General features: G+C 54.0%; 54 protein-coding genes and 1 pseudogene (2 of these 55 running past the window's edge). 25 read left to right on the top strand and 30 right to left on the bottom strand.

Going from position 1 to position 57671, the window contains the following annotated elements; all coding sequences use genetic code 11:
• From KGP26_RS12345 to KGP26_RS12335, 3 genes are all read right to left on the bottom strand, one after another.
• On the bottom strand, positions 1–924 hold the 5' portion of the coding sequence (locus KGP26_RS12345) for an MFS transporter (RefSeq protein ID WP_223665528.1). The gene continues 339 nt to the left of window position 1, outside the view; the window shows 924 of its 1263 coding nt (coding positions 1–924); the start codon lies at positions 922–924; its stop codon lies beyond the left edge, outside the window.
• Between the two features lie 214 nt (positions 925–1138).
• Positions 1139–4231 (bottom strand): beta-galactosidase, encoded by a 3093-nt coding sequence (locus KGP26_RS12340; RefSeq protein WP_223665527.1) that lies wholly within the window; start codon positions 4229–4231, stop codon positions 1139–1141.
• Positions 4232–4372: 141 nt separating this feature from the next.
• Positions 4373–5464 (bottom strand): LacI family DNA-binding transcriptional regulator, encoded by a 1092-nt coding sequence (locus KGP26_RS12335; protein ID WP_223665526.1) that lies wholly within the window; start codon positions 5462–5464, stop codon positions 4373–4375.
• A gap of 254 nt (positions 5465–5718) precedes the next feature.
• Here KGP26_RS12335 and ebgR point away from each other — a divergent pair, with 254 nt between their 5' ends.
• The 4 genes from ebgR to KGP26_RS12315 all read left to right on the top strand — a co-directional run bounded on the left by ebgR (position 5719) and on the right by KGP26_RS12315 (position 12081).
• On the top strand, positions 5719–6702 hold the full coding sequence (gene ebgR, locus KGP26_RS12330) for a transcriptional regulator EbgR (protein ID WP_021804676.1): 984 nt from the start codon (positions 5719–5721) through the stop codon (positions 6700–6702).
• A gap of 345 nt (positions 6703–7047) precedes the next feature.
• Positions 7048–10119 carry a beta-galactosidase subunit alpha gene (gene ebgA / locus KGP26_RS12325; protein ID WP_223665525.1) on the top strand — a complete coding sequence of 1024 codons (3072 nt, stop codon included), beginning with the start codon at positions 7048–7050 and terminating at the stop codon, positions 10117–10119.
• 3 nt (positions 10120–10122) lie between these two features.
• Positions 10123–10575, top strand: a complete 453-nt coding sequence (locus KGP26_RS12320) for a beta-galactosidase subunit beta (RefSeq protein ID WP_059200577.1) — start codon at positions 10123–10125, stop codon at positions 10573–10575.
• A 90-nt stretch (positions 10576–10665) separates the two neighbouring features.
• Positions 10666–12081 (top strand): amino acid permease, encoded by a 1416-nt coding sequence (locus KGP26_RS12315; protein WP_021804679.1) that lies wholly within the window; start codon positions 10666–10668, stop codon positions 12079–12081.
• A gap of 41 nt (positions 12082–12122) precedes the next feature.
• Here the strand turns inward: KGP26_RS12315 and KGP26_RS12310 are convergent, their stop codons facing one another.
• Positions 12123–12824 (bottom strand): GNAT family N-acetyltransferase, encoded by a 702-nt coding sequence (locus tag KGP26_RS12310; RefSeq protein WP_223665524.1) that lies wholly within the window; start codon positions 12822–12824, stop codon positions 12123–12125.
• Positions 12825–13183: 359 nt separating this feature from the next.
• Here KGP26_RS12310 and KGP26_RS12305 point away from each other — a divergent pair, with 359 nt between their 5' ends.
• The 4 genes from KGP26_RS12305 (at position 13184) to KGP26_RS12290 (ending at position 17862) form a co-directional block, all read left to right on the top strand.
• Positions 13184–13903, top strand: coding sequence for a gluconate 2-dehydrogenase subunit 3 family protein (locus KGP26_RS12305; RefSeq protein ID WP_166734799.1), 720 nt, complete (start codon positions 13184–13186; stop codon positions 13901–13903).
• Entirely contained in the window at positions 13904–15682 is a 1779-nt protein-coding gene (locus tag KGP26_RS12300) for a GMC family oxidoreductase (RefSeq protein ID WP_021804682.1), read from the top strand.
• Positions 15683–15699: 17 nt separating this feature from the next.
• Positions 15700–16968 (top strand): cytochrome c, encoded by a 1269-nt coding sequence (locus KGP26_RS12295; protein ID WP_223665523.1) that lies wholly within the window; start codon positions 15700–15702, stop codon positions 16966–16968.
• A 129-nt stretch (positions 16969–17097) separates the two neighbouring features.
• A complete protein-coding gene (locus KGP26_RS12290) occupies positions 17098–17862 on the top strand; it encodes a GntR family transcriptional regulator (RefSeq protein ID WP_021804684.1) in 765 nt (254 codons plus the stop codon).
• On the opposite strand, the gene KGP26_RS12285 is transcribed toward KGP26_RS12290, so the two are convergent.
• From KGP26_RS12285 to KGP26_RS12275, 3 genes are read right to left on the bottom strand one after another with little or no spacing between them, the layout of a single operon-like run.
• Positions 17849–18823, bottom strand: a complete 975-nt coding sequence (locus KGP26_RS12285; protein WP_166734795.1) for a PfkB family carbohydrate kinase — start codon at positions 18821–18823, stop codon at positions 17849–17851. The two genes, KGP26_RS12290 and KGP26_RS12285, sit on opposite strands and share 14 nt — an antisense overlap.
• Positions 18820–19839, bottom strand: coding sequence for an ADP-ribosylglycohydrolase family protein (locus KGP26_RS12280; protein ID WP_094981840.1), 1020 nt, complete (start codon positions 19837–19839; stop codon positions 18820–18822). Before KGP26_RS12280 ends, KGP26_RS12285 begins: the two co-directional genes overlap by 4 nt.
• 51 nt (positions 19840–19890) lie before the next feature.
• Entirely contained in the window at positions 19891–21141 is a 1251-nt protein-coding gene (locus tag KGP26_RS12275; RefSeq protein WP_059200572.1) for a nucleoside permease, read from the bottom strand.
• A 352-nt stretch (positions 21142–21493) separates the two neighbouring features.
• On the opposite strand from KGP26_RS12275, the gene phoP reads away from it, so the two are divergent.
• The 3 genes from phoP to KGP26_RS12260 all read left to right on the top strand — a co-directional run bounded on the left by phoP (position 21494) and on the right by KGP26_RS12260 (position 24830).
• Complete coding sequence (gene phoP / locus KGP26_RS12270; protein ID WP_021804688.1) at positions 21494–22165, top strand: two-component system response regulator PhoP; 672 nt, start codon at positions 21494–21496, stop codon at positions 22163–22165.
• A 5-nt stretch (positions 22166–22170) separates the two neighbouring features.
• On the top strand, positions 22171–23628 hold the full coding sequence (phoQ, locus tag KGP26_RS12265; protein ID WP_021804689.1) for a two-component system sensor histidine kinase PhoQ: 1458 nt from the start codon (positions 22171–22173) through the stop codon (positions 23626–23628).
• Positions 23629–23708: 80 nt separating this feature from the next.
• A complete protein-coding gene (locus tag KGP26_RS12260; protein ID WP_021804690.1) occupies positions 23709–24830 on the top strand; it encodes a cupin domain-containing protein in 1122 nt (373 codons plus the stop codon).
• Positions 24831–24884: 54 nt separating this feature from the next.
• Here KGP26_RS12260 and pepT read toward each other — a convergent pair whose 3' ends face one another.
• A complete protein-coding gene (gene pepT, locus KGP26_RS12255; protein ID WP_223665522.1) occupies positions 24885–26117 on the bottom strand; it encodes a peptidase T in 1233 nt (410 codons plus the stop codon).
• A gap of 333 nt (positions 26118–26450) precedes the next feature.
• Here pepT and potA point away from each other — a divergent pair, with 333 nt between their 5' ends.
• The 4 genes from potA to potD all read left to right on the top strand — a co-directional run bounded on the left by potA (position 26451) and on the right by potD (position 30339).
• The gene (potA, locus tag KGP26_RS12250) at positions 26451–27557 is read left to right on the top strand and encodes a spermidine/putrescine ABC transporter ATP-binding protein PotA (protein WP_059200571.1); all 1107 of its coding nucleotides are present in this window, start codon (positions 26451–26453) and stop codon (positions 27555–27557) included.
• On the top strand, positions 27541–28401 hold the full coding sequence (gene potB, locus KGP26_RS12245; RefSeq protein WP_059200570.1) for a spermidine/putrescine ABC transporter permease PotB: 861 nt from the start codon (positions 27541–27543) through the stop codon (positions 28399–28401). Before potA ends, potB begins: the two co-directional genes overlap by 17 nt.
• Entirely contained in the window at positions 28398–29174 is a 777-nt protein-coding gene (potC, locus tag KGP26_RS12240) for a spermidine/putrescine ABC transporter permease PotC (RefSeq protein ID WP_021804693.1), read from the top strand. Before potB ends, potC begins: the two co-directional genes overlap by 4 nt.
• 118 nt (positions 29175–29292) lie before the next feature.
• Positions 29293–30339, top strand: coding sequence for a spermidine/putrescine ABC transporter substrate-binding protein PotD (gene potD / locus KGP26_RS12235; RefSeq protein ID WP_115158379.1), 1047 nt, complete (start codon positions 29293–29295; stop codon positions 30337–30339).
• Positions 30340–30399: 60 nt separating this feature from the next.
• Here the strand turns inward: potD and cobB are convergent, their stop codons facing one another.
• Genes cobB through lolC form a run of 5 tightly spaced genes read right to left on the bottom strand, consistent with a single transcriptional unit; the run spans position 30400 to position 35365 of the window.
• The gene (gene cobB, locus KGP26_RS12230; RefSeq protein WP_021804695.1) at positions 30400–31239 is read right to left on the bottom strand and encodes a Sir2 family NAD+-dependent deacetylase; all 840 of its coding nucleotides are present in this window, start codon (positions 31237–31239) and stop codon (positions 30400–30402) included.
• Positions 31240–31248: 9 nt separating this feature from the next.
• Complete coding sequence (gene nagK, locus KGP26_RS12225) at positions 31249–32166, bottom strand: N-acetylglucosamine kinase (protein ID WP_024531138.1); 918 nt, start codon at positions 32164–32166, stop codon at positions 31249–31251.
• A gap of 52 nt (positions 32167–32218) precedes the next feature.
• On the bottom strand, positions 32219–33466 hold the full coding sequence (gene lolE, locus KGP26_RS12220) for a lipoprotein-releasing ABC transporter permease subunit LolE (protein ID WP_021804697.1): 1248 nt from the start codon (positions 33464–33466) through the stop codon (positions 32219–32221).
• On the bottom strand, positions 33466–34170 hold the full coding sequence (lolD, locus tag KGP26_RS12215; RefSeq protein WP_021178283.1) for a lipoprotein-releasing ABC transporter ATP-binding protein LolD: 705 nt from the start codon (positions 34168–34170) through the stop codon (positions 33466–33468). Before lolD ends, lolE begins: the two co-directional genes overlap by 1 nt.
• Positions 34163–35365 carry a lipoprotein-releasing ABC transporter permease subunit LolC gene (gene lolC, locus KGP26_RS12210; protein WP_094981845.1) on the bottom strand — a complete coding sequence of 401 codons (1203 nt, stop codon included), beginning with the start codon at positions 35363–35365 and terminating at the stop codon, positions 34163–34165. Before lolC ends, lolD begins: the two co-directional genes overlap by 8 nt.
• Positions 35366–35609: 244 nt before the next feature.
• Between lolC and KGP26_RS12205 the strand changes: the two genes are divergently transcribed.
• Complete coding sequence (locus tag KGP26_RS12205) at positions 35610–36590, top strand: threo-3-hydroxy-L-aspartate ammonia-lyase (RefSeq protein ID WP_223665521.1); 981 nt, start codon at positions 35610–35612, stop codon at positions 36588–36590.
• Positions 36591–36927: 337 nt separating this feature from the next.
• Complete coding sequence (gene mfd, locus KGP26_RS12200) at positions 36928–40404, top strand: transcription-repair coupling factor (protein WP_223665520.1); 3477 nt, start codon at positions 36928–36930, stop codon at positions 40402–40404.
• Between the two features lie 190 nt (positions 40405–40594).
• On the opposite strand, the gene KGP26_RS12195 is transcribed toward mfd, so the two are convergent.
• A complete protein-coding gene (locus tag KGP26_RS12195; protein ID WP_141234340.1) occupies positions 40595–41125 on the bottom strand; it encodes a hypothetical protein in 531 nt (176 codons plus the stop codon).
• 562 nt (positions 41126–41687) lie between these two features.
• Here KGP26_RS12195 and KGP26_RS12190 point away from each other — a divergent pair.
• Entirely contained in the window at positions 41688–43112 is a 1425-nt protein-coding gene (locus KGP26_RS12190; RefSeq protein WP_094981848.1) for an MFS transporter, read from the top strand.
• Positions 43113–43211: 99 nt separating this feature from the next.
• Here the strand turns inward: KGP26_RS12190 and KGP26_RS12185 are convergent, their stop codons facing one another.
• On the bottom strand, positions 43212–43883 hold the full coding sequence (locus KGP26_RS12185; protein WP_223501332.1) for a metalloregulator ArsR/SmtB family transcription factor: 672 nt from the start codon (positions 43881–43883) through the stop codon (positions 43212–43214).
• A 159-nt stretch (positions 43884–44042) separates the two neighbouring features.
• On the opposite strand from KGP26_RS12185, the gene KGP26_RS12180 reads away from it, so the two are divergent.
• Positions 44043–44537, top strand: a complete 495-nt coding sequence (locus KGP26_RS12180; RefSeq protein WP_218519444.1) for a DUF2938 domain-containing protein — start codon at positions 44043–44045, stop codon at positions 44535–44537.
• 34 nt (positions 44538–44571) lie between these two features.
• On the opposite strand, the pseudogene KGP26_RS12175 reads toward KGP26_RS12180, so the two are convergent.
• From KGP26_RS12175 to KGP26_RS12130, 10 genes and pseudogenes are all read right to left on the bottom strand, one after another.
• Positions 44572–44808, bottom strand: a pseudogene (locus KGP26_RS12175) (IS1 family transposase); the annotation flags it as partial.
• Between the two features lie 350 nt (positions 44809–45158).
• Positions 45159–45695 (bottom strand): glycine zipper 2TM domain-containing protein, encoded by a 537-nt coding sequence (locus tag KGP26_RS12170; protein ID WP_166734786.1) that lies wholly within the window; start codon positions 45693–45695, stop codon positions 45159–45161.
• 295 nt (positions 45696–45990) lie between these two features.
• A complete protein-coding gene (locus tag KGP26_RS12165; protein ID WP_037374843.1) occupies positions 45991–47295 on the bottom strand; it encodes an NAD(P)/FAD-dependent oxidoreductase in 1305 nt (434 codons plus the stop codon).
• Positions 47296–47627: 332 nt separating this feature from the next.
• Positions 47628–48170 carry an alpha/beta hydrolase YcfP gene (ycfP, locus tag KGP26_RS12160; RefSeq protein ID WP_021804703.1) on the bottom strand — a complete coding sequence of 181 codons (543 nt, stop codon included), beginning with the start codon at positions 48168–48170 and terminating at the stop codon, positions 47628–47630.
• Between the two features lie 76 nt (positions 48171–48246).
• Entirely contained in the window at positions 48247–49266 is a 1020-nt protein-coding gene (gene nagZ / locus KGP26_RS12155) for a beta-N-acetylhexosaminidase (RefSeq protein ID WP_037374844.1), read from the bottom strand.
• Between the two features lie 37 nt (positions 49267–49303).
• Entirely contained in the window at positions 49304–50167 is an 864-nt protein-coding gene (locus tag KGP26_RS12150) for a phosphotransferase (protein WP_223665519.1), read from the bottom strand.
• On the bottom strand, positions 50148–50729 hold the full coding sequence (gene lpoB / locus KGP26_RS12145; protein WP_037374848.1) for a penicillin-binding protein activator LpoB: 582 nt from the start codon (positions 50727–50729) through the stop codon (positions 50148–50150). Before lpoB ends, KGP26_RS12150 begins: the two co-directional genes overlap by 20 nt.
• Before the next feature lie 25 nt (positions 50730–50754).
• Complete coding sequence (locus KGP26_RS12140; RefSeq protein ID WP_021178294.1) at positions 50755–51144, bottom strand: YcfL family protein; 390 nt, start codon at positions 51142–51144, stop codon at positions 50755–50757.
• A gap of 12 nt (positions 51145–51156) precedes the next feature.
• Complete coding sequence (gene hinT / locus KGP26_RS12135) at positions 51157–51507, bottom strand: purine nucleoside phosphoramidase (protein WP_021178295.1); 351 nt, start codon at positions 51505–51507, stop codon at positions 51157–51159.
• Between the two features lie 130 nt (positions 51508–51637).
• Positions 51638–51946, bottom strand: coding sequence for a helix-turn-helix domain-containing protein (locus tag KGP26_RS12130; protein ID WP_223665650.1), 309 nt, complete (start codon positions 51944–51946; stop codon positions 51638–51640).
• A 167-nt stretch (positions 51947–52113) separates the two neighbouring features.
• Here KGP26_RS12130 and KGP26_RS12125 point away from each other — a divergent pair, with 167 nt between their 5' ends.
• Positions 52114–52869: an SDR family oxidoreductase gene (locus tag KGP26_RS12125; protein WP_179251429.1), complete on the top strand. Its 756-nt coding sequence runs from the start codon at positions 52114–52116 to the stop codon at positions 52867–52869.
• Positions 52870–52933: 64 nt separating this feature from the next.
• On the opposite strand, the gene KGP26_RS12120 is transcribed toward KGP26_RS12125, so the two are convergent.
• Positions 52934–53530 (bottom strand): GNAT family N-acetyltransferase, encoded by a 597-nt coding sequence (locus KGP26_RS12120; RefSeq protein WP_021804708.1) that lies wholly within the window; start codon positions 53528–53530, stop codon positions 52934–52936.
• Between the two features lie 314 nt (positions 53531–53844).
• Between KGP26_RS12120 and KGP26_RS12115 the strand changes: the two genes are divergently transcribed.
• From KGP26_RS12115 to KGP26_RS12105, 3 genes are all read left to right on the top strand, one after another.
• Positions 53845–53997 carry a type I toxin-antitoxin system Hok family toxin gene (locus tag KGP26_RS12115; protein WP_115158366.1) on the top strand — a complete coding sequence of 51 codons (153 nt, stop codon included), beginning with the start codon at positions 53845–53847 and terminating at the stop codon, positions 53995–53997.
• 443 nt (positions 53998–54440) lie between these two features.
• Positions 54441–54593, top strand: coding sequence for a type I toxin-antitoxin system Hok family toxin (locus tag KGP26_RS12110; protein WP_115158366.1), 153 nt, complete (start codon positions 54441–54443; stop codon positions 54591–54593).
• 442 nt (positions 54594–55035) lie between these two features.
• Entirely contained in the window at positions 55036–55188 is a 153-nt protein-coding gene (locus KGP26_RS12105) for a type I toxin-antitoxin system Hok family toxin (RefSeq protein ID WP_059200560.1), read from the top strand.
• Positions 55189–55408: 220 nt separating this feature from the next.
• Here KGP26_RS12105 and KGP26_RS12100 read toward each other — a convergent pair whose 3' ends face one another.
• Positions 55409–55759, bottom strand: coding sequence for a hypothetical protein (locus KGP26_RS12100; protein ID WP_223665518.1), 351 nt, complete (start codon positions 55757–55759; stop codon positions 55409–55411).
• Between KGP26_RS12100 and KGP26_RS12095 the strand changes: the two genes are divergently transcribed.
• Entirely contained in the window at positions 55737–55946 is a 210-nt protein-coding gene (locus tag KGP26_RS12095) for a hypothetical protein (protein ID WP_223665517.1), read from the top strand. The genes KGP26_RS12100 and KGP26_RS12095 overlap by 23 nt on opposite strands.
• Before the next feature lie 15 nt (positions 55947–55961).
• Here the strand turns inward: KGP26_RS12095 and KGP26_RS12090 are convergent, their stop codons facing one another.
• The 3 genes from KGP26_RS12090 to KGP26_RS12080 all read right to left on the bottom strand — a co-directional run bounded on the left by KGP26_RS12090 (position 55962) and on the right by KGP26_RS12080 (position 57573).
• Positions 55962–56210 carry a hypothetical protein gene (locus KGP26_RS12090; RefSeq protein WP_223665516.1) on the bottom strand — a complete coding sequence of 83 codons (249 nt, stop codon included), beginning with the start codon at positions 56208–56210 and terminating at the stop codon, positions 55962–55964.
• The gene (locus KGP26_RS12085; protein ID WP_223665515.1) at positions 56200–57198 is read right to left on the bottom strand and encodes a tyrosine-type recombinase/integrase; all 999 of its coding nucleotides are present in this window, start codon (positions 57196–57198) and stop codon (positions 56200–56202) included. Before KGP26_RS12085 ends, KGP26_RS12090 begins: the two co-directional genes overlap by 11 nt.
• Before the next feature lie 63 nt (positions 57199–57261).
• Complete coding sequence (locus KGP26_RS12080) at positions 57262–57573, bottom strand: helix-turn-helix domain-containing protein (RefSeq protein WP_223665514.1); 312 nt, start codon at positions 57571–57573, stop codon at positions 57262–57264.
• Positions 57574–57652: 79 nt separating this feature from the next.
• Between KGP26_RS12080 and KGP26_RS12075 the strand changes: the two genes are divergently transcribed.
• Positions 57653–57671 carry the 5' portion of a DNA-binding protein gene (locus KGP26_RS12075; protein ID WP_223665513.1) on the top strand. 248 nt of this gene lie beyond the right edge of the window, so the window shows 19 of its 267 coding nt (coding positions 1–19); its start codon is at positions 57653–57655; its stop codon lies off the right edge, out of view.

Here is a 57671-nt window from a genome sequence, read left to right as displayed (position 1 = left end):
AAATGAAGAGCCGATAATACGTATCGACATGATGAGCCCCGCGAGCAACAGCGCATTCTTCCCACCGATGCGGTTAACAATGAGCGGGGCAAAGAACATGATTGACGCATTCAGTAACTCTCCCATGGTGGTGACATAACCAAAAACACGCGTACCTTGTTCGCTTGATGAGAAGAACGAGGTGAAGAAGTTGGCGAATTGCTGATCAAACACATCATAGGTACAGGAAACGCCCACCACATACAGGGCTAAAAACCAAAGTTTAGAGTCTTTCAGTAATTCGAACGCCAAGCGCAAATTAAACGGCTTACTGTTAGCCCCCAATTTGTCAGCAACCTGGGCGGTACTGCCTGCCTCAGGTTTAGCGATAAGCAACAGGATCGCCAGTATCACGGCACAGCCAGAACCGAGCCAGAATACAAACTCGTTGTTGATGGTGAACATAATGCCGACCACCGAGGCACACAAAGCCCAGCCCACACAGCCAAATAAGCGTGCTCGGCCAAATTCAAACGAGCTGCGGCGGCTTACCTTCTCAATATACGCCTCAATGGCTGGCGCACCCCCGTTATAAATAAAACCAAGGTAAATCCCGCCAGCAATGGAACCCAAGACAATATTAGTGCGTAATAGCGGGCCGAAAACATAGATAAAGAACGGTGCGAATAATATCAGCATCCCCGTGATTATCCACAGCAAGTGTTTTCTTAACCCCAGTTTATCTGACAGCAGGCCAAATATCGGCTGAAACAGTAATGAGAAGAAGGATATGCTGGCAAAGATAATGCCGGTATCGCTTTTACTGATCTGATTGATGTCATGCAACCAGATAGGGAAGAATGGGAAGTAGGCCCCCATGATGAAGAAATAGAAGAAGAAAAACAGCCCAAACATCCAGAAGTTGGTATTTTTTAAATAGTACATGCGAACTCCTTGTGCAAAACCCAAGCGCGTTTGAGTCCATACTCAGGTACGCGATATTATTTATATATTCATCAGGTAGGATGATGGATGTTTTTCTGTATTATAAAAAGTTGGGTTGTAGTGAGGTGCTAAACCCACTACCCCAGTCACATAGATAATCCTGTGACTGGAGTAAACAAGTGCGACCAAGAATCCATCCCATGATAAATAAGTATTATTCACCGTACTGCCAAACCAGCTTATAGTTATAGTGCTCAGCATCCAGGATAAAATCCGGGCTCACACTCGGGCTCCATGAATCATCGCCGCCGACCCCCATGTGGAAACCATCTATATTGACCCAAACCCCCTGCTCCGGGCGCAACAAATGGTTATGCGAGGTATCCGCTAATTGTTGCTGACTATATTGGCTCAGGCCAAAGTGAAAATCCCCCTGCCACCGCCAACGACCAAATTTCAGTTGGCGAGTATTGCAACGCAATCCATTCTCCGTAGGGAAAATGTATGGCGTCTGTAGCTCAGAAAGCGGTAACGTCCACCGCCCAAGCTGAGCGGAAAGCTGGCGGTCAGGGTAGTTTTCGTGTGGGCCTAACCCCAGCCACGTTGCGTGTTCGGCAACCTCCGCCAACTGGCAGCTCAAGCCAATCCGCGCCGGTGCTGGAATTCCGTAGGCTACATCAACATTGACATCAATCTGCAGTTTACCCTGGCAGTCGATCAAATAGGTCTTGCGGCTGATGAACATGATGCTGTTTTGGTAAGCATAAGCATGGGCCGTGCGGATCTGCACGCCTTGTGAAATCGAATCGGCTTCACATTGCAGTAAGCGCGTTTCTAGCGCGTACATACCCGCTCTCTTCCAACGTTCTACCCATGCATTAGGATCGATGTGAGCGGCATCGCTCACACCAATGTCATTATCAAGCGGTGCTCGGGTAAAGTTGTCGCGTAACGGCGTCAACAGAGCGGCGTTTTCATCCTGCCACCACTGCTCAAGCAAACCGGTTTGCCGATTGAACTGCCAGCGCTGTGTACCCCACTCAATGCTGAAAGCGTCATTATGCTCGTTTAACCGAGGTGACTGCGCCTGAAAGTCATTGTGATCCATTGGTAAGGTTAATGGTCGAGGTAAACGCCACTGGTCCCAGGCACAACGATGATGCTCTTCAGACCATGCTGTTGCCTTGATTTGGCGAACCTCCACGTTCAACCACAGTTCACCGCTCTCTTTCAGTTCGGGAATATCACCCAATACGATTTTCTGTGTCCCCTGCGCCGCTAATGACAGTTCAGCCTCTCCCTGTGCAATAGCTTTCCCGTCCAAGGCTACATTCCAATAAAGCCGCTCGTTATCGCTGGTACGGAATAAATACTCACTGTTCACTTCAATCGTTAACGGCTGCTGTTCGAGCAGTTGGAACTGGAAAAACTGCTGGGCACGCTGCGCTTCAAACAGTGCCGGGTGCGGGCTGCGATCGGGGAATACCAGCCCGTTCAGACAAAATTGGCGGTCGTTAGGCGTATCACCGAAGTCGCCGCCGTAGGCCCAATAGGTTTGGCCGCTGTCATCTGTGCGATTCAGTGCCTGATCGACCCAGTCCCAAACAAAGCCCCCCTGGAGTCGCGGATGGTTACGAAAAGCTTGCCAGTAGCGATCAAAGCCACCAAAGCTGTTGCCCATCGCATGAGCATATTCACACAGGATCAGTGGGCGGTTTTCATCGGGCATACCGATCCACTTCTTGATCGACCATTTGGGTACTGCTGGGAAAGGCTGATCCTGATCGACACGGGCATACATGGGGCACACAATATCCGTTGCCGCCGAATTGGCACCGCCGCCTTCATACTGCACTGGACGAGTAGGATCCTGGCTTTTCACCCAGCGATAAAGCGCATCATGGTTGCTGCCGTGGCCGGACTCGTTGCCCAGAGACCAGATGATGATGCAGGCATGGTTGCGATCGCGTTGTACCATGCGCGTAACACGCTCGCTCATGGCAGGCAGCCAGAGCGGATCGTTCGACAGCCGGTTCATAGGCTGCATGCCATGCGTTTCAATGTTCGCCTCATCCACGACGTACAGGCCGTAGCGATCGCACAGCTTGTACCACAGCGGGTGGTTCGGATAATGGGAACAGCGCACGGCATTAAAATTATGCTGCTTCATCAGCAGGATATCCTGACGCATAGTGGCTTCATCCATGACCTGCCCCTGCTCAGGATGGTGCTCATGGCGGTTGGTGCCACGTATCAATAGCGGTTGTCCGTTAAGCTTCAGTAAGCCGTTGCTGATTTCAACCTGGCGGAAACCCACATCATAGGCTTCAGCCTCCACCAATTCACCTGATGGGGAGAGCAATTTGACCACTGCGCGATACAGTGCCGGGGCCTCTGCACTCCACAAGGCGGGTTGTTCCACCGGCAGGCGCAGAGTCGTACGCTCATCATAGGCGCCGCGCTCATCGATTATCTCGCTGCCGAAGGCCTGAGTTTTTTCGCCGATCAGGGCATCTTCACGCCACAGTTGCACCTGCACCTGGTGTTGTTGTGGCTGATGAGCTCGCACCTCTACTACCACTTCCCCTCGGCGGAAACTGTCACTTAATGGCGTAGTGATAGAGATATCGCTCAGGTGAGTGGCGGGTTTATGCAATAGGCTAACATCGCGGAAAATCCCGCTCATGCGCCACATATCCTGATCTTCCAGATAACTGCCGTCGCACCAGCGTAATACCATCACCGCCAGCCGGTTTTCCCCTGCAACCAAAACGTCGCTGAGATCGAATTCGGCAGGTAAACGGCTGTCTTGTGAATAGCCAACCCACTGACCATTGCACCACAGATAAAACGCAGAATTGACACCGTCGAAAATAATTCGGGTTTGTCCCTGTGCTAACCACCCCTCATCGACATTAAATGTGAGCGAATAACATCCTGTGGGGTTTTCTGCCGGGACGAAAGGCGGATTAACCGGGATCGGATAGGTAACGTTGGTGTAAATCGGTGCATCGTAGCCAGCCAATTGCCAGTTTGACGGCACCTGTATTTCATCAGCGTTGTCCAGGTCGCTCTGTAGCCAGGTCTCCGGCACCCTTTCTGGCTGACTAAAATAGCTAAACTTCCAGGTGCCATTTAACGAGGCAGACTGCGCTGAAGCCCTATCTTCTCTTGCATCTTGCTCATTGCGCCAACTTTGAAATGGCGGATGCGCGGGTAGGCGACGGTATTGCGTACAGGCAGGATTTTCCCAGTCTCGACGAGATAAAACAGCGCTGAGTGATTTCCCTGTTTGAGATGAGTTCATGCTTCCCCTCTAAATGTTATACGCTCACAATTAACAATAAAATGAACAATGCGCGTAGGGGTGTAAAGCAAATATACTTGGGAAAGCGAGGTCGGTCACAAATTAAGCTCAGGGATCGCAACCGATCCCTGACGTTAGCGGCTATTTGCCCTCAAGCGCGGAGATTTGACGTGCGATACGCAGCAACTCCTGAGATAAAGTGTGCAGCGATACCTTATCCTGATTTATAGCCGCCGTTGTATGCCTTTGCACCAGACTAGTCGTCAGACGCAAAGAACCGGCATGAGGCACATGTCGATCTTCCAGACACTGAACCAGGCGTTTAACGCTTTCCTGCCCCAACATCCGAAAGTCCTGCTTAATGGTGGTCAGCGGTGGGTAATAATAAGCACTGTCTTCAGTATCATCGTACCCCACTACCGACATTTGCGCTGGAATGTGCAACCCATACTCCTGCAGCGCGCGCAGCACCCCTAACGCCATTTGATCGTTAGCAACCAATATCGCCGTAGGGTGTTTTGGCAAGCTCAGGATCTGCCCGGCAAGCTGATAACCAGAAGCCGCACTCCAATCGCCATGGAGCACCGAACAAGGTTTCAGCTGATGCTCTGCTAAGGTCGTCAGCCACCCCTGATAGCGCAAACGCGCCGAAATCGAGACCAGCGGCCCGGTAATCAGTGCTATATCACGATGCCCAAGAGCAACGACATGTTCTACCCCTTGTCGAGCCCCCTGATAGGGATCAAACAGAATGCTGGAGACATCAGAATCAGGGTCGACGTCCAAAAACAGCGTAGGCACCTCGCTACAAACTTGTTCAATTGCGTGAGCATCTTCAGCGCAGAGCGAAACATTAATCAGCAATCCATCTACCCTTTGCGACAACAGCTCATTTATCGCAGTGCGACAGGCATGAACGCTAAGATCTTCCACCATGGAAATCACCACGTTAAATCCCATCTGGTTTGCCTGCGTTTTAATTGCCGACGCGATTTGAGAAGGTGCGTGCAGAGCTAGTTCTGTAGTCGCCAGCCCCAGCGTAAAACTCTGTTTGCCTGCAAGTTGCTGCGCGACACGGTTTGGTACGTAATTCAGCGCAGCCATGGCCTGCTCAACCTTCGCGCGGGTTTTATCCGAAACGTGTTCAGCACGATTTAATACCCGCGACACGGTTTGGTACGACACTCCAGAATACTCGGCGACGTCATTCAGCGTGACAGATTTAGGCTTCATACGGTTTCTCGCGTCGATTAATGCAAAGAAATCAAGCTAATGAGTATCAATCATAGCAGTTTAAAAAGCTATCCAACCAGGTATTATTGACAGTACGACCTGAAGGTATTGATTTCAGGCCTTCGGCCCTTAAAGACTGAACCCGTAAATCACACAACCCTTATTTTTTACTAAAAACTGATGAAAGTTCGCCGACATCACTTACAATGCCAGATAACGAAGTTTGCCGTTCAGGCTGTGAGATAAGGATAGATATGGCAACGCTGAAAGATATCGCGGCCGAAGCAGGAGTTTCATTAGCGACGGTCTCCCGGGTTTTGAATGACGATCCCACGCTCAACGTCAAAGAAGAGACCAAGCATCGCATTCTGGAAATTGCCGAAAAGCTGGAATACAAGACCAGCAGTGCCAAAAAGCATCTGACTAACGCGGTGGTACAGCACCACGTGCTGGCGCTATACAGCTATAAGCAAGAGATGGAAATCAACGATCCTTATTACCTTTCCATTCGCCACGGCATCGAAACCCAGTGCGAGAGGCTGGGGATTGAACTCACTAACTGCTATAAAAATAACCAGCTACCGGACCTGAAGAAGATCACCGGCGTGCTGATCGTCAGCAAACCCACGCCTGAGACCCTGCGTAAGGCAGCGGCGTTAACCGACAACATCTGCTTTATTGATTTTAACGAGCCCGGTTCCGAATACGACTCGGTGGATATCGATCTGGCAAGGATCAGCAAAGAGATCATCGACTTCTTTATTGAGCACGGGGCCAAACGCATCGGTTTTATCGGCGGAGCCGATGAGCCGAATAAAGCGGATATCCGCGAAGCGGCCTTTGTAGAATATGGGCGGCTGAAAGGCGTGGTCCGTGAGCAAGATATCTACCGTGGTGACTTCTCTAGCGCCTCTGGTTATGAGTTGGCGAAAAAAATGCTGGCTACCACGGATTATCCTACCGCGCTGTTTGTCGCCTCAGACTCCATTGCCATTGGGGTGCTGCGCAGCATTCATGAGTTGGGGTTGAAAATCCCACAGGACATCGCCCTGATCAGCGTGAACGATATCCCGACCGCGCGTTTTACCTTCCCACCGCTTTCTACCGTGCGTATCCACTCGGAAATGATGGGGATCCAAGGGGTCAACCTGCTGCTGGAGAAGTTCCGTGATGGCCGCGCCCTGCCGCTGCAGGTCTACGTGCCCAGCAAGTTAAAGCTGCGTGAAACCACCAAGTAACTGATCGCTCAAGTCTCACCATGTTGGGGCGCCGCATGCTGCGCCCGTTAAAGCACCAATCCCGCATCCAAACGCCCTGTTATTAGTAAAAAACACTAATAATTACGGGCTTTTTTACCTCAAAACCCACCAATTTATGCCACTTCTCTCCGCCTACCACACCAATCAGCCATTTCTTTAACCCGATCACAGATCCACCAGCGCCATGGACATAAAGCGTGATCGAGTTAAAGCAAAACAAATTATCGGCTATATTTTAGTAAATGTTTTACTAAAATCATTCCAAGCATTGACGCATTCCATGCCAAGACTGCGGCCTACAGCATTCAGACCAGGAGAGATGACGTGAATAATTGGGAAAACTTTCAACACCTGCATGAGAACCGAATGGCGCCCCGCGCCTACTTCTTCTCATATGACTCACTCAAGCGTGCCCAAACCTTTCAGCGCGCCCTCAGCAGCCACTTTATAGCGCTCAGCGGCCAATGGAGCTTTAACTACTTCACCAATCCGTTGCTGGTGCCCGAAGATTTTTATTCACAAAGGATGACTGACTGGGGCCAGATCACGGTGCCCAACATGTGGCAAATGGAAGGCCATGGCATTCTGCAGTATACCGACGAAGGCTTCCCCTTCCCGATCGATGTGCCTTTCGTCCCCACAGACAACCCAACCGGTGCTTACCAACGTAGCTTTACGCTGAGCGAACAGTGGAACGGGAAGCAGACCATCATCAAATTTGATGGGGTTGAGACCTATTTTGAAGTGTACGTTAACGGCCAATATGTGGGCTTCAGCAAGGGCAGCCGCCTGACCGCCGAATTTGATATCTCCGGTTACGTGCACTCAGGGGAAAACCTGCTGGCCGTGCGCGTCATGCAGTGGGCGGACTCGACCTACATTGAAGATCAGGATATGTGGTGGACAGCTGGCATCTTCCGCGATGTCTATCTGGTGGGGAAAGAGCCGGTTCACGTGCAGGATCTGACCGTTCGCACCGATTTTGCCGCCGACTACCAAAGCGCGACCCTGTCTTGCGAACTGGAGATCGAAAACCTATCGGGGACACCGCTAGCGGACTACGTGATTGAATATGCCCTGTTTGATAACGATAACCTGCTGGTACAGCAGAGTCTCGGCGCACAAACCCAGACCCATTTTGCTATCAATCTGGCAAATCCAATCCAGTGGTCAGCGGAAAACCCTTACCTCTATCAGCTGTTTATCACGCTTAAAGACCAAAACGGCACCGTGCTGGAAGTGATACCTCAACGCGTCGGGTTCCGTGATATCAAGGTGCGTGATGGACTGTTCTACATCAATAACCAGTATGTGATGCTGCACGGCGTCAACCGCCATGATAACGACCATCTGAAAGGCCGTGCGGTAGGCATGGATCGCGTCGAAAAAGATCTGATCCTGATGAAACAGCACAATATCAACTCGGTACGTACCGCCCATTACCCTAACGACCCGCGTTTTTATGAACTGTGCGACATTTACGGGCTGTTCGTCATGGCCGAAACCGACGTCGAAACCCACGGCTTTGCCAACGTGGGCGACCTGAGCCGCATCACCAACGATCCGGCCTGGGAAGCGGTATTCGTCGATCGCATTGTGCGCCACGTTCACGCGCAGAAGAACCATCCGTCGATCGTGATGTGGTCGTTGGGCAATGAGTCCGGCTACGGTTGCAACATCCATGCGATGTATCACGCCACCAAGGCCATCGACGATACCCGCCTAGTGCACTACGAAGAAGACCGCGACGCCGAGGTGGTGGATATCATCTCCACCATGTATACCCGCGCGCCGTTGATGAACGAGTTTGGTGAACACCCGCACGCCAAACCACGCATCATCTGTGAATACGCGCACGCCATGGGCAATGGCCCCGGCGGCCTGACGGAATATCAGAACGTGTTTTACCAGCACGATCATATTCAGGGCCACTACGTTTGGGAGTGGTGCGATCACGGCATCCTGGCGCACGATGAGCAAGGCCAGGCGTTTTACAAATACGGTGGCGACTTCGGCGACTATCCGAACAACTACAACTTCTGCATGGACGGGTTGATCTTCCCGGATCAAACGCCTGGGCCGGGTCTGAAGGAATACAAGCAGGTTATCGCGCCGGTGAAAATCCGTGCGCTTGAGGCTCGCCTTGGCACCTTCCTGGTTGAAAACAAGCTGTGGTTTACCAATCTGGATGACTACACCCTCACCGCCGAGATCCGCGCAGAAGGGGAAACGCTGGCAACTCGGTCCCTGCGGCTGAAAGATCTGGCGGCCAACTCTTCACGGGAGTTCCGCCTTGAGCTGCCTGAGCTGGATGAGCGCGAAGCCTTTGTGAACTTCACCGTGCGCAAGAACTCCAGCACTCTATACAGCCCGGCCAATCACGACATCGCGGTGTACCAGTTCCAGCTCAAAGAGAACACGGCGCAGGCAGAAACCTATACCAACCTCAACGCCCTGCCACTGCGAGTAGCGGAAAGCCGCCTGGCGTACAGCATCAGCGGCCAGGACTTTACGCTGACCTTCTCCAAGGTGAACGGCAAGCTGACCTCCTGGATGAGCAATGGGGAAGAAATCATCGCCTCTGCTCCGACGTTAAGCTTCTTCAAACCGATGATCGATAACCATAAACAGGAGTATCAGGGCCTGTGGGAACCCGCTCATCTGCAAATCATGCAAGAGCACTTCCGTACATTGGACGTCGTTCAGGCCGATGGCCGCGTTGAAATCACCGTCACCAGCATCATCGCCCCGCCGGTCTTCGACTTCGGCATGCGCTGCTGCTACCGCTACCAAATCAATGCCGAAGGCCAGCTCAACATGGAACTCAGCGGCGAGCGTTATGGCGATTACTCGTACGTGATCCCGGCCATCGGGCTGGATGTCGGCATTAACGGCGGCTTTGACCGGGTGAACTACTATGGTCGCGGCCCGGAAGAAAACTATCAGGACAGCCAGCAGGCCAACCTGATCGATATCTACCAGACTACGGTGGCCGAGATGTTTGAACACTATCCGTTCCCACAAAACAACGGTAACCGCCAGCATGTGCGCTGGGCCGCGCTCACCAATCGCCACGGTACCGGCCTGCTGGTCAAACCGCAGCAACCGATCAACTTCAGCGCCTGGGAGTACACCAGCCAGAACCTGCATCAGGCGCAGCACACCAATGAGCTGCAACCGAGCGGTTATATCACCCTCAACCTTGACCACCAGGTGATGGGCCTGGGTTCCAACTCCTGGGGCAGCGAAGTCCTCGATTCCTACCGAGTTTACATGGCGCCCTTCCGCTATGGCCTGACCCTGATGCCACTGCAAGCCGGTGACGTCAGCGCCCAGGCGCTGGCCAACCATGACTTTGCCAACGACTTCTTCACTCCAACCACCAACGAGGCCTGATCCATGCACGTATTAGACAACCTGGAGCAATTCAAAGTGGTTTACCGTGACGGCCGTAAATGGAACCGTTGTGTGGAAGCCATTGACAACATTGCCAATATCAAAGACGGCGTGATGCACTCCATCGGCGATACGCTGGTTTATATGATTGAAGACGGCGTCACCCGCAATCGCTCGACCTTTGAAGGCAATCGTCGTTATTTCACCATCCATTACTACCTCGAGGGCGGCGAAACGGTAGAGTTCGCGAAAAAATCCACCCTTTCCCCCGTTGAGGCCTACCGCGATGAAACCGACCGCGAATATCTGCAAGGCACCGGGCAAACCTGTGAATTACGTGCCGGGCAACTGGCGATTTTTGACAACCAGGAAGCCTACCGCTTCCACGGCGATAACCGGGTAAGAAAAGTGGTGCTGCGGGTCACCATTGAGGATGGCTACATGTTGAACAAGTGATCCTGCTGACTATGAAACGAAGCGGGCGGGAAATCACTCCCGCTCAATCCAGATTGAGTTCATCATTGATGTCGTTCATCGGAGGACGCTATGTCCGATTCTTTACGTGGCACGATTGGCAAGTTTGCCCTGTTGTCGATGACCTTTGCGGCGGTGTTCAACGTACGCAATATCGTCAACAACAACATTGAACTGGGCTTGAGTTCAGCCCCGGTATTTTTGTTTGCAACCCTGGTCTACTTCATTCCCTTTGTGTTTATTATCGCGGAGTTTGTGTCCGCCAATAAGAACTCAGAGTCGGGAATGTACGATTGGCTAAAACAGCCTCTGGGCACCCGAGCAGCCTATATGGGGTCGTTCCTGTATTGGTTCGTCAACCTGTTCTGGTTTGTATCATTGCTGCCTAACGTGATTGCCTATGCGTCGTACGCCATTATGGGCCGCGAATACGCCTTTTCACCGGTGATGGTATCGATCATCTCGATCGTACTGTTTGCCGCCACCACCCATATTTCCACCAAGGGTGCCAGTTGGTTGGGCAAGATTGCCGAAGTCGTCGCCTATGGGGTGTTTGCCCTGTTTGCGATTTACGTGCTGGGCGCGCTGATGGCGCTGAGCGGCGATCACGTCCCGGCGCAACCGATCACGCTGGAGGCGATGACGCCGACGGTGAACTGGGCAACGTTGGGTATCATGTGCTGGATCTTCCAGGCGGCTGGCGGTGCGGAAACGGCAGCGGCCTACCTCAATGACGTCAAAGGGGGCCAAAAGTCGTTTATCAAGGTGATTATCATTGCCGGTGCGGTTATCGGCGGGATGTATGCCGTCGGTTCCCTGCTGGTTAACGTGTTTGTCGCGCGTGAAAACCTGACCTACGCGGGCGGCATGGTGGAAATCTTCACCGGGATGGCCAAGTACTTCGGCATTTCAGAAACGCTGGTAGGCCGCCTGGTGGGCATCGTACTGTTCATCGCCATTTTTGGTTCGATGATGATGTGGACCTCTGCGCCGGTGAAGATCCACTTCTCTGAGATCCCGAAAGGCGTTTACGGCCAGAAAACCACCGAACTGAACAAGCATGGCGTTCCGGTTCGTGCTGCATGGTGGCAATTTGCCTTCGTGTTCGTGATGTTGGTGGTTAACGGCTTTGGTTCCGAATCGGTACAGCAGATGATGAACACCGCGATCAACCTGACGGCGGGTACGGCGATGCTGCCGCCGATCTTTATCATGGTGGCCTACTTCGTGTTCCGCTGGAAGCATGACGATACGCCGCGCGAGTTCCGCATGGGATCGCGCAAGTTTGGCATGAGCGTGGTTTCGGTGCTGATCACCATCTTTGTGGTCAGCATGACGGCGTCGGCATTCCCGCCGGGGGTCGATCTGATGAAAGCCTTCTTTATCAACGTCTGTATGACCGCGGTATTCTCGGCACTGGCCTGGTGGTGGATTTCACGCTTCGAGGCTAAACAGGTAAGAAATAAAGCGGCGCTGAGCGAACAGTAAGCTACATAGGGGCGAACATGCACATGTTCGCCCCCTACATATCAAGGCATAAACGCCTGCAAACGCTGTATCTGCTGGCCATCGGAGCCAAAATTTTCGTCAGCCAGCCAACCTTCGAACGCACTACGCATCTGGGGCCAGTTTTGGTCGATCATGGCGAACCAGTCGGTATCCCGGTTGCGGCCCTTGATGACCAATGCCTGCATAAAACGCCCTTCGTAGTGGAAACCAAAGCGAAGTGCCGCCTGCCTGGACGGCGCATTCAGGCTATCGCATTTCCATTCACAACGGCGATAGCCCAACTCGTCAAAGGTGTGTCGCAACATCAGGTAAATCGCCTCGGTGGCGCTGGAGCGCTGCTTCATCAGCGGTGACCAACAGACGTGGCCAATTTCCAACACGCCGCTGGCCTCTTCAATCCGCATAAAGGCCACCGTGCCAACGGGCAGATCGGTGGCTGAATCGAACACCACCAGATTCACCAGCGTCGGGTTGGCCTGCAGTTTTTCCAGATGCGCACGCATCTCCTGCGGGCTTTCAGGCCGCTCCCTCATCAGGTAAGTCCAGTCACGTCCATCTGGCGCAAGCTGGTAAGCCGCAAATAGCGCGGCAAAGTCCCGCTCGGCGTCCAACATCGCAAGGTGGCAAAATTTGCCCGTCAGCGTCACCTCCTGCGGCCGTGGCAAGGCATGCCATTGCACCAAGGGTTCGCCCACCGGCTGACCATATTGATTTATCGCCATAAAAGTATTCCGTCTGGTTGCAGCAAAAGTAGGTTCTCCGCAACAGCATATACCGATGCCAGATCGCAGCATACAGACCAATTAACCCCAGCGACTAGACCAATCACCAACCGCCCGTTAGGTGCTTTAGTCAAGGCAAATTGTTAATGAAATGATCTAAATCAAAAATAATGTGAAGAAAATGTTTTGAAACAGATGCTTTATTGTTTGTTTTAGCTGCCAAGACTTAAACTTGAATCACCATACCAGTAGCTCGCTAATTATTATTGGTCATGGAATAGCAACTCCCTCTGCCCGTTTTTACGGCCCAAGACTGCGGCCACGCGGGCATTTCTGTGAAACATATTCAAGGTGGAATTATGTCTCGACAGCACTCTCCAGAACCGCCTCGGCGGAACTTTCTAAAGAAAACGCTAGCACTAATACCGCTGGCAGCCGCTGGAGGCACCAGCGTTTTGATGATGACGCCCTCACCAGCCTCGGCGGCGGGTGTCTCCTCTCACTATGTTCCCGCTTATTTCAATAACGAGGAATGGCGCTTCCTGCTGGCGGCTTGTGATCGACTGATCCCCAGCGATAGCAATGGCCCCGGTGCCGTCGAAGAAGGCGTGCCGATTTTTATCGATAAGCAGATGGAAACGCCTTATGGCCACGGTGGCCTGTGGTATATGCACCCGCCGTTTGTCCCTTCGGCCCCCGAACTGGGTTATCAGTCCAAACTGACGCCGCGTGATACCTACCGTATTGGCATTCGAGGCCTCAATGCGCACTGCCAGCAGCAGTACCAGAAAGCCTTTGCAGACTTGGAACATAGCCAGCAAGAACAAATCCTGACGGCGCTGGAGAAAGGTGAGCTGGATTCCGAAGCCCTGCCCGGTCAAGCCTTTTTCAGCCAACTGCTGCAAAACACCAAAGAGGGTTATCTGGCCGATCCGCAGCACGGCGGTAACCAGTCGATGGCCTCATGGAAACTGATCGGTTTCCCTGGTGCGCGGGCGGATTACACCGACTGGGTCGATCATCCTAATCAGGCCTATCCCCTTGGCCCGGTAAGTATCTCCAGCAAAAGGAATGCATAAATGAGCACGATAAAAAAGCCACCGGTAGACGTGGTGATTGTCGGATTTGGCTGGACCGGTGCCATCATGGGCATGGAACTGACCGAAACCGGCCTGAGCGTATTGGCACTGGAGCGCGGTGAGCAGCGCGATACTTACCCTGATTTTGCCTATCCACGGATTGCCGACGAATTGACCTATGGCATCCGTCTGAAACTGGAGCAGGAGATGGCGCACGAGACCGTAACCGTGCGCCACACGCCAGCGGATTTCGCCGTGCCTTATCGTCAGCTTGGATCCTTTTTGCCCGGCAACGGCGTTGGCGGTGCAGGCGTCCACTGGAACGGCATGCACTGGCGCGCCCTGCCCGCCGATCTGAAAATGCGTACGACGGTGACGGAAAAGTATGGCGACAAATGGGTGCCCGAAGGCATGTTGTTGCAGGATTACCCTCTCAGTTACACCGAGCTGGAGCCTTACTTCGATAAGTTCGAGAAGGTCTGTGGCACCGCAGGCAAGGCCGGTAACCTGCAAGGCAACATCATCAAAGGCGGCAACCCGTTCGAAGGGCCACGCACTAGCGAATATCCCACTGCACCCCTCAAGCAGCTCTATTCCGGTTCGCTGTTTGGCAAGGCGGCCGAGTCGCTCGGCTATCACCCGTTCAGCATTCCAGCAGCCAACTGCTCGGAGCCTTATACCAATCCCTACGGCGTGCAACTCGGCCCCTGTAACTACTGCGGTTACTGTGAGCGCTTCGGCTGCTTTATGTACTCCAAGGCCTCACCACAGACCACCATTCTGCCGGTGTTGATGAAGCGGAAAAACTTTGAATTGCGCACTCAGTCGCAGGTCATCAAGGTCAATTTGGACAGCAGTGGCAAAAAGGCCACCGGTGTCACCTATGTCGATGCCCAGGGCCAACAGATTGAACAACCGGCGGATCTGGTGATCCTCAGCGCCTTCCAACTGCATAACGTGCGTCTGTTGTTGCTCTCCGGCATCGGTAAACCTTATGATCCCGTCACCGGCGAAGGAGTTGTCGGCAAGAACTACGCCTATCAGATGAACAGCGGCATTTCGCTGTTTTACGATAAGGACACCCACTTCAACCCGTTTATCGGAGCCGGAGCCGCGGGCACGGTGATCGACGATCTCAACTCGGAAAACTTCGATCACGGCGCGCTAGGCTTTATCGGCGGCGCCTATATTTCCGCCACCCGCACCGGTGGCCGCCCGATCCAACAGATGTCGTTACCGCCGGGGACCCCCACCTGGGGCAGTGGCTGGAAACAAGGTATCAAAGATAATTATCAGCACTCGATGAGCATTGGCTCTGAAGGCTCAGTGATGCCCTATCGCGACTGCTATCTCGATCTCGATCCCACCTATCGGGATGCCTATGGGCTACCGCTGCTGCGCATGACCTTCGACTGGAAGGCTAACGAGATCAAGATGACCCAGCACATTACCAGCAAGATGGCGAACATCGCCAAAGCCATGGAGCCGAAGCAGATGGCGATTTCGGTGATGGGCAGCGGTTCGCACTATGACGTGCGCCCGTATCAATCCACCCACACTACCGGCGGGGCAATCACCGGCGACAACCCAAAAACCAGCGTGGTGAACAAGTATCTGCAATGCTGGGACGTGCCCAACGTGTTTGTCACCGGCGCCTGCGCCTTCCCGCAGAACCTGGCTTATAACCCCACCGGAATCGTCGGTGCGCTGGCCTATTATTCAGCAGAAGCGATCCGTAATCAGTATCTGAACAACCCCGGCCCGTTGGTTCAGGCCTGATACGCAAGGAGAAGACGATGAAAGGATTAACCCCCTCGCTGCTGGCCTTGCTGGTATTAAGCGCCAGCGCTCTGGCCGCCGAGGATACCCACCAGGTCGGGCAAATCGCTCATGGCGAATATCTGGCCCGCGCCGGTGACTGTGCCGCCTGCCATACCGCGCCAGGTGGCATGGCATTCGCCGGTGGGCTGAAGATGACCACCCCGGTTGGCGCGATCTATTCCACCAATATCACCCCAGACAAAACCACCGGGATCGGTGCCTACGATCTACAGGAGTTTGCCGACGCCCTGCGTAAAGGCATTAGGCGCGATGGCACTCGGCTCTACCCGGCCATGCCCTATCCCTCTTTCGCCAAAATCAATGATGAGGATATACGCGATCTGTATCTCTACTTCACCCAACGGGTAACGCCGGTGGTGCAGCAGAACAAGGCTAGCGATATCCCATGGCCGCTGAATATGCGCTGGCCGTTGGCGATGTGGGACGGCATATTCCGCGAGGATGGCGCCTATCAGCCAGACGCTAACCAAAGCGCACAATGGAACCGTGGGGCCTATCTGGTACAAGGATTGGGCCACTGCGGCAGTTGCCATACGCCACGCGGCATTGGCTTCCAGGAGAAGGCGCTGAACCAAACGGATAACGCCTATCTGAGCGGCGGGACGCTGGAGGGTTGGCACGCCGCCAGCCTGCGTGGCGATGCAATCAGCGGGTTGGGTAGTTGGAACGCGGCAGATCTGACTCGTTTCCTGAAAACCGGCCACAGCGACAGATTTGCCGCCTTTGGCTCCATGGTAGACGTGGTACAAGACAGCACTCAGCACCTGAGCGACGAGGATTTGCAGGCGATCGCCGCCTATCTGAAATCGCTACCTGCGGGGGATGAGCAGAAAACGCCAACGGCCAACCAGCCGCTGGCACTCTACAGCACCGACCAAGGCAACCCAGGCGGGCAGGCTTATCTGGACAACTGCGCCGCCTGCCACCGCAGCGATGGCCAGGGCTATCGCAATACCTTCCCACAGTTGGCCCATAATCCGGCGTTGCTGGCGGAAGACCCGGCTTCGGTGATCAGCATCATTCTGCATGGTTCACGTACGCCGATGACTTTAGACGCCCCTACCGGGCTAACCATGCCGGACTTTGGCTGGCGTCTGAGCGACCAGCAGGTGGCCCAGATAGCCACTTTTGTACGCACAAGTTGGGGGAATAACGCCGCTCCAGTCACCGCCGATCAGGTCAAAGAAATACGGGAGAGCAGCGCCACCAAACCTTCTCAGTAGTAAATACCACAACGGGCCTGGTCTGCCAGGCCCAACCATTTCCACCGATCTCACCGTGCACGGTTGCACCGCCCGGCGAAATCACCTTAAATAAGCTATCGCATTGAGGCTACAGGATTTCGGTCGACTATGAGCACGGATCCCAACCAGCGCCTGCTGGACAAACTGCAACACGATCTGACCAGCGCTGGCGCTATGCCGCTCTACCTGCGCTTTAACGAATCGGTACGGCAGGCCATTGAGCTTGGCGTATTGAGCCAGGGGGATTTTCTGCCCAGTGAGCGCCATTTCACCGAACGGCTGGGGATCTCGCGCATTACGGTACGCAAAGCCCTTGCCTGCCTGGAGCAGGACGGCATTATCGGCCGCTCGCGGGGCTATGGCACCTTCATTCAAAATACCGTGGCTCAACCTAAACTGGCCTATTCGCTGGCGGATGTGAAAGGCTTTTCACGCGAAGTGATGCTGCAAGGCCGTAAACCGGACACCATGTGGATCAGCCGTGAGCAAATCCCGGCGGATAGCGCACTGGCCGAGAAACTGTCGCTAGCCGAGCATACGCCGGTGTACAAACTCAAACGTATTCACTTTATCGATCAGCGCCCCATGTCGGTGGCGGTGTCTTATGTGGTGGCGGAGGCGATAGCCAACGTTGATGATATTGGCGTTTCTCTGTATGACTACTTCCGTTTGAACAACGTGGAGTTGGGATCGCTGCGTAGCCAGGTCAGCGCCGCCATGAGCGACGGTGAAACCCTGCAAGCGCTGCAGTTGAAAGAACCTATGCCGCTGCTGATCATCAAGCAAACGCTGTTCGACAACCGGAAAAAACCGATCGAATACAGCGAAAGCTTCTGCCGCAGCGACATGTACGAATTTATCAGCGAGGATTGAGTTCCTCGCTGGCCAGGAGCTGGGCCAGGGTTGGCGCACAATCCCCACCGGCCTGCGATACCACGTAACCGGCGATGCTATTGGCTAGCATCATGCTTTGGCGGGCAGTCAGGCCCAGTGCCAGCCCGGCTAGCAAACCGGCGCTGTGGCTATCGCCAGCACCAATGCTGTCTACCACTTTGACCTGACGAGCGGCGATCCAGCCTTGATCGTCCGGCCCGGCAAAGTAATATCCGCCTTCCCCGCCGCAGCGCACAACCACCAGTTGCCCGGTGGTTGACCATAACCGCTGGCAAAAACCGGCAATATCTTCCTGCATGCCAAGGTGCTGAGCTTCACGCTGGTTTAGCGTCAGGATCACCCCAGGGCGGATCAGGCGTTGCAACAGGCTCTGCGCCATCACGTCAATGCGCGGGCCAATATCCAGCACCACCCGCACCTGTTCGGGCAGGCGTAACAGCCAATCCACCAGCACGTGGCCCTGCCGGGCACCCAGTTGATAACCGGAAAGGTAAACCAGCCCGATTTGTGGCGTCGCGTCTGCCAACCACTCAGGCTGCCACTGGTTCTCAATGCCATCGATAGAGATAAAGGTACGCTCTCCGTCCGGCTCGACCAGCGCCAAACACCAGCCGTTATCCTCACCACCCACTTGCAGATCGGAACTCACGCCGCGCTGCGCCATCTCGCTACGCAAACGCTCTGCCCACACGCCTTCTCCCACCGGCAGCAGATTGCGGCTGGTAATGCCCAACTGGCGCAGAGCCACGGCGATATTCAGCGCGCAGCCCCCTAAATGCAGCCCCTGCATCTGGGCCGACACGTCGCCACCGCGCACTGGCAAAGCATCGGCGCTCACCACCATATCCATCACCGCTGCGCCAATCACCGTCACCGGGCACTGCTGATGCCAGCCGCCCTGGGTTAGCGTCTGTAATAACTCGCGTCTTTCGTTACTCATGAGCCCTCCTGCCAGCGCTGGCGGAAACGGAGAAAGGCCTGCGCGTAGTGGTTGATATCCAGCGGATTTACCCGCTTTAATTCTGCCAACATAGCCATGTCAAACGCGTCGATACCGTTCAGGGCACCGCAGATCGCCGTTGCCATCGCGCCAATGGTGTCGGTATCACCGCCCAGGTTGGCGCACAGGATCGCACAGCGGGTAGGATCGGTTTGCGCCAGTTCAACCATCGCCAACGCGGCCGGCACGGATTCTATGGTGCTGACCCCTGCGCCAACCAGTTGGTAAACCCGTTCTGAGGCCTGTTCGGTACCGCCAGCCTGTTCGACTACCTGGAAGGCCAGTTCGATACGCGCCGCTAAAGAAGCGCTGAAGGTGGTGCTCTGGCGGCGCTGAGCGTAATCTGCCACTCCCGGCAATGCCAGACGGATCTCTGCCCAACTGGCCCCTTCGACCGCCTTGGCAACTGCCCAGGCAATCACCACCGCACCGGCAACCGCGATATCGGATTTATGCGTCGGGCTGGAGGCCAGCCAAACCTGCTGGCAAAACTGCTCCAACGGCGCAGAAGGCAGCACACAACCCAACGGGGAAACCCGCATCGCCGCGCCGTTGGTCACACCGTTGTTTTCCAAATCGCTAATCGGCGTGCCCTTCTTCTGCTCCCCCAGTGCCAGTTTGGAACTCGGACCAAGGATGTTTTTGTTGAAGGCGTCAAAACTATCGACCCAGCGGATCACGTTGCGGGCAATCAACTCCGGAACCACTTCACCATCGGCCTCGATCAACGCGTCGGCAAGCGCCAGAGCCATCGAGGTATCATCGGTATACTGCGCTGCCGTGAAATAGCAGGCGGCGCTGTTCTCTGCCGGGCCGTCGAGGAAGCGGTCGATCCAGCCAAAGTGGCGCTTAACCCGCTCACGCGGCCACAGCTCGGAAGGCATGCCGAGCGCGTCGCCCAGCATTTGGCCATAAAGTGCGCCCACCACGCGTTGTTCCTGGGTTAACTGCTTCATCTTTTTCTCCTGAATTTTTACCTTGCCGGGCAACACGCCCGGCGCAACGAATTAAGACCGTGCTACGTCAATCGGGGTGATGTTGTCGCTGCGTTCACGGAAGAACAGCAGGAACAGCAGCATGACGCCCACCACCATCACCGCACCAACGCCCCACACGGCGAACCAGTCAAACGTCATACCGTCTCGCGGCTGTTCGAGGGCGAAAGTGGTCATTGCACGGCCCCCGAGCCAGTTACCGATAAAGCTGCCCAACCCTTGGCAAATCAGGGTGATCAGGCCTTGAGCGGCGGTACGCATATGCGGCGGCGCTTTTTTGTCGACGTAGATATAGCCGGTCACGAAATAGAAATCGTAGCTGACGCCGTGCAGCAAAATGCCCAGGAACAGCATGCTGTAGGCCCAGACGTCGGCGGTGCCGCCGTAGATAAAGAATACATAGCGGATTGCTGCGGTCACAAATCCCAGCAGCAGCACCTTTTTGATGCCGTAACGCTTGAGCAGCAACGGTAGCGCCAGCATGGCGAAGATTTCCGAAACCTGCCCCAGCGTCATCCAGCCGGTGGCATTTGGCAGCCCAACCTGCGTCAGATAGCCATTGGCAAACTGGTAGTAAAACGCCAACGGCATACAGAACAGAAACGAGCACAGGGCGAAGGTAGCAAATGATCGGTCCTTCAGCAGGCCAAGCGCGTTCAGGCCCAGCAACGCCTTGATATCCACCGGGCCAGAGCCTTTGGCTGGCGTATTGGGCAGCACAAAGCTGTACAAACCGAGCGCGATCGAGGCCACACCGGTAATGATTAACGGCAGGTTGCTATCGGAAATATTGCCTAACCCCAGCAGCGGCGGCAGCATAAAGCCCACCACCAGACCGGAGGCAATCCAACCCAAGGTGCCCAGTACTCGGATGCGCGGGAACTCTTTTTCGGTATCGGTAATGTTGGCAAAGGCGATGCTGTTGGTCAGCGCCACGGTCGGCATATAGGTGATGGCATAAATCACCAGCAGCGGGAAGAAGGTGGCAAAGGTGGTTTGCCAGGCGATGATAAACATCAGCACCCCGCCAGCCAGATGCAACCAACCCAAGACTTTTTGCGCGGCGAAGTAGCGATCGGCAATAACACCAACCAGCACCGGCGAGAGGATTGCCGCAATCGCCGTACTGCTGTACGACCAGGCAATTTCACCCGGCGTAAAACCCAGCTTGTTGAGGTATTGCCATAGGGGAACAAACCACGCTCCCCAGATAAACCACTCGATAAACATCATGACAGACAGCTTCAGATGAGGACGTTTCATTATTATGTATCCTTGCTGGCTACCTTCCCGGCATCGGCTCGGGAAAGCGGTGTAGGGTTCCTGGTATTAGTATCATCACGATACCTATATAATACCTTAATGATACCTTTAATCCTTTGCAGCGATCCTGCTCACACTTCAGGCAGTCAGCTTTGTTTAAGTTTTGTTTACCTTTGGCACTGCGCTGTTTATCCTGCGTTTATCAGCCATTGCCGATAATCAATGGATGACAGAATTAAACGATCAGGGAATGGTCAGCTAATGCGCGTTACCACAACGTGGCCAACAGCGTGTAACCTTTTCAGTGTGGGTGCCTGGAGTTGCACCCGCCTAAACAACAGGAGTCTGTACCATGCGAGTACTGGTTGTTGAAGACAATGGCCTATTGCGCCACCATCTTAGTGTGCAAATGCGTGAAATGGGGCATCAGGTTGATGCCGCAGAAGATGCCAAAGAAGCTGACTATTTTCTGCAGGAACATGCGCCTGATATCGCCATTGTCGATCTCGGGTTGCCGGGTGAAGATGGCCTGAGCCTGATCCGCCGTTGGCGTGCCAACCAGATGAAGTTGCCGATCCTGGTACTGACCGCCCGTGAAAGCTGGCAGGATAAGGTGGCGGTGCTGGAAGCCGGTGCCGATGATTACGTCACCAAGCCCTTCCACCTGGAAGAAGTGATTGCCCGCATGCAGGCCTTGATGCGCCGCAATAGCGGCCTGGCTTCACAGGTGATCGTACTGCCACCGTTCCAGATCGACCTCTCACGCCGTGAGCTGAGCGTCAACGAACAGCAAATCAAACTGACGGCCTTTGAGTACACCATTATCGAAACGTTGATCCGTAACGCGGGTAAAGTGGTCAGTAAAGATTCATTGATGTTGCAACTCTACCCGGATGCCGAACTGCGCGAAAGCCACACCATCGACGTATTAATGGGCCGCCTGCGTAAAAAACTACAGGCCGAATACCCACAGGAAGTGATCACCACCGTACGTGGTCAGGGCTACCGTTTCGATGCCAAGTGAGCATAATGTTCAACAGAGATAAAAAGCCCTTCTCACTGCGCGCCCGCTTTCTGATGGCCACCGCCGGGGTGATCCTGGCGCTGTCGCTGTCCTACGGGCTGGTTGCGGTCGTCGGCTATATCGTCAGCTTTGATAAAACCGCCTTCCGCCTGCTGCGCGGTGAGAGCAACCTGTTCTTCAGCCTGGCGCAGTGGAAAGACCAGAAGTTGACCATTGCCATCCCGCCCGATCTCGATCTCAACTCCCCAACGCTGGTGTTTATCTACGACGAAAAAGGCAACCTGTTGTGGAGCCAGCGCTCGGTACCGGAGCTGGAAAAACGGATCCAGAAAGAGTGGCTGGAAGAGTCCGGTTTCTATGAGATAGACACGGACACCCGCATCAGTAGCGAAGTGCTGGGCGACAATCCCAAAGCCCAGGATCAGCTGAAAGACTATGACGATACCGACCATGAGGCGTTAACCCACTCGGTGGCCGTCAATACCTATGCCGCCACCCCACGCCTGCCCGCCTTGAGCATCGTGGTGGTCGACAGCATTCCGCAGGAGCTGCAACGCTCGGACGTGGTGTGGGAATGGTTCAGCTACGTACTGCTGGCCAATCTACTACTGGTCGTACCTCTTCTCTGGCTAGCTGCGTATTGGAGTTTGCGGCCGATCAAGGCGCTGATAACCCAGGTGGGTGAATTGGAAAACGGCGAGCGCGAGCAACTGGATGAAAATCCCCCCAGTGAACTACGTGGCTTGGTACGGAACCTGAATATCCTGGTGCGCAACGAGCGCCAGCGCTACACCAAATACCGTACTACGCTGTCCGATCTCACCCACAGCCTGAAAACCCCGCTGGCGGTATTGCAGACCACCCTGCGCTCGCTGCGTTCCAGCAAGCAGACCACCATCGAAGAGGTCGAGCCGATCATGCTCGAGCAGATTAGCCGTATCTCGCAACAGATTGGTTATTACCTGCATCGGGCCAGCATCAACTCTGGTCAAACCGTGCTGACCCGCGAGATCCATTCGGTTTCTGCCCTGCTCGACAGCCTGAGCGTGGCACTGAACAAGGTCTATCAGCGTAAAGGGGTAGTCATCACCCTCGATATCTCACCAGAAGTCACCTTTATGGGCGAGAAAAACGACTTTATGGAGGTGATGGGCAACGTGCTGGAGAACGCCTGTAAATATTGCCTGGAGTTTGTGGAGATCACCTCGCTGCACTCGGACAAATACCTGACGATCGTCATTGATGACGACGGCCCCGGCATCCCCGAAAGCAAGCGTGAGCTGATCTTCCAACGCGGCCAACGCGTCGATACTCTGCGCCCCGGCCAGGGGATTGGCCTGTCGGTCGCCGCCGAGATCATCGAGCAATATGACGGACAAATTACCATCAGCGACAGCCCGCTGGGTGGAGCACGGATGGAGGTCACCTTCTCCCGCCAGCACGACTCCCACCATCACGATTAAATTCTCTCGCTCAGGCCCCGATCCACGGGGCCTAACTTCCGTTATAATCCCTGCAGGCTCACTCTATCCTGGAATAGAACATGGATTACCAATTAGATCTCGACTGGAACGACTTTTTGCAACGCTATTGGCAAAAGCGTCCGGTAATTATCAAGCGTGGTTTTAACAACTTTATCGATCCGATTTCCCCGGATGAGCTGGCCGGGTTGGCTATGGAAAACGAGGTGGACAGCCGCCTGGTGAGCCATCAGGAAGGTCGCTGGCAGGTTGGCCACGGCCCGTTTGAAAGTTTCGACCATCTGGGCGAGAACAACTGGTCATTGCTGGTGCAGGCCGTTGATCACTGGCATCAGCCTTCCAGTGCCCTGATGCAACCGTTCCGTAAGCTGCCAGACTGGCGCATGGACGATCTGATGATTTCGTTCTCGGTACCGGGCGGCGGCGTTGGCCCGCATCTCGATCAATACGACGTGTTCATCATCCAGGGTACTGGCCGCCGCCGTTGGCGCGTGGGCGAAAAAGTACCGATGAAGCAGCACTGCCCGCACCCTGACCTGTTACAGGTTGAGCCGTTTGACGCCATCATTGACGAAGAGATGGAGCCTGGCGATATTCTGTATATCCCACCGGGATTCCCTCATGAAGGCTACTCGCTGGAAAATTCGCTCAACTATTCCGTCGGTTTCCGTGCGCCGAATGGCCGTGAAATGGTGAGTGGCTATGCAGACTACGTGCTAGCGCGCGAGTTGGGCAGCAAGCGTTACACCGATCCGGATATCGCGCTGCGCGATCACCCGGCGATGGTTCTCCCCCATGAGGTCGATGCACTGCGTGGGATGATCCTGGAGCTGGTGCAGCAGCCGGAGCACTTCCAGAACTGGTTTGGCGAGTTTATTTCGCAGTCGCGTCACGAGCTGGACATCGCGCCGCCAGAGCCGCCTTATCAGGCCGGTGAAATCTATGAGCTGCTGCAACAGGGTGAGCCATTACAACGTTTGGGTGGGTTGCGCGTGCTGCGCGTTGGCGACCAATGCTTTGTCAACGGTGAGCTAATCGACACCGAACATCTGCAAGCCGCCGATGCCCTGTGCCAGCACGCCAGCGTTGATGCCGCCTTGCTGGGCGACGCGGTGGACGACCCATCGTTCCTGGCCCTGCTGACGGCGTTGATTAACAGCGGTTACTGGTATTTTAACGACTAATCATAATGAGTGAGGGGCAAACTGGCCCCTCACTCAATCTATTAACGCAAAAAACTACCATTTAGCGCGCTCGGCACTCAGAGTGGCAATGCGCATGATCACCGCAACCGCCTGCTCCATCCCTTCCAGCGTAATAAACTCATGCTTGCCATGGAAGTTATAGCCACCGGTAAACAGGTTTGGACAAGGCAGCCCCTTGAAGGATAGCTGCGCACCATCGGTACCACCGCGGATCGGCTTCATCACCGGCTCAATATCGCAGTCCCGCATCGCCTGCTGTGCCAGCTCGATCACATGAGGATGCTCGGCCACCTGCTCACGCATGTTGTAGTAATTATCTTCGATCGCCACCTCAATGTAGCAATCCCGTGGTAACCCACGACCAACCTTTTGCGCGACTTCAATCATCTTGCGCTTGCGAGCCTCAAAGCCTTCACGCTCAAAATCCCGCAAGATGTAGTGCATCTCGGCACGTTCAACGTTCCCCTTGATGCTGTTGAGATGGTAAAAACCCTGATACCCCTCGGTATGCTCCGGTGTTTCCTCGGCCGGTAGCTCCTGTTGGAAACGGGTTGCCAGCGACAGCGCGTTCACCATCACCCCTTTGGCACTGCCTGGATGGACGTTATTGCCGACGATTTTGACCGTCACCGCTGCTGCATTGAAGTTTTCACACTCCAGTTCGCCCACCCCACCACCATCGACGGTGTAGGCCCACTCGGCATCGAACGCAGCAACATCAAAGAAATGCGCCCCTTTGCCCACCTCTTCATCCGGCGTGAACGCCACGCGGATATCGCCGTGAGGAATTTTTTGCTGCTTTAGCCGCACCATCGCGGTCAAGATCTCGGCAATCCCGGCTTTATCGTCGGCCCCCAACAGCGTTTTGCCGTCGGTGGTGATCAGCGTTTGCCCCAGCATCTGATGCAAGATCGGGAACATCACCGGCGATAACACTTCATCACCGATGCCCAAGGCAATGTCACCGCCGCGATAGTTTTCCACTATCTGCGGTGTCACATGCTTACCCGAAAAATCGGGTGAGGTATCAAGGTGAGAAATAAAGCCAATGGCCGGCACTGGCCAGCTCACATTGCCAGGCAGCGTGCCCATCACGCAGCCATGTTCGCTTAGCGATACCCGTTCAAACCCCAGCCCAATCATTTCCTGTTGCAACGCACGCGCCAGCTTCAGTTGCCCTTCGGTACTAGGCACATGTTTGACGTTCGCTTTAGCCTGTGTGTCAAATGAGACGTAGTTAAAAAAGCGATCTAGTAGTTTATCCATGGTTCCGCCCTCAGAATTTCGCGTTTCATTATGCGGAACCGATCCGGATCAAATATTGAGACAGGTCATTAATAATCAGATTTAACACAAATCATTAAAGCAAGTGATGGTTTAATAGGGTAACTACCGACGCAAAAATCGGCCAACGGGCATGACTTATAGGCGGTTTGGCTTTCAATTACCGGATTCAGCGTCTATCATGCGCCCTCTTAAATTTTTGATCGGCGCCGCTGGCTTTGAGCTTCAGTACCTGACGGGTCACTCCCGTAAGCTCGCGCAGTCTTTTCCAGCGGCGGTTCTATCTGCACCACCGTACGGGATAGAGACACTAAAATGACTGAACAATCCTCTTTGGTTACACTGAACGCCCTGAGTAAAAGCTTTGACGGCAAAGAGATCATCCGCGATCTCAACCTAAAGATTAACGATGGTGAATTCCTGACCCTGCTTGGCCCTTCCGGCTGCGGGAAAACTACCGTGCTGCGGTTGATTGCCGGGTTGGAAAATGCCGACCACGGGCAGATCGTGCTCGACGGGCAAGATATCACCGCTATTCCGGCCGAGCATCGGCACGTTAACACCGTGTTTCAAAGCTATGCCCTGTTCCCCCATATGACCGTGTTTGAAAATGTCGCCTTTGGCCTGCGCATGCAGAAAACCCCAGAGGCGGAGCTAACGCCGCGCGTGGAGGAAGCCCTGCGCATGGTGCAATTGGACGAGTTCGCTCAGCGCCGCCCGCATCAGCTTTCTGGTGGGCAACAGCAACGGGTCGCGATTGCCCGGGCCGTGGTGAATAAACCTAAACTGTTACTGCTCGACGAGTCGCTTTCGGCACTGGACTACAAGCTGCGCAAGCAGATGCAGAACGAGTTGAAGGCGCTACAGCGCCAATTGGGCATCACCTTTGTGTTCGTCACGCACGATCAGGAAGAGGCGCTGACCATGTCAGATCGGATTGTGGTGATGCGCGACGGGCGAATAGAACAGGACGGCACTCCACGGGAAATCTACGAGGAACCCAAGAACCTGTTTGTCGCCAGCTTTATCGGTGAGATCAATATCTTTGACGCGGTAGTGCTACATCGTATCGATCCGCAGCGGGTGCGCGCTCGTGTGGAAGGCCGCGAATGTGATATCTACGCCGATCTCCCGGTCGAGCCAGGGCAATCCCTGAAGGTTCTGCTGCGCCCGGAAGATCTGCGCGTCGAAGAGGTGAACGACAGCGAGCAGATAGATGGCCTGATCGGCTACGTGCGCGAACGCAACTATAAAGGCATGACGCTGGAATCGGTGGTTGAACTGGAAAACGGTAAGATGGTGATGGTCAGCGAGTTCTTCAATGAAGACGACCCTGACTTTGACCACTCGTTAAACCAGAAGATGGCGATAACCTGGGTTGCAAGCTGGGAGGTAGTGCTGGCCGATGAAGAAATCGCGTAATTTGCTGCAAAACCTGGTGATTATCGGCACCGTCGGCTGGCTGGTGCTGTTTGTTTTTCTACCGAACCTGATGATCATCGGTACCAGTTTCCTCACCCGTGACGATGCCAATCTGGTGCAGATGGTGTTCACTCTGGATAATTATACCCGGCTGTTTGATCCCCTGTACGGCCAGGTGATGCTGCACTCGCTGAACATGGCGGCGATCGCCACCTTGTGCTGCCTGCTGCTGGGTTATCCTTTTGCCTTTATTCTGGCTCGCCTGCCGCAAAGGGTGCGCCCGCTGCTGCTGTTCCTGCTGATTGTGCCCTTCTGGACCAACTCGCTGATCCGTATCTATGGCCTGAAGCTTTTTCTCAGCACCCGCGGCTATCTGAACGAGTTCCTGATGTGGGCCGGGATCATCGATACGCCGTTACGCATCATGTATACCTCTGGCGCCGTGGTGCTGGGGCTGGTCTACATCTTGCTGCCGTTTATGGTGATGCCGCTCTACTCCAGCCTGGAAAAGCTGGATAAATCCTGTCTGGAGGCAGCCCGCGATCTCGGTGCCAGCAAGCTGCAAACCTTTATCCGCATCATCATTCCGCTGACCATGCCAGGCATTATCGCCGGTTGCCTATTGGTGCTGCTGCCCGCCATGGGGCTGTTCTACGTGGCCGACCTGATGGGCGGAGCCAAAAACCTGCTGATCGGTAACGTCATCAAAAGCCAGTTCCTGAATATCCGTGACTGGCCGTTTGGGGCCGCCACCAGCATTTGCCTGACGCTGGTGATGGGGCTGATGCTGTGGATCTATTACCGGGCCGCCAAGCTGCTGAACAAAAAGGGGGAGCTGGAATGATCGGACGCCTGTTGCGCGGTGGCTTTATGAGCCTGATTTACGCCTATCTCTATATTCCCATCGTGATCCTGATCGTTAACTCGTTCAACACCTCGCGCTTTGGCATCAACTGGCGAGGTTTTACCACCCACTGGTACAGCATGTTGATGAACAACGACAGCCTGTTGCAGGCCGCTGGGCATTCACTGACCATGGCGGTGCTGTCCGCCAGCTTTGCTACCATGATCGGCTCTTTGGCGGCGGTGGCATTGTATCGCTATCGTTTTCGTGGGAAACCCTTCGTCGGTGGCATGCTGTTTGTGGTGATGATGTCGCCGGATATCGTCATGGCCATCTCGCTGCTGGTGCTGTTTATGCTGCTAGGCGTCTCGTTGGGCTTCTGGTCGCTGTTATTTTCGCATATCACCTTCTGCCTGCCCTTTGTAGTGGTCACCGTCTATGCGCGTCTGAAGGGCTTTGACGTCAAGATGCTGGAAGCCGCACGCGATCTGGGTGCCAGCGAAATGGTGATCCTGCGCAAAATCATCCTGCCGCTGGCGATGCCCGCTGTCGCCGCCAGTTGGTTGCTAAGCTTCACGCTGTCGATGGATGATGTCGTGGTCTCTTCGTTCGTGACCGGGCCGAGCTACGAGATTTTGCCCTTGAAGATCTATTCGATGGTCAAGGTCGGCGTATCTCCTGAAGTGAACGCCCTGGCGACCATTCTGCTGGTGTTATCGCTAGCGCTTGTGCTCACCAGCCAACTGCTGCTGCGCGATCGGCAAAAACACTGATTTGCCAATGGGATAAGCGTCTTTACCCCGTTGGGTACGCCACTTATAATGGCCGCTCTCTGGGGTATGGCGCATCACGCTATACTGTAAAAACATGCACTGCTAAAGGATCCGCACCATGAAAAAGTGGTCACATCTGCTCGCAGCCGGGATGATGGCACTGAGCCTTGGCTCAGCAAACGCCGCGGACGACGGCAAAACGCTCTATTTCTACAACTGGACCGAGTATGTCCCGCCGGGTCTGCTGGAACAGTTCACCAAAGAAACCGGTATCAAGGTGATTTACTCCACCTATGAATCCAACGAAAGCATGTATGCCAAGCTGAAAACCTACCAGGATGGCGCGTACGATCTGGTGGTACCCTCCACCTATTTCATCGCCAAGATGAGCAAGGAAGGGATGCTGCAAAAGATCGACAAAAGCAAACTCAGCCACTTTAACGATCTCGATCCCAACCTGTTGCACAAGCCGTTCGATCCCAACAACGATTACTCCATTCCCTATATCTGGGGCGCCACCGCCATTGGCGTCAATACGGATGCCATTGATGCCAACACCATAACCGCCTGGGCCGATCTGTGGAAACCGGAATACAAAGGCCGCGTGCTGCTCACCGATGATGCACGTGAAGTGTTCCAGGTCGCGCTACGCAAACTGGGATATTCAGGCAATACCACCGATCCCAAACAGATCGAGGCTGCCTATAACGAGCTCAAGAAACTGATGCCAAACGTGCTGGCGTTCAACTCCGATAATCCGGGTAATCCGTATATGGAAGGCGAAGTCGATCTGGGCATGGTATGGAACGGTTCGGCCTATGTCGCGCGCCAGGCCGGTACTCCATTGGAGATCGTCTGGCCGAAAGAAGGCGGCATTTTCTGGATGGATAGCCTGGCCATTCCGGCTAACGCCAAGAACGTCGAGGGTGCATTGAAGCTGATCGACTTCCTGCTGCGCCCAGAGATCGCGGTGCAGGTGGCGGAAACCATCGGTTACCCTACCCCCAATCTGGCCGCGAGAAAGCTGCTACCTAAAGAGATCGCCAACGACAAGTCGCTGTATCCGGATGATGCGGTGATTGAGAACGGTGAGTGGCAAAACGATGTGGGTGATACCAGTACGCTGTATGAGACCTACTTCCAGCAGCTAAAAGCTGGACGCTGACCTAGATTAAGGTGTGGAGAACATATTGAATTTCCCCACACCTTTTAACCCGACGCTCGATTAAGGCTTATCCGCCCGCTCGACCTTGCCCATCAGGAACTTGTGCACAAAGCGTGGCACCACCTCGCTGGCCGGGCCGTAATGCTTCTCTTCGAACTGGCTTTCCACCAGGCTCGGCTCCAGATTCAGCTCCATGGTATAAGCCCCGCCCAACCGTGCCTCGTGAACAAAGCCTGCCGCCGGGTAAACATTGCCAGAGGTGCCAATCGCGATAAAGAAATCGGCCTTGGCCAACGCGGCGTAAATCTCATCCATCCCCAACGGCATTTCACCAAACCACACCACGTGAGGCCGCAGAGGCGCAGGGAACTGGCAGCAGTGGCAGCGTTCATCCACGCTCAGGTCTCCCAACCACTCCACCACCTGCCCAGAACTGGTGCAGCGTACTTTCAGCAGCTCGCCATGCATATGCAGCACCTGCTTGCTACCGGCACGCTCGTGCAGGTTGTCGATATTCTGCGTAACCAGCAGGAAGTTCTCCTCCCCCAGCCACTCTTCCAAGTCGGCCAGCGCACGATGAGCCGCATTAGGGCCGATATCCGACTGCTGCAGCTGCCGGCGGCGCGCATTATAAAACTCCTGCACCAAGGCCGGATCGCGCTGATAACCGTCCAGGGTGGCGACATCTTCCACCTTGTGCTCTTCCCACAGCCCATCGGCAGCGCGGAAAGTACGGATGCCAGACTCGGCAGAGATCCCTGCTCCCGTCAGCACCACGACAAACGGCTTTTTCAGCTCTGCCGCCGCCATGGTATCGCGTTGGAATATCCGCGAGCGAAAACGCTGATGCCGCACATGCTTACTCTTGCGAAACTGACACAACCGATGGCGAGTGTGCATGAACTCTCCTTATTTATGACTTTCCACCAAATTGAGGAACGCTGCCCCACGAACACCGCCAGCATCGCCATAGCGAGCCTTCTCGATGCGTGGCAGTTTGGCTACCCGTAACAAATGGGCGGGCAAACGCTGGGGCAACGCCTGATAAATTGCGGCAAAATTCGATAAGCCGCCGCCAATCACCACCAGGTGGGGGTCGATGATGGTCAGCAGGTTGCCCAGGCAAATGGCCAGGACATCCAGAAATCGTTCTACGTGCGCCACGGCCTGTGGCTCACCGGCCTGATAATGCGCAATGATTTGCTGCGCTGGCAACCGTTGTTGATAAAAATGCGCATACATCCACTCAAATCCGCGGCCCGAGATGTAATTCTCGATGCAACCGTCATGGCCGCAGCCACAGGGAACGCGAGGAATATCACGCCCGAGCACCTCCAGCGCATCCACCGGCAAACGGAAGTGGCCAAACTCTCCAGTGATAAAGTTACGCCCAGAGACCACTTTACCATTAACGATCAAGCCACCGCCAACTCCGGTACCCAAGATGATGCCCAGCACCGTTGGGTAATGGCGAAACTCTTCGTCCCAAGCTTCCGAGAGCGTGAAGCAGTTGGCGTCGTTATCGACCTTGACCTCACGGCCAATCAACGCGCTCAGATCGCGCGGCAGCGGCTGCCCCATCGCGGCCGGGACGTTGGCGGTAAACAAGGTGCCATCTTCATTTGGCAGCCCAGGAATGCCTATGCCCACCAGCCCCTGCGTACCACAAACGGCATCGGCCTCATGGGTGAGATCGCGTAATACCGCCAGCAGTTGCCGGTAGTCGTCACGCGGCGTCGGCACCCGCTTTTGCCAGATACGCTGCAGGTTGGCGTCGAACACCCCAAGTTCAATCTTGGTGCCGCCCATGTCGAAACCGTAGTACATAACTCGCCCTCAGGGTAAAAAAATGGGGCCCGCTACCGGCCCCAGGTTTTTATTACTGCCCGCTCAATACGCGGGCCGGATCGATGCGGCTGGCACGTCTGGCCGGATACCAACTGGCCAGCAGGCTAAGCACGATTGCCGTACCCAGTACGATAGCGACATCCAGCCAGTGCAGCTCGGACGGCAGGAAATCGATAAAGTAGATGTCGCCAGACAGGAAAGAGTGGCCCATCAGCTTTTCGATGCCTTTCATGATATTGGTCAACTGTAGCGAGGCAATCACGCCAACCACTACCCCGCTAAGGCTACCTACCAGCCCGGCCAACAAGCCATACCAGACAAAGATGGCGCGGATAAAGCCGTCTTTAGCCCCGAGCGTACGCAGCACGGCAATGTCGCCACTCTTGTCCTTCACCGCCATCACCAGGGTGGAAACGATGTTGAAACAGGCCACGCCGATCACCAGCACCATCGCCAAATACATGATGGCGCGGATCATTTGAATATCGCGATACATAAATCCGTAGGTGCCAATCCAGCTCTTGATATAGACGGTGGCATCGGCGACTTCCCCGGCGTCACGCACCAGCTTGTTAGCGGCGAACACGTCGTTGACCTTGATGGCAATCCCGGTGACACTGTCACCCATATCCAGATAGTGCTGGGCATCCGCCAACGGCACCATGGCCAAGCTGTGATCGAGCTGACCGCTAAGTTGCAGAATACCGGTGACATGCAGGCGAATACGCTTCGGCTGCAACAGTTTCATCTCAGGATCGCTATTGGGGATCATCACCGTGACGTAAGAGCCCTGCTTCACGCCCAGAGCGTCGGCGACCCCTTTGCCCAGGATCACCTGCTGCTCACCGCTTTTGAAATTGGCCCAGGCATCGCCCTGCACATAACTTGGCAGCGCGCTAAGCTGTTTTTCCTGCGCAGGATCGACCCCTTTTACCTGCACGGCGCGTAGCTGAGCACCATTCTCCATCAGCCCGGTAAAGTTGATATAGGGTGCCGCAGCCAAAATGCCCGGTACCTTTTCGACCCGTTGCAGGATCTCCGGCCAGCCGGTGAACGGTTGCTTGACCGGTTCGATCTCTCCGTGCGGCACCACCGCCAGAATACGGTTCTGCAGTTCACGTTCGAAGCCGTTCATCGCGCTTAGCCCGACGATCAGCACCGCCACGCCCAGCGCGATGCCGATGGTGGAGATCACCGAGATCAACGAAACCATGCCGCCGCGCCGCCGGCCACGGCTGAAGCGCAGCGCCATCAGCAATGAAAGTGGCGAAGCGCTCATTACTCGGCCCCCATCAGGGTCAATTGTGCCTGTAGATGGCCATCTGCCATTTCCAACTGGCGGCTCAGGCGTTTAGCGAGTTGCAGATCGTGGGTGACCACCAAAAATGCGGTTCCCTGGCGTACGTTCAATTCGCCCAGTAAATCGAAGATGCTGTCTGCGGTGCGCTTATCCAGGTTGCCGGTCGGCTCATCTGCCAACACCAGTGAAGGATTATTCACCAACGCACGGGCAATCGCCACGCGCTGACGTTCACCGCCGGAAAGCTCGGACGGGCGGTGTTTGCTACGTTTTTCCAGGCCCACGGCCGCCAGCATCTCCAGCGCCTTTTCCTTCGCCAGCGCCGGTTTCGTGCCACCGATCAGCAGCGGCATCGCGGCGTTTTCCAGCGCGGTGAAATCTGGCAGCAGATGATGGAACTGATAGATAAAGCCGAGCTGGCGGTTGCGCAGTTCGGCTTTGGCAGTGGAAGAAAGCTTGTTCAACGACTGCCCTTTGTAAATCACCTCACCCGAAGTGGGCGAATCCAGCCCCCCCAGCAGATGCAGCAAAGTACTTTTACCGGAACCCGAGCTACCGACGATCGCCATCATCTCGCCCGGTTGCATGGCAAAACTGACATTGCGCAGCACGTCGGTATGCAGGTTGCCTTCCTGATAGGTTTTACACAGGCGCTCACACTGCAATAAAGGATGGTTACTCATAACGTAAAGCCTCAGCGGGTTGTACGGCGGCAGCGCGCCATGAAGGGTAAAGCGTGGATAACAGCGAGACCGCCATCGCCACTACGGCAATGATCGTCACCTGGAGAGGGTCAACCGCCACCGGCAGAGAAGCCCCGTCGATCAACGCGCCAAGGATTGGCATCAGGTTGTTCAGATTGGTGGCAAGCAGAACGCCTAAAAGCGTGCCCAGCAACGAACCGATAATCCCGGCGCTGGCCCCCTGCACCATAAAGACCGACATGATCTGCCGCCGCGTCAGGCCCAGGGTTTGCAGAATGGCCACTTCGCCCTGCTTCTCCATCACCAACAGGCCCAGCGAGGTAATGATATTGAATGCCGCCACCGCCACGATCAGGCTAAGCAGCAGCCCCATCATGTTTTTCTCCATGCGCACCGCCTGGAACAGCTCGCCCTTGCGTTCGCGCCAGTCTTTCCACTGGGTGCCTTCCGGCAGCGTTTGCTGGCTAAGGGTGTCCACCGTCAACGGCTGTTGCAGGAACAAACGCCAGCCGGTGATATTGCCCGCCGGGTAGCGCATCAGACGTGAAGCATCTTGCTGGTTCGCCAGCAGCTGATAGCCGTCCACTTCACTATTGGCATGGAAAGTGCCAATCACGGTGAACAGACGTTGGCTTGGGATGCGGCCCATCGGGGTAAACTGGCTCGCGCTCGGTACCATCAGACGCAGCTGATCGCCACGCTTGACGCCCAACTGCCCGGCAAGCTGTTCACCGATAATCAGGTTGTACTCGCCCGGTTGCAGCTGTTGCTGTTTAACGTTGACCAGATAAGGCGTCAGCGGATCGGGCTGCTGCGGGTCAACCCCCAACATGACGCCAACGGCCACGCTGCGAGCGCTTTGCAGCACCACATCGCCGGTAGTCAGCGGAGTGACTCGGGTGACACCATGCAGGTTTTGCACGGCAGAGGCTGGCAGCTGTTCAGGGTTGATTGAACCCTGCTTGCTGGTGATCAGCGCCTGCGGCATGAGCCCCAGGATGTTGTTTTCGAGATCTTTCTCGAAGCCATTCATCACTGAAAGCACCGTCACCAGCGCCATCACCCCCAGCGTAATGCCAATGGTGGATAGCCAGGAAACAAACCGCCCAAAGCGGTCTGAGGCTCGCCCACGCATATAACGCAGGCCAATAAATAACGCGACAGGTTGATACATGAAATCCGTTTTGTTGCCGTAGCTTAAGCAAAGTGATCAAGGATAATAAAGGCTCTACCGGGTTTATGGAACCACCCGGCCGGTTTTATTCATCATGTTTGCACGGGTTTACAGAAAATGCCGGATTTTGACCTTCCTGATGGCACGGTTGTTTCGACTGACAGCCGCTTAACCGTTTGACAATCCGTTTACAACGGGCAAATTAATAGACTGAACGAATCAATGCCAACCACATGAGGTAGTCATGACCGTTACGTCCCACTGCATCACCGCCGCCGATATTGCCAAAGCGGCCGAAATCCTGCAAAACCACGCGATCCGCACACCAGTAATGACTTCCCGCCAGGCGGATGAGATCGCCGGTGCCCAACTCTTTTTCAAATGCGAGAATTTCCAGCGCATTGGGGCCTTTAAATTCCGTGGTGCCTTTAACGCCATCAGCCAATTGACTCCGGCTCAGCGCCAGGCCGGAGTGATCGCCTTCTCATCCGGCAACCATGCGCAGGCCATGGCGTTGGCAGCCCGTGAGCTTGGAGTGAACGTCACTATCGTGATGCCGCATGACGCCCCCGCGGCCAAGCTGGCGGCAACACGCGGCTATGGAGCTAACGTGGTGATCTATCAGCGGCAAACCGAAGACCGGGAAGCCATCACCCAACGGTTAGCGGCGGAAAAGGGCTTAACGGTGATCCCACCTTACGATTATCCGCAGGTGATGGCAGGCCAAGGCACCGCAGCTAAGGAGTTGATCGAAGAAGTTGGCCCGCTGGATATTTTGCTGGTTTGTACCGGTGGCGGCGGGCTGCTCTCTGGATGCGCCATTGCGGCACATCACTGGTCGCCCGGCTGCCGGGTATTTGGCGTCGAACCCGAGGCGGGCAACGATGTGCAACAGGCATTCCGCAGTGGTGAAAAAGTGTGGATCCCGGTACCAAAAACCATTGCCGACGGCGCACAGACCCAGCAGGTAGGCAATCTCACCTTCCCGATCATTCAACACTATGTGGAAGATATTCTGACGGTGACCGACCAACAGCTGTGCCAGCAAATGCGTTTCTTTATGGAGCGGATGAAGATGGTGGTTGAACCGACCGGCTGCCTGGCTGCCGCTGCAGCGATGAATCACGTCATCGATTTGCGGGGCAAAAAAGTCGGGGTGATCGTCAGCGGTGGCAACGTGGACGTCGATAAAATCGGCCAGTACCTCGCCATGGCGCAGAATTGATTAAATTACCGCCAACAGGAAGCTTGCTCGCGCTTTTACCGGTGTCAGTTTATACGCCGCTGGGCTAGTATAACCAAGGTAAAAGGTGATGGGCTTGAACCACTTTATAGCCCCCTCTCCCAAAGGGAGAGGGAACCGAATGTGCCTTAGCCATACTCCGTTACCTAACCGCAACACCGTTCCAGCTCCCTCTCCTTGGGGAGAGGGTTGGGGTGAGGGAGAACGAGTCAGCTTTAGCCAAACGCCAGGTAAACAGGATTTTGTGGTATTCACGCGTCAAGTGCCACGGTGAACACCACAAAAACTGTTATTCAATTCATTGATTAAAGATAACTGAATGAGCATTTCTGATAAAAGCCGCAGCTCCGCATCCTCCTACCGTTACTCTCTTCCTGACCGCGCGGGCGATTTACGCCAGCTAGGGCAGCTCACCGGTTCTGCCTGTGCCGTTGAATGCGCCGAAATCGCCGAACGCCATCCCGGCCCGGTGATGCTCATCGCCCCGGATATGCAAAATGCGTTGCGGCTGCGTGACGAAATCCAGCAGTTTACCGACCAGATGGTGACTACCCTTTCGGACTGGGAAACGCTGCCATACGACAGCTTCTCGCCCCACCAGGAAATCATCTCGGCGCGGCTTTCCAGCCTGTATCATCTGCCGACCATGGCACGCGGCATCATCATTCTGCCGGTGAATACGCTGATGCAACGCGTCTGCCCGCATGAGTTCCTGCATGGTCATGCGTTGGTGATGAAAAAGGGCCAACGATTATCGCGGGATCTGCTGCGGGCACAGTTGGAACAGGCCGGTTATCGCAGCGTCGACCAAGTGATGGAACATGGCGAATTTGCTACGCGCGGAGCGCTGCTTGACCTGTATCCCATGGGTAGCGAAGAGCCTTATCGCATCGACTTTTTCGACGACGAGATCGACAGCCTGCGCACCTTTGATGTGGATAACCAACGCACGTTGAGCGAAGTGGACGCCATCAACCTGCTGCCAGCGCACGAGTTCCCGACCGATAAGGCCGCCATTGAGCTGTTCCGCAGCCAGTGGCGTGAACAGTTTGAAGTACGTCGCGACGCCGAACATATTTATCAGCAAGTAAGTAAAGGCACCTGGCCTGCCGGTATCGAATACTGGCAACCGCTGTTCTTCAGCCAGCCTCTGCCCTCGCTGTTCAGCTATCTGCCAGCCAATACGCTGCTCGTCAACACCGGCAACCTGGAGGGAGCAGCCGAGCGTTTCTGGCTCGATGTCAATCAACGCTATGAGAACCGGCGGATCGATCCGATGCGGCCGCTGCTGGCCCCGGATACCCTATGGCTGCGTGTCGATGCGCTATTTGCCGAGCTGAAAGCCTGGCCGCGAATGGCGTTGAAAACCGAGGAGCTGCCTGCCAAAGCCGGTTGCACCAACCTGGGCTATCAAACCCTGCCGGATCTCGCCGTCCAGGCCCAGCAGAAGGCCCCACTGGATAATCTGCGACGCTTTATTGAAAGCTTCACCGGTGGCGTGGTCTTCTCGGTAGAGAGTGAAGGCCGCCGCGAAACCCTGCAAGATCTGCTTGGTCGCATCAAGCTGAGTACCAGCCTGATCCATCATCTGGATGAGGTCGAAGCATCGGGCCGTTACATGATGGTCGGAGCCTCCGAGCGTGGCTTCCTGGATACGCTGCGTGACCGGGCGTTGATCTGTGAAAGCGATCTGCTCGGTGAACGCGTCAGCCGCCGTCGGCAGGATAATCGCCGCACCATCAATACCGATACCCTGATCCGCAACCTGGCAGAGCTGCACCCAGGGCAGCCAGTGGTGCATCTGGAACACGGCGTTGGCCGCTACGTTGGCCTGACCACGCTGGAAGCTGGAGGCATCAAAGCGGAATATCTGATCCTCTCCTACGCCGGTGAAGACAAGCTGTACGTGCCGGTCTCTTCCCTGCACCTGATCAGCCGCTATGCCGGAGGAGCCGACGAGAACGCCCCGCTGCACCGGCTTGGCGGGGATGTCTGGTCGCGAGCCAGGCAGAAAGCCGCCGAACGCGTGCGTGACGTGGCCGCCGAGCTGTTGGACATCTATGCCCAACGTGCCGCCAAGAGCGGTTTTGCGTTCAAACATAATCGTGAGCAGTATCAACTGTTCTGCCAGACCTTCCCGTTTGAGACCACGCCAGATCAGGAACAGGCCATCAACGCGGTGCTGAGCGATATGTGCCAGCCACTGGCGATGGATCGTCTGGTCTGCGGCGACGTTGGCTTTGGTAAAACCGAAGTCGCGATGCGTGCCGCCTTCCTGGCCGTCGAAAACGGTAAGCAGGTCGCGGTACTGGTGCCGACAACCCTGCTGGCGCAGCAGCACTTCGACAACTTCCGCGATCGCTTTGCCACCTGGCCCATCCGCATCGAAATGATGTCGCGTTTTCGCAGCGCCAAAGAGCAGCAGCAGATCCTGGAAGAGGCGGCCGAGGGCAAGGTCGATATCCTCATTGGCACCCATAAGCTGTTGCAGAGCGATCTGCGCTGGAAAGATCTGGGGCTGTTGGTAGTTGATGAAGAACACCGCTTTGGGGTACGTCACAAAGAGCGCATCAAGGCAATGCGTGCAGACGTAGATATTCTGACGTTAACCGCCACGCCAATCCCACGCACCCTGAATATGGCCATGAGCGGCATGCGCGATCTGTCGATCATTGCTACTCCACCGGCCCGCCGTCTGGCAGTGAAAACCTTTGTCCGCGAGTACGATAGCCTGGTGGTGCGCGAGGCCATCCTGCGTGAGGTACTGCGCGGCGGCCAGGTATATTACCTGTATAACGACGTCGAGAATATCGATAAGGCCGCCGAACGCCTGGCAGAACTGGTGCCGGAAGCACGGATTGCCATTGGCCACGGCCAGATGCGGGAACGCGATCTGGAACGGGTGATGAACGATTTCCACCACCAGCGCTTCAACGTGCTGGTCTGTACCACCATTATTGAAACCGGCATCGACATCCCCAGCGCCAATACCATCATTATCGAACGGGCAGACCGCTTTGGCCTGGCGCAGCTACATCAGCTGCGTGGCCGCGTCGGGCGTTCGCACCATCAGGCCTATGCTTATCTGTTAACGCCAAATCCGAAGGTCATGAGCACCGACGCGCACAAGCGGTTGGAAGCGATTGCCTCGCTGGAAGATTTGGGGGCCGGGTTCGCGCTCGCCACCCACGATTTGGAAATCCGTGGTGCTGGGGAACTGCTGGGGGAAGACCAAAGCGGCCAGATGACCACCGTGGGCTTCTCGCTGTATATGGAGCTGTTGGAAAGCGCCGTCGACGCCCTGAAGAACGGGCGTGAGCCTTCGCTGGAAGATCTCACCAGCAATCAGACGGAAGTGGAACTGCGCATGCCAGCGCTGCTGCCCGATGACTTTATCCCAGACGTGAATACCCGTTTGTCCTTCTATAAACGCATTGCCAGCGCTAAAAATGAGGGTGAACTGGAGGAACTGAAGGTTGAGCTGATCGATCGCTTTGGCCTGCTGCCGGATGCAGCGCGTAACCTGCTGCAAAGCGCGGCGATGCGTCAACAGGCGCAGATACTGGGGATCAAGCGTATCGAAGGCAACGAGCGCGGGGGCTTTATCGAGTTTGGCGAGAAGAACCGGGTCGATCCGGGTTATCTGATTGGCTTGCTGCAAAGCAAACCGCAGGTTTACCGCCTGGATGGGCCAACCAAGCTGAAGTTTATGCTGGATCTCACTGACCGGGCCGAACGACTGAAGTTTATCGGCGAGCTGCTGGCGGCGTTCAGAGAGCATACTTTGGCAGCTTGAGGCCAATGCCCCTAATCCTTAGATCATGTCTTCTCCGCCTTAGCGGATAAGACATGATCTAGCTCGTTCAACGTCCTTGATGGCATTGGCAATGCGTTTATTGATGCTCACCGCGCTTCGTTGCAGCGAGCTGCACCTGGGGGAGTGGCACGACAATACCACCGCTTATGGATTTCGACATTGTAGTGTTTTATATAAGCCGCGCAGTTAATAACTTCACCACCTCATCTACCGAGGGCAAAGATGGATGGCCCACCATGCGCTGTAACGCATTATCATATTTTTCATGCCAAACAGGTTGATCATAATGTTCAAGGACCGCAGAAATTCGTTGGCGGCCACTATCAATCAGTTCGGCGCGTAGCATGGCATGCAGGGAAAGCGTATGGTTCAAGGCTGCATTGAGCCGCTGAAGATCAGGGTTGAAAATTTCGACCTCAAAATAGTAATGCGTTGCAATACCACCCAGAGGTATACCTGCATTGCGACCAATCAAATAAGCGTATTGAATATCGGTTAGCGAAAATGACTCATCTTCTTTTCTTTCCACTGTTTTATCAAAGGTTGTTGAATCATCTACAGGTAGTTTACCATTGAGCAACTCATTTATTTTAATGACATTTTTTTCAACGGAATGCTCAACCTGATGGGTGATGAGGTCATTTTCTTTGCCTGAAAGTTTTAAGCCAATTCTCTTGGCCGATTCCTGCATGACTCGCATATAAAAACCCTCTGAAATTATTCAATAAAAATAGCATGAGAGCGTTACGCATCCATCAAAATATTCAATAATACCAATCACTTAAAGTTAGGAATAAAATCTCCCCCAAAAATACCGTTGTAACAGCAAACATCGGATAGATGAGATCCCCAAGCCAATAACATAAATAGCGTGAATGCTTTCATTGCGCCAATCAATCAAGCCATCAATTGATTGATAAAATACTACATTACTATGTTTTATGACGTCAAGCATAACCATCATAATAAGTAACAATTCTATATCATAATAAACACAACCAACAACCAATAACATACTGATTTTATATAAATTAAATTAAATGTAGCTAAATACTCATGATGGGCAACCAGTAATGGCCATCAATAAAGTAATGAAAAATTAATATAAATTTAGGCTGTTTTTTGTTTTTATCTTGACAACATCAGTTAAATTCACACATCATTCAATTAATCAATTGAATGATGTGTTTAATGCATTAGAATTTCTAATTGATTATCAGAGAAAGCAAACTTAACTAACAGATGACAAGTAGGGTGGTGAAATGAGTAATGATTTTGTGACCGACAAACGCGATTCGGCCCTTCCTGAAGATGTGGCTCCACTATTAGCCGTAGAGGAAAATAACGCTTTAGTGTTTGCTATTCTCGCCACCATTCAGGCAACGTTAATTTTTACAATTGTCATGATTGGAGTCCCATTGCCTGCGATTGGCGCTGAATTCCAGTTGGTTCAAGCAGAACTGGTGCTGGTGAGTGCTGCCTATGGGTTGCCCTTTAGCGGCCTGTTGTTGTTTGGCGGGCGACTAACTGATCGTTACAGTGGAAGAAAAATGTTTACTTTGGGGGTGCTTATCTTCGGCCTTGCATCACTGAGCGGCATGTTGGCCTTCTCCTATTGGATTCTAGTAGCAATTCGCTTTTTGCAAGGGATCGGTGCCGCGCTTACGGCACCAGCCCTGATGGCCTTATTGCGCCAACTCTACCGCGAGGCTGCTCAGTTCAACCATGCAATGGCAACTTGGGGCGGAGTATCGGTTCTGGGAGGAGCCGTTGGTTTTCTTTCATCAGGCATCGTCACCACTTGGCTATCTTGGCGGTGGATGTTTATTGTTCCGGTTGTTGTTAGCTTGTCTGGTCTACTTTTGGTACGCAGAATGATGAAGCCGCTACCCCTACGTGATAACGACACTCCTGGTCTAGATTTGAGCGGTGCTCTATTGGCGACTAGTGGCATTTCGCTGTTTAGCTTTGGCCTGATCATGAGTGGCGAATATTCTTGGCTGACAGCGCCAGTCTATCTGCCTGTTGCCGCTGGCCTGCTGCTCATTTTCACATTCTTGCTCGTCGAGCGACATGTTAGCTGTCCTCTGCTACCCCCTGGTTTTATCCTCACCCCAATGCGCACGACTGGCCTGATTGGTATTCTACTGGCCGCTGCGGGTATGGGCTTGATTACCTTTCTACTTTCCCTGTATCTGCAGCAATTTCGCGGTTGGTCATCTTTTGCAACCTCTATGGCGTTTATACCTTATACCGTTGGACTCCTAATTATGAATCGTGCCTCCGGGGCGCTCATTATGCGCTTCGGCGCCTTGCAAATCACAATTGTCGGGCTACTGCTCGGTGCTGCGGGGCTGTTTTTATTGGCTCAGCTCAATGAGCAAACCCACTATGTGCTTGGCCTGCTTCCTGGCTTATTTATCCTCCCCGCCGGAGCTTCTTTGACCTTTTCCGGCAGTGCGGTACTTTCAACGGCAAATGTATCCCTACACGAAGCGGGCCTTGCGGGCGGCGTAATGAACACATCGATGGAGTTAGGTCCAACTATGGGGCTGGCTGCGTTAATGGCGGTAGCAGCAACCCAGGCAAACGCAGTTAATGGCTATGCATGGGCCTTTGGCACTGCAGGAGGCGTCTATTTACTCGCAGCGATAGGCGCACTAATTTTAATGAAAAATATCAATTAGCCGTAATAATCGAAATACCACTGGAACCATAATGTTGAGTATCAGGATCCAGTGGTGTTTCCGTGATAGGTTATACCAGTAAACCGTGAAGACGAGGGCTTACCGGTTAATTTGCACTTCCAGTCCGGCGGCCTTCCACTCCGGAAACCCATCCTCTAGACAACGAGCAAGAAACCCATTAGTTTGCAGGATTTTCATAGCGTTGAGAGAGAGGACGCAGTAAGGCCCGCGGCAATACGCCACCACCTCCTGTCCTTTTAGCAGTTCAGATAGGCGCCCCTCTAGTTCTTCGGCCGGAATATTGACCGCTCCTGGCAGATGGCCAGAGGCAAACTCTTCGGGGGGACGCACATCCAGCAGAGTAATATCCCCCTCATTCAAGCGATGCAGAAGCTCTTCGCGAGAAATCGATTCCAGCCGTTCACGCTGGCTGAAAATATCAGACACGAATGACCTGATCTCGCTATGTCGGTATTCCACATATTGCCGAATCGCCGTCAAGATATTCTGGACTGGCCCATTACCCAAACGGTAGTAGACGTTTTTCCCTTCCCGGCGTGATTGCACAAACCCCGCGCGTTTGAGATGTTGAAGATGCTGAGAAGCATTGGCTATCGTAAGACCAGCCAGTTCTGCTAGCCTTTCAACCGATCTTTCTCCCTGTGCGATATGCTCAAGCAGTAGCAGACGATGTGAGCTCCCCAAGGAACGTGTCACCTCTGCAAATTCGTTAAAAACTTGACGTTGACTCTCGCCATTGAGTGTTGACATATTGTTTTTGCTACCTCATCATTCAATATAATAATTGAAAGACAGTATATCAAAGGTTGCAGGAGCCCACCAGTTTACTGCTGCTACCTTTCGATCGAGGTTGTGTTACAGAACATGTTAGGCTTTTCACTCCCGAGGAGTATAAAAAAGGACCATTAAATGGATATATTATTACGTGCAGTACTGATTGGTATCGGGGCAACCTTGGTAATGGACCTCTGGGCATTACTGCAAAGACGCTTTTTTAATATCCCTTCGCTCAACTATCAGTTTGTCGGGCGCTGGTTAGGACACATGCCAAATGGCAAGTTTTTTCACCATACCATCATGCAGACAACACCAGTAAGCGGAGAAAAGGCTCTGGGGTGGACGGCACACTACGCAATTGGCGTCGTCTTTTCCTTGATATTTATTTGTATTATGGGACATGACTGGCTTGAGAACCCCACCTTTTTGACAGCACTCATTATGGGCATTATCAGCGTCATAGCCCCTTTCTTTATTATGCAACCTGGATTTGGTTTTGGCTTGGCAGCATCCAGGACACCGCAACCTAATATAGCGCGCCAGCGTAGTCTGATAGCACACGGTTCGTATGGTATTGGGATATATCTGAGTGCCGTTTTGCTACAGTACTACTGGCCGATAAGCTGAGAAAAGTCACTAACGCGGGTAATGACTCCAATAAGTAGAACATGTACTTTTCGATAAAGGCCCCGATGACCTTTTCATGCAACTCAATCGACCATGAGAAGCAGATTGTTTTATGATCCATGCACTTTATATGGTTTCGCAACGTTAGGTTATTACGTTCAATACGTTTAGTAAATATTCTGCTCGTCAGATACTTATCCTTCAGTACTTTCCGGCTATAACTCCCGCATTCATCACTGACTATCATGCCGACCTTGAACGGGATTAGTAATTGTTGATACCGACTTTTAGCGTTCTGACCGTATCCGGACACCTGCACCGTTGAAGGCTTAATCAACGATTAACGACGGCAGAACGGCTCCCTCTCCCTATAGGTTGAGGGAGCCCCAAAAAAATTGAGACGAGAAACAGGCTGTTTTTTCACCCAAGAACGGGGTAAAAAACAGCCTTATGCAGACGAGAAGAGATTATTCGTAATTATCTCACTGCTAATTTGCGAAAAAATGGAACAAATTGCTCGTAAAACACTCGTTCTAATTCTCTACAGCCACTAACAAAAAATTAGTGGGGATTACTCCTCAGCCCTGTGGAGAGGGTTGGGCCGAGGGTAAACTCCGAAGATCAGACCTTGGTCAGCACCAACTGGCCACTTCTATCCAGCGGGATCTGGGTGCCTGGATCGTGATCCATGCGGATTTTGCCCTGCTGGTCGCCAATCTTGTAAGTCACGTCATAGCCCAGCGTTTTCTGCGATTTGTCATACACCGTTTTGCAGCGCTGCTGCGTGCTGGTGGTAGTGTCGTTGTCTTGCAAGGCCCCCTGCACCTGGTGACCGGCATAGCCCCCCCCCAACGCACCTACTACGGTCGCAACATCACGGCCACGGCCACCGCCAAACTGGTGACCAATCACCCCCCCAGCAACCGCGCCCAGCACGGAGCCAGCGATGCGGTTTTCATCCTGGACCGGCGCACGATGGGTCACCGTGACGTTCCGGCACTCCTGCCGAGGGGTTTTGATGGTTTCTTTGATCGGTGTTGCGGCGAGAACCTGCGCATATTGTGGGCCGGGAGTGAATACGTCCAGACCAGCTACGGCAGCAATTCCCAGAGCGGCTGCAATACCAATCCCAACACCGGCTAACATTGATTTGTTCACAGGAAATCCTCCTGAATGTGTTACCACGCATTATGCACCGGGCGAGCTCGCAGCGATCACAGGCGATTCCCCCGGTTTACGGCGTGCGTGACGCGCCGTCTGTAAACTCCCTAAAGTCTGCACAAGGAAGTTCACCCTCGCAATAAGACTCAATGAGCAAAACACCCTGAAAACGGGCCAAAACCAATGAATTGAGAAGAATCCTATCCCTGCCTGTCCCCTTTCTCATTGCATTAAAAAACCCACGCGGCAAGCCTACGTGGGTTTTCATCAACCGAACTAGCGGATTAAAACATCAGTGCATCTTCAAGCGCGGACGGATCACGCGGTTGATACCACCCACCAGCATCATCAGGCCGGTTTTGGTATAGCCGTGCAGCGCTACCTGGTGCATACGGTACAGCGAAATATACACCACGCGGGCGATACGTCCTTCGACCATCATCGAACCACGCATCAGGTTGCCCATCAGGCTACCTACGGTGCTGAAGCGGGAAAGCGAGACCAGTGAACCGTGATCCTTATAAACGTAAGGCTTCATCGGCTGATCGTGCATCATCGCCAGGATATTGCTATAGCAACGTGATGCCATCTGGTGGGCAGACTGTGCCCGTGGTGGCACAAAACCGCCGCCTTCACGTGGGCAGGACGCGCAGTCACCAATAGCAAAGATGTTGGCATCGCGGGTAGTTTGCAGCGTTGGCTCAACCACCAGTTGATTGATGCGGTTGGTTTCCAGCCCGGCAATCTCTTTCATAAAGTCCGGTGCCTTGATGCCCGCTGCCCACACCATCAGATCGGCATTGATAAATTCGCCGCCTTTGGTGTTCAAGCCATGCTCATCGGCGCTGGTCACCATAGTATTGGTTAATACCCGTACGCCAAGCTTGTTCAGTTCCTGGTGCGCCGCTGCGGAAATACGCGGCGGCAGCGCTGGCAGAATACGCTCACCGGCTTCAACCAGGGTAACCTTCAAGGCGCTGTTATCCAGCCCTTCAAAGCCGTAGCTGTGCAGCTGTTTGACCGCGTTATGCAGTTCTGCAGACAGCTCAACGCCGGTAGCCCCACCGCCCACGATGGCGATATTCACGCTCTCCTTCTCTTCTGGATTGGCAGAGAACTTGAGGAACAGGTTCAACATCTCGTTATGGAAACGGTGCGCCTGATTCGGGTTATCCAGGAAGATGCAGTTATCTCTTACTCCTGGGGTGCCAAAGTCGTTCGAGGTGCTGCCGAGCGCCATCACCAGGATGTCGTAGCTCAACTCGCGGGCGGGAACCAGCTGGCAGCCCTGCTCATCGCAGATCTGCGTCAACTGCAACGTTTTATTTTCACGGTCAATGTTGACCAGTGAACCCAGTTGGAAGTTGAAGAAGTGGTTACGCGCATGCGCCAGGTAGTTCAACGCATCCACACCGTCATCCAGAGAGCCGGTAGCCACTTCATGCAGCAACGGCTTCCACAGATGGCTGTGGTTGCGATCCACTAGCGTGATCTCCGCTTTATGCTTACGACCCAGTTTATGGCCCAGGCTGGTTGCCAGCTCCAGACCACCGGCACCACCGCCGACAATAACGATTTTCTTCTTTGGCGTTGTCAAAATGACCCCCTGAATGTGAACCAATTGTTGCCTAAGGGTAAATAAATAATATCCTTAGAATACATAGGGTTCGCTTAAGTTAAACCTGCAATCTGGGGCCAGAATAACACGAGAGGTTATTTGGTCATACCAAAATTGATGTACGTCAAAGTTTTTTGGTTAAAGGCTGGACGAAGGGCTTTTTTGAGGATTGTGATTCAAATAGTTAGGGTGAGATCACAGTTTTGCACTTTGCTACCCACCGGCGAAAACGGGCTCGATAAAAACAAAAAAGCCGCAATTGCCGCCCTTAGGGAGCAGCAGCTACGGCTTGGTCATGCGTTATAAAACTGTTACGCCAGCGTCTTGAATGCCTTGATGCGCTGAAGGTGTGGCGAGATGTTTTTAAACTTGTGACTCTGCTGTTCATCCCAGACGATTTCATAATACTTGTGCAGCAACTCGGCACTACGCTGGCTGTCCAACACTTCGTCCTGACGAGAAAGCACCACCAGGCAGCGATCGCGGTTCTTCTCACGGAAATCATCCACGCATTTGGTGGCGATATCGCGATACTCTTCCGGCCGGTCGATCTTGCCGTGCATATGTTCTTCCGGATACAGGTTCGGGTTGAAGATCACCTGACGGATACCGCACAAGAAACCGATACGTTCGGCCCAAAAGCCCCCAAGACCCACGCCGCAGATCAGAGGATGGACATCCCCTTCCTGCTGAACCGCCTTGTCCACCTCTTTCAATAAATGCTGCATATCATGGCGCGGATGCAAAGTGCTGTAGCTGATAAAGCGCACGTCCGGATCGATGAACTGTAACTGCATAATCTTTTCATGATTGCCGGGACTGGTGGAATCGAAGCCATGCAAATAGATAATCATGTGGTTCCTCGCAACAAGCTGGGGGCCGCTGGCAGCCCCCATTATTAACGCCGCCTTCATGCGGCGCCCTGGCCGTTCACCCCGCTGAGCGTTGCTTATGCTCTTCCCAGCGTTCATGCAATTGACTCAGCGCATGATGCGCTTTTTGCCAACGGTCGGAATCGCGCAGTTCCTGACGGGTGAACTGACCGCGATGATATAACCGCTGCAATTTCTCTACTTTGACCGGGGACAGGTTATCTAACACGCTGACCGCCCCTGCCCGATTATTACAAACCAGGATCATATCGCAACCGGCATCCAGCGCCGCCTGGCCACGCTCGGCATAGCTGCCCATGATCGCCGCCCCTTCCATCGACAGATCGTCAGAGAAGATCACGCCCTCAAAGCCTAGCTCCTGACGCAAGATTTGCTGCAGCCAGTAAGGCGAGCCGCTGGCCGGGCGCGGGTCTGCTTCAGTATAGATAACATGGGCTGGCATGATGGCATCCAGCAATCCGCGTTGGATCAGATCGCGGAAAATAGTCATATCATGTTCGCGGATTTGGGCTAATGGCCGCGGATCGCGCGGAGTTTCTTTATGCGAGTCCGCCGTGACTGCGCCATGCCCTGGGAAATGCTTGCCGGTGGTTTTCATCCCGGCGCTGTGCATCCCCTGGATAAAGCGTTCGGCCATCACTAACGCCTGCTGCGGATCGCTATGGAAAGAACGTTCGCCAATTGCCGCACTGGCGTGGCCGATGTCCAATACCGGGGCAAAGCTGATATCGATATCCTGGGCAATCATTTCCGAGGCCATCAGCCAGCCAGCTTCCTGAGCCAGACGCCCGCCTTCCTGAGCATCGTTGAGCGCCGCAAAGGACTGCGCCGCCGGTAAGCGGGTAAAACCTTCGCGAAAGCGCTGCACACGCCCGCCTTCCTGATCAACCGCCACCACCAGTCGCGAATGCGAGGCCGCGCGGATCTGGCGAACCAGCTCACGCAACTGCTGCGGATCGGCAAAGTTGCGGGTAAACAGGATCAGGCCCCCTACCAGCGGGTGTTTTAAAATCTCGCGTTCTTCTGCGTCCAGCTCATAGCCGACGACATCTAGCATTACTGGGCCCACGGCCACCTCACATCAGTATTCATGATTAGTTTGACGATGATAAACAAAAACGCCGGTATAACGCTGCGCCCCAACGCAAAAATTCCGCATCCTGACACTGCTGCCAGCGCACTTCACACCACATCAGTATCAGATAATCCACCCACGGCAACCAACGCTGGACCTGTGAGGCCAACTGCGGCAAATCGGCATAGCCGTGGGGTTGATATTGCTCCAAAAAGCGTTGTTGCACAGCCGGGGAAAATTGATTGAAGCGAAACATCGCCGCCAGCTCCAGGCCGATATCGCCATCGGCGGCATACTCCCAGTCGATCAGCCTGAGCTGCCCGGTCTGTCGCAGCAGATTGCCGGCATGAATATCCATGTGCAGCGTTGCCAACTGCAACGGGCGCGGCATGGTGCCGTTGATGAAATAGCGCTGCCAACGCAGCCAACCAGGAGTGATCCGCCGGCGATCAATTTGCTGCCAATAGCGGGTAAATTGCTGTTGCAGATCCAGCCGGTAACCACTCAACCCTCGGTTATGCAGCCGAGCGGTCAGCGCTGCCAACTCCCCGTTGGCCAGCATGGAAGCAAACGCCGTTTCATCAACGCTCTCACCGGCAAGCCATTCGACGATCAGCCACTCAGAGTTCTGTAACCACACCTTTGGACCTATGCCCAATCCAGCGCGCTTCAGCACTTGCCCCTCACGCCGACGGTTAACGCCGAGCATGCGCTTTTCCGGCGTCTGCGGACGGGCCAGCAGTTGCAGATCGCCACTGTCGATCCGCCAGCTCTCGCCGCTCAACCCTTGTACCAGGCTAAAATGACAACCGGCGGTATTTACCGCCGGCAGTCTGTTACTCAAGAGTCGCCGCAGCTGGGATTCAGTATTTGACGTCGCCATTGCCTGACCAGACGATCTCACCGGTTTGCACCAGCATCAGCTGCATTTCCATCGACGGTGACTTCACATCGCCACTGACGGCGCTATACAACACGTATTGCGCGTTGACGATGCGTGCCAAGCCAATCGCCTTGCTGCGCGACCCGAGGCTATCTTCCGCCGACAGGCCCAGCGTCTGTTTGGCGCTCGCCAACTGCGCTTCCGGCACGACGGCAAAGGTCTTGTTGGATGCCAAAGCCTGGTGCAGCGCCGAGGTAGCGTTGCCGATGCTCAATGAGCCATTGGTATTGTTTTTCACGCTGTCCAACAGCAATACGCTGCCAGGCGTGACGCCATCGGCCTTCAGCATCTGATTGACCAACGGCTGCACGCTGCCCAGCCAGTCAAGCTGCTGGATCTTCGGCGGCTGTGGCACCGGCTCGGTGGTTGGTGGCAACGGTTCAGGCTGAGGCTCTGGTTGCGGCTGTGGCTCTACCGTCACCGGTGCCGTAGGCTCTGGCGGGCGTGATGGACAACCGGTTAACACCAACGCGGCCAGCGCCACCCATAGGAACTTTTTCATTACCTTCTCCAACGTAACCCAAAACTTATAAGTATAAATACAGACGTACACGCTTGGCATCAAGGTTGCCATTCAACGAATAAATCTCGGCGTCTGAATTGGCAGCGACGGTGACCGTGCGCGGCTGTTCAAAAGGCAGGATGTCCAGCCCCTGTTTGTCATACCAGTAGAAACGATAGTGGAGGGTCACCGGCGTCGTCTGGGTGTTACTGAGCACCGAACTGGCCCGCAGACGGCCAGACGCGTCGGCAATAGACGGGTTATCCGCCAGAATACCTGCCGTCAGTACCGGTGAATCCATCACCACCGTTTGCCGTTCATTGACCGAGATGCCCTTCGGGCTGCTACAGCCCATCAGTATCGCGGCGGGGAGCACCAGCGCCATCAAGTAACGCGTCGTGTGAATATAGCGCATGGTCTTCCTCGGTTAACGTGACAACAACGGGCCCAGAGCGCGCCCACCCACTAAATGCATATGAATATGATAGACCTCCTGCCCGCCGTGACGATTGCAATTGATGAGCAAGCGGTAACCGTCTTCGGCAATCCCTTCCTGCTCGGCAATTTTGGCCGCCACGGTGATCATACGGCCTAATGCGGCCTCGTGTTCCACGGTCACATCGTTCACCGTTGGAATGAGCACGTTCGGCACGATCAGGATATGGGTCGGTGCCTGTGGGGAAATATCACGAAATGCGGTAACCAGTTCGTCCTGGTAGACCACATCGGCAGGGATTTCACGGCGAATAATTTTACTGAAAATCGTTTCTTCGGCCATCTGGAACTCCTTGTTCAGCGAAAATATTGGTTTACGCAGTATCGTGACAAATTCTACTGCTATCAACCCGATTGCGCACTTTCCGTATCGAATGATGGAGAATCACTCAACCTTACGACTTTACCGGCGGTTATTGGCTACCGATCAACTGAGGCGCATGGTCACGCATCCAATCGGCCAACGAGTCTAGCGTGGGGCGCAACGTTTTACCCAGCGGCGTTATCTGGTACTCCACCCGTGGTGGCACCTCTGGAAACACCTGGCGAGTGACAAGACCGCATTGTTCAAACTGGCGGAGCTGACGCGTCAGCTCTTTTTGCGCAATTGGCGCCACCGCGCGCTGTAATTCGCTAAAGCGTATCGGGCTATCGATCACCATCAGGCGATACAGGATTGGGATGGCCCATTTGCCCGAAACCAAATTGACGAAGCTCACCATCGGGCACGGCTCCCCCGCAGGCGGTAACGCATAATTTTTTTCAACCTGCCCTTTCACTGTTGACGCCATTGCATCCCACCTTGTCCTTTAGTATCCAAATGGTACCTACTATGCAAAAGGTACTGACAGACCAATAATGGCGTAACTGACCAACGAGAGGAAGGGTTATGTCACGATTAGCAGGTAAATACGCGTTGATTACCGGGGGAACCAGCGGCATAGGGCTGGAGACGGCCCGGCAGTTTATTGCCGAAGGCGCCACCGTGGCGATCACTGGGCGCAGCGCTGGCGGGTTAACAGCAGCTGGCGAAACGCTAGGGGATGTCGTGCTGTTGCACAATGACGCTGGGGATATCGGCCAACAACCGATTTTGGCTGCACAGTTGGCCAAAAGCTGGCCTCGTTTGGATATCCTGTATATCAACGCCGGTGATGTCACCCACCTGCCGTTGCAGGAATGGGATGAACAGCGCTATGACCAACTGATGAACACCAATCTCAAAGGCCCACTGTTTTTGATCCAGGCTCTGTTGCCATTGTTGGGCAACCCTGCCTCGGTGATCCTGTGTGGTTCCGTCAGCGCGCATATTGGCCTGGCGCAAAGCTGCGTCTATGCCGCCAGTAAAGCCGGGATTTTGTCTTTGGCGCGTTCACTTTCAGCCGAGTTGCATCCGCGCGGAATTCGCGTCAACGGCCTCAGCCCTGGCCCAACGGCAACTCCGGCACTGGGCAAGCTGGGTTTAGCCGCACAGGCTGAACAGGCGTTGCGCGAAGAGATCCACGCGCTGGTGCCGATTGGCCGCATGGGGACCGCGCTGGAATTGGCCAAAGCCGCCGTATTCCTCGCGTCTGACGAATCCAGCTACATGGTGGGCAGTGAACTGCTGATCGACGGTGGCGTGGGGAATTTAGCGCGGAGTTGAAAGGCTGTTGTAGGGGCGCTGCATCTGCGCCCAATGAGATCATGCCACTGTTTGTTCCACACGTTTAGCGCTTCAGCAAAACGTCTAACCTGGCTTTCACGCCACACCATTCATCATCGATGATGCTGAACCTGACCGAGTTACGTTTACGCCCGTCGGGCATGATGCGCTCATGGCGTACAATCCCCTCCTGCTTGGCACCAATGCGCAGAATTGCCGCGCGTGACCTGTCGTTCAGTTCGTCGGTGGTGAACTGCACCCGTACCGCCTGTAAAACCTCAAAGGCATAGTTGAGCAGCAGGTATTTCGCTTCGGTATTCACGCCGGTGCGCTGCACCGATTGGCTCAGCCAGGTGTGGCCGATTTCCATTTTGCGATTACCCCGGTCGATTTTCCAGAAACGGGTGCTGCCGATAATGCGTCCGCTATCCCGCTGAACAATGACAAACGGCAGCATGGAACCGGCATCACGGCCGGCCACGGCAGTGGCGATATAACTGTCGATCGTACTGGCACTCGGCACTGCGGTAACCTTCAGGTTCCACAGTTCGCCATCAGCAGCGGCGCTCAGCATTGCCTCACGGTGCTCTGGCTGCAAGGGTCGTAGTTCGATTTGATTGCCGATCAACGTTGATGGTTTGAGCACGGATGGGTTGGGCATTTTTCCCTCTCTTGCAGCATCGATGGACAGCCATCAGCATCGCAATAAACAGGGAAAAAACCAACAAATTAAGCAGGGTGTACACTGAGCCCGTTCAGCTTACTTGTTCTATGTACCAAAGCGCTGATTTATTACCCGGCGGGATTAGGGGTAAAATTCGCGCGGGTGCTCTGGATCTTTTTGTCCTGAGCATGAGCAAGGGATAGAAAGAGAAAAGCCCCGAATCGATGTAAATCAACCCGAGGCCACTCTTATGCATGAACACCATAAAGGTAGCCTCTTACCCGCCGAAAGGCAAGGACAAGGAGGCTATCATGCCGCAAAAATTAGTAGTAATGGCCTTGGTTATTCTCTGTATCACCGTACTGGTGTTTACCTGGATGACCAGGAAAAGACTCTGTGAGATCCGCATTCGTAGCGGAGAAACGGAGGTTGCGGCCATGATGGCTTACGAATCCGTAAGGTAAGGCAACCTAACGGCGGGGCTTGCCCCGCCTGTTGGTTGTTTGAGCTGAGATCCATGAGCACCCCTCCCTATCTTGTTAAGCCATCCCACACAAAAGAGCCCGCAGCCGCCATAGCATAGGTAAGAAAAACAGATGCAAAAAAACCAATGAGTTATATAGAGATTCGTCACCGCAAGAAACGGACAAAAAACCAATAAATAACAAGGATGAGCACTGAGCCGGTTCAGCTTACTTGTTCTATGTAACAAAGCGCTGATTTATTACCCGGCGGGATTAGGGGTAAAATTCGCGTGGGTGCTCTGGATCTTTTTGTCCTGAGCATGAGCAAGGGATAGAAAGAGAAAAGCCCCGAATCGATGTAAATCAACCCGAGGCCACTCTTATGCTCCAACAACATAAAGGTAGCCTCTTACCCACCGAAAGGCAAGGACAAGGAGGCTATCATGCCGCAAAAATTAGTAGTAATGGCCCTGGTTATTCTCTGTATCACCGTACTGGTGTTTACCTGGATGACCAGGAAAAGACTCTGTGAGATCCGCATTCGTAGCGGAGAAACGGAGGTTGCGGCCATGATGGCTTACGAATCCGTAAGGTAAGGCAACCCTACGGCGGGGCTTGCCCCGCCTGTTGGTTGTTTGAGCTGAGATCCATGAGCGCCCCTCCCTATCTTGTTAAGCCATCCCACACAAAAGAGCCCGCAGCCGCCATAGCATAGGTAAGAAAAACAGGTGCAAAAAACCAATGAGTTATATAGAGATTCGTCACCGCAAGAAACGGGTAAAAAACCAATAAATAACAAGGATGAGCACTGAGCCGGTTCAGCTTACTTGTTCTATGTAACAAAGCGCTGATTTATTACCCGGCGGGATTAGGGGTAAAATTCGCGTGGGTGCTCTGGATCTTTTTGTCCTGAGCATGAGCAAGGGATAGAAAGAGAAAAGCCCCGAATCGATATAAATCAACCCGAGGCCACTCTTATGCCCAAACACCATAAAGGTAGCCTCATACCCACCGAAAGGCAAGGACAAGGAGGCTATCATGCCGCAAAAATTAGTAGTAATGTCCCTGGTTATTCTCTGTATCACCGTACTGGTGTTTACTTGGATGACCAGGAAAAGACTCTGTGAGATCCGCATTCGTAGCGGAGAAACGGAGGTTGCGGCCATGATGGCTTACGAATCCGCAAGGTAAGGCAACCCAACGGCGGGGCTTGCCCCGCCTGTTGGTTGTTTGAGCTGAGATCCATGAGCGCCCCTCCCCATGTTGTTAATCAACCCATAAAAAAAGGGAGGCCTAAGCCGCCATTCCGAGGGTAATAAAAACAATCAGTTACAGATTTATCAATGATTTAGATACCTGTAACTGCGTGCTGAAAACGGCTATAGCGTGGGCGTTTGGGTCAATTTGTGGATCAATCGTTCGACACGTCAACCTGTTTTATTGACTCGACTACCTGAAGCAATTTAGTGACTTCTTCAACACTACAGTTGGTAGTCTGAAGGCCAATTACCTCACCGTCCTTATAATTGATATTGACCTTTCTCCCTTTTTTAACGTAAGCCACCAAGACAGCAGACAAAGCAGCAAATGCGTATGGGGCTAGCTCAAGTGCAAGCTCAAAGAAATCAGCCCCGCCTGCCTTGAAATGACGCATCGTTAATTGCGTTTCAAAACCAGCATCGTTAAGATCTTTTAGTAACGGGGTTGAATTCCAACCATCAACGCGAAACGGGATATCTATGAAATTATTCATTTCCGGCATGAAAACTCCTTTTTATGTAAGATTAATAATTGCTTACAAGATGATTACCGGTGCTTTTTGTGTGTTGCGTGGTGGCGCATGGTGTGCAAAATTCACACCTGCAACACGCGAAGAAATGCACCAACTACGGGGCCGTGTCTGGCTAACTGAAGACGACATGACTAAGCCCCATTGGCTCAAGGATTAAACCTCACAAAAACCATTAGCCAGCAAAGGTCAGTTTGTGCGCCTTAACAAACTGCCTCCACTCATCCGGGTCAAGCTCTTGACCTATTGCTGACATATCGTCTTCATCGCCTTCATCAACGATCGTGACAAGGAAGTAAGTTTCATCCCCTTCCTCGTCTTCATCATCTTCAACCACAGTCACTTCGGTAACGACGAAACGTTCACCGGACGGGTTAGAGGAAACGTATAGGCCTTCTTCTGGAATCTCAATTTCATTTGTCATCAGTGGCTGTCTCCAAGTTGCCAAGGGGGTTAAATCGTACTGCGTCTTCTAAATAATCAGGGGCAAAGTGCGCGTACACCATTGTTTGTAAAATACTTGAATGCCCCAAAATCCGTTGCAACGCCAGGATATTGCCGCCGTTCATCATAAAGTGGCTGGCAAAGGTATGGCGCAAAACGTGAACTGCTTGTCCTGCTGGCAGGCCGGGGGCAACCTCTTTAATGCACGTTCTCAAATACGGATAATTCAGCTTGGCAAACAAGGGGCCGGACTTGATACCATCCGTGATCTGCTGGCAAAACTCAGTTGAGATCGGGACTGTTCTGTTTTTGCTGTTCTTCGTGTTGAGGTAAGTCACCTTATTACCGATCACCTCTTCCCGCCGGAGCTTTACCACCTCGCCCCACCGCGCCCCAGTTGCCAGGCACAACTTAACCGCCTTCAGGTGATCACCTTCCAGGCGGTCGAGCAACAGCCGGATTTCATCATGGGTTAAGAACCCCATTTCCTGATCCGGCAACTTAATTTTCTTCATCTCTTTGAGCGGGTGCTCACCATAGTAATGGCCCAGGTCGATGAGAACGGAGAACACGCTACCCAACTTTTCCTGGTCGAGATTAATGGTCTTGGCCTTTTTGCCTTCAGCCAACCGCAGCACGCGATAGTCAGAAAATGAGGCCCGTGTAATCTGGCTGGCTTTGGGGTTCCCCATTTTGGCCGCCATCACTTTCAATTTGTGGTTTGTCTTGACGGCATCTTTCAGGTTTTGGCCGTGATGCTTAAACCAAAGGTCGATCAATTCCGTCAATGGCCGTTGGTCGGCTGGTTTTTCTACCCAGTCTTTACTGTTCTGTGTCGCAATAACCCAGCGTTCATACTGTTGCGCTTCGGATTTCGTCTTGAATTTTTTGCGTACGCGTTTCCCGTCGCGCCCCTGGGGGCGAACGTCAACCATGTAACCTTCTGCACCGAGTGATTTAATACTCATCCCATAGGCTCCTCTCGGAACAGATCCCGCCAGTAGTCCAGCGCTGCATGATTTTCAAAGCAGTTACCCAGCCTTTTGCCCGTTTTGGGGGCTGGATATGCTGTTTTGCCCATCAGGGGAGAGAGCCGGAGAGATTTGATCAACCTCCGGTGCGATATTCCCAGTCATTAGCCACATAGTGTATTTAGTGAACTGGGGGTGTTGTGCGATTTTCATTAGAACATCACCACCAACACTACCTATGCGATTCGTTTCATACCGCTTTAATGTGCCAATAGGGATATCAAGTAAAACCCCGAATTCTTCTCTAGTTAGGCTTTCTGCTTCTCTTATTGCCCTAATTTTTTCGCCAACCGACATTGACAAGGTGCTCATGAGTACCCCATAATCAATTTTAAGGTGCTTACAAGCACCCTAAACGATGTTAAATTGCGTGATCTTAAAGGGTATCACTATGAGCAAAAACCGACAAA

The organism is Serratia sp. JSRIV002 (genome assembly GCF_019968725.1).
Classification (GTDB): Bacteria; Pseudomonadota; Gammaproteobacteria; order Enterobacterales; family Enterobacteriaceae; genus Chania; species Chania fonticola_B.
This window is presented reverse-complemented; position numbering and strand designations above follow the sequence as displayed.

Coding starts and splice junctions, on each gene's coding strand:
- KGP26_RS12340 (WP_223665527.1), bottom strand. CDS start 4,231: ATGAACTCATCTCAAACAGGGAAATCACTCAGCGCTGTTTTATCTCGT.
- KGP26_RS12335 (WP_223665526.1), bottom strand. CDS start 5,464: ATGAAGCCTAAATCTGTCACGCTGAATGACGTCGCCGAGTATTCTGGA.
- ebgR (WP_021804676.1), top strand. CDS start 5,719: ATGGCAACGCTGAAAGATATCGCGGCCGAAGCAGGAGTTTCATTAGCG.
- KGP26_RS12320 (WP_059200577.1), top strand. CDS start 10,123: ATGCACGTATTAGACAACCTGGAGCAATTCAAAGTGGTTTACCGTGAC.
- KGP26_RS12315 (WP_021804679.1), top strand. CDS start 10,666: ATGTCCGATTCTTTACGTGGCACGATTGGCAAGTTTGCCCTGTTGTCG.
- KGP26_RS12310 (WP_223665524.1), bottom strand. CDS start 12,824: ATGGCGATAAATCAATATGGTCAGCCGGTGGGCGAACCCTTGGTGCAA.
- KGP26_RS12305 (WP_166734799.1), top strand. CDS start 13,184: ATGTCTCGACAGCACTCTCCAGAACCGCCTCGGCGGAACTTTCTAAAG.
- KGP26_RS12300 (WP_021804682.1), top strand. CDS start 13,904: ATGAGCACGATAAAAAAGCCACCGGTAGACGTGGTGATTGTCGGATTT.
- KGP26_RS12295 (WP_223665523.1), top strand. CDS start 15,700: ATGAAAGGATTAACCCCCTCGCTGCTGGCCTTGCTGGTATTAAGCGCC.
- KGP26_RS12290 (WP_021804684.1), top strand. CDS start 17,098: ATGAGCACGGATCCCAACCAGCGCCTGCTGGACAAACTGCAACACGAT.
- KGP26_RS12285 (WP_166734795.1), bottom strand. CDS start 18,823: ATGAGTAACGAAAGACGCGAGTTATTACAGACGCTAACCCAGGGCGGC.
- KGP26_RS12280 (WP_094981840.1), bottom strand. CDS start 19,839: ATGAAGCAGTTAACCCAGGAACAACGCGTGGTGGGCGCACTTTATGGC.
- KGP26_RS12275 (WP_059200572.1), bottom strand. CDS start 21,141: ATGAAACGTCCTCATCTGAAGCTGTCTGTCATGATGTTTATCGAGTGG.
- phoP (WP_021804688.1), top strand. CDS start 21,494: ATGCGAGTACTGGTTGTTGAAGACAATGGCCTATTGCGCCACCATCTT.
- phoQ (WP_021804689.1), top strand. CDS start 22,171: ATGTTCAACAGAGATAAAAAGCCCTTCTCACTGCGCGCCCGCTTTCTG.
- KGP26_RS12260 (WP_021804690.1), top strand. CDS start 23,709: ATGGATTACCAATTAGATCTCGACTGGAACGACTTTTTGCAACGCTAT.
- pepT (WP_223665522.1), bottom strand. CDS start 26,117: ATGGATAAACTACTAGATCGCTTTTTTAACTACGTCTCATTTGACACA.
- potA (WP_059200571.1), top strand. CDS start 26,451: ATGACTGAACAATCCTCTTTGGTTACACTGAACGCCCTGAGTAAAAGC.
- potB (WP_059200570.1), top strand. CDS start 27,541: ATGAAGAAATCGCGTAATTTGCTGCAAAACCTGGTGATTATCGGCACC.
- potC (WP_021804693.1), top strand. CDS start 28,398: ATGATCGGACGCCTGTTGCGCGGTGGCTTTATGAGCCTGATTTACGCC.
- potD (WP_115158379.1), top strand. CDS start 29,293: ATGAAAAAGTGGTCACATCTGCTCGCAGCCGGGATGATGGCACTGAGC.
- cobB (WP_021804695.1), bottom strand. CDS start 31,239: ATGCACACTCGCCATCGGTTGTGTCAGTTTCGCAAGAGTAAGCATGTG.
- nagK (WP_024531138.1), bottom strand. CDS start 32,166: ATGTACTACGGTTTCGACATGGGCGGCACCAAGATTGAACTTGGGGTG.
- lolE (WP_021804697.1), bottom strand. CDS start 33,466: ATGAGCGCTTCGCCACTTTCATTGCTGATGGCGCTGCGCTTCAGCCGT.
- lolD (WP_021178283.1), bottom strand. CDS start 34,170: ATGAGTAACCATCCTTTATTGCAGTGTGAGCGCCTGTGTAAAACCTAT.
- lolC (WP_094981845.1), bottom strand. CDS start 35,365: ATGTATCAACCTGTCGCGTTATTTATTGGCCTGCGTTATATGCGTGGG.
- KGP26_RS12205 (WP_223665521.1), top strand. CDS start 35,610: ATGACCGTTACGTCCCACTGCATCACCGCCGCCGATATTGCCAAAGCG.
- mfd (WP_223665520.1), top strand. CDS start 36,928: ATGAGCATTTCTGATAAAAGCCGCAGCTCCGCATCCTCCTACCGTTAC.
- KGP26_RS12195 (WP_141234340.1), bottom strand. CDS start 41,125: ATGCGAGTCATGCAGGAATCGGCCAAGAGAATTGGCTTAAAACTTTCA.
- KGP26_RS12190 (WP_094981848.1), top strand. CDS start 41,688: ATGAGTAATGATTTTGTGACCGACAAACGCGATTCGGCCCTTCCTGAA.
- KGP26_RS12185 (WP_223501332.1), bottom strand. CDS start 43,883: ATGTCAACACTCAATGGCGAGAGTCAACGTCAAGTTTTTAACGAATTT.
- KGP26_RS12180 (WP_218519444.1), top strand. CDS start 44,043: ATGGATATATTATTACGTGCAGTACTGATTGGTATCGGGGCAACCTTG.
- ycfP (WP_021804703.1), bottom strand. CDS start 48,170: ATGATTATCTATTTGCATGGCTTCGATTCCACCAGTCCCGGCAATCAT.
- nagZ (WP_037374844.1), bottom strand. CDS start 49,266: ATGCTAGATGTCGTCGGCTATGAGCTGGACGCAGAAGAACGCGAGATT.
- KGP26_RS12150 (WP_223665519.1), bottom strand. CDS start 50,167: ATGGCGACGTCAAATACTGAATCCCAGCTGCGGCGACTCTTGAGTAAC.
- lpoB (WP_037374848.1), bottom strand. CDS start 50,729: ATGAAAAAGTTCCTATGGGTGGCGCTGGCCGCGTTGGTGTTAACCGGT.
- KGP26_RS12140 (WP_021178294.1), bottom strand. CDS start 51,144: ATGCGCTATATTCACACGACGCGTTACTTGATGGCGCTGGTGCTCCCC.
- hinT (WP_021178295.1), bottom strand. CDS start 51,507: ATGGCCGAAGAAACGATTTTCAGTAAAATTATTCGCCGTGAAATCCCT.
- KGP26_RS12130 (WP_223665650.1), bottom strand. CDS start 51,946: ATGGTGAGCTTCGTCAATTTGGTTTCGGGCAAATGGGCCATCCCAATC.
- KGP26_RS12125 (WP_179251429.1), top strand. CDS start 52,114: ATGTCACGATTAGCAGGTAAATACGCGTTGATTACCGGGGGAACCAGC.
- KGP26_RS12120 (WP_021804708.1), bottom strand. CDS start 53,530: ATGCCCAACCCATCCGTGCTCAAACCATCAACGTTGATCGGCAATCAA.
- KGP26_RS12115 (WP_115158366.1), top strand. CDS start 53,845: ATGCCGCAAAAATTAGTAGTAATGGCCTTGGTTATTCTCTGTATCACC.
- KGP26_RS12110 (WP_115158366.1), top strand. CDS start 54,441: ATGCCGCAAAAATTAGTAGTAATGGCCCTGGTTATTCTCTGTATCACC.
- KGP26_RS12105 (WP_059200560.1), top strand. CDS start 55,036: ATGCCGCAAAAATTAGTAGTAATGTCCCTGGTTATTCTCTGTATCACC.
- KGP26_RS12095 (WP_223665517.1), top strand. CDS start 55,737: ATGAAATTATTCATTTCCGGCATGAAAACTCCTTTTTATGTAAGATTA.
- KGP26_RS12100 (WP_223665518.1), bottom strand. CDS start 55,759: ATGCCGGAAATGAATAATTTCATAGATATCCCGTTTCGCGTTGATGGT.
- KGP26_RS12090 (WP_223665516.1), bottom strand. CDS start 56,210: ATGACAAATGAAATTGAGATTCCAGAAGAAGGCCTATACGTTTCCTCT.
- KGP26_RS12085 (WP_223665515.1), bottom strand. CDS start 57,198: ATGAGTATTAAATCACTCGGTGCAGAAGGTTACATGGTTGACGTTCGC.
- KGP26_RS12080 (WP_223665514.1), bottom strand. CDS start 57,573: ATGAGCACCTTGTCAATGTCGGTTGGCGAAAAAATTAGGGCAATAAGA.